Below are 43,529 nucleotides of genomic sequence, written 5' to 3' on the forward strand. Positions count from 1 at the left end.
GCGAGGCAGCTGATCCTTTTCCCGACTTACAGGCCCTCGATGCTGAGATGACCGGTCACTTTGGGGACGAGCAGGCCGCCAGGCTTGAGATGACCGGTCATCTTGCGGGTCAGCAGGCCGTCGAGCATGAGATGACCGGTCGCTTTGCGGGCGAGCAGCTGACCGAACTCGAGAAGGCCGGTCACTTTGGGGATGGTCAGGCCACCGAGCTTGAGGCGACCGGTTGCTTTCCCAGTGAGCAGACGGCCGAGCTCAAGATGACCGGTCGGTTTGAGGACGAGCGGGCCGCTGGACTTGAGGCGACTGGTCACTTTGTGGGTGAGAAGGCACGCCCGTCTGAGATGACTGGTCACCTTCAGGCGGGTCAGACACGAGCGTCTGAGACGACCGGTCATATTCGCGACACGCAAATGCGCGCTTCCAAGACGGCTGGTCACGCTCGCGCTGAGCAGGTACGCGAACTTGAGACGACCGGTCACATTGGCGAGGAACAGGTCAGCGAGTCTGAGACGACCGGTCACATTCGCGATGGTCAGCTTCGCCGCCACCAGCAAGCCGGCCCACCCACCCAGCCGGACCTCACTGCCCTCGGCGCCCTGCTCGACCTCTCCCTAGCCGGCGACCCGGCCCGCAAGGTCGGTGGTGTCCGGCTCCGCCGAGTCCCCTCCGCGGGCGGCCGCTACCCGGTCAACGCCCACCTCGGCTCCGCCTACTACGACCCCATCGCCCACGAGCTCCACGGCCCCCCAGCCGCCACGATCACCCTTGCCCTGCAACCACAACGCACCACCTGGCGCTACGGCCCCCGCTCCCTCCCGGTCCTCCTGCTCGACCTCGGTCACGCCCTGGCCGCGATCCTCACCGCCGCGCGCACCCTCGCCATCCCCGCCACCGCCGCCTTCACCCCGCAACCCCCGCGGCACGGCGAGTACCCCCTCGCCACCGTCCACCTAGGACTGTCCACAAAGGAACCAGCTGGCAAATCCCCAGATCCGCTCCCGGATCCACCGGGCCTACCGCTGATCGAAGCCGCCCTGACCGAGCTGAGCACCCGCCCGCCGGCCCCGCTGCCCTGGGACCCACCGCGGGTCACCCCGGAAACCCTGCTCGCCCGGCACACCGCCGCCTGGCCTTCTCGCGGCCCGATCTCCTTGCCGGATCACGGTCTTACCGAAGTCCGCCCGACCCCGGACCTGGCCGCCAGCTCCTGTGGGCAACCCGAGCTCGCCCAGGCCGAGCGGCTGCTCCTGGCCACCGGTGAGCCCGAGCCGCTGAACTTCGTCCGGGCCGGCATGGCCGTGCACCGGGCCTGGTTGCTGGCCACCGCCGCTGGGTTGTCCGTGCGGCCGGTCGGCTGCTGGATCCGTGCGCGCTACAACGGCCAGCGCGTGTTGCACGCGCTGGCCGTCGGTCCTTAGCGCCCCACCAGGTCCGCGTGCCGGACCCCGGGCTCCCACACCGCGATCGAGCCGCCGCCGCTGAGCGCGGTCGGCAGCTTCAGCGCGCCGCACAGCCGCTTGGTCGCGGTGTCCACCACGTCCACCCGGCCCTGGCCGCCCGCGGTCACGAACGCGGTGCCGCCGTTGTCGGTCAGCGCGACCCGCCGGCCCTGCGCGGCGAACGGGTCCGTTCCGCCCTGCGGGCCGCCGGGCAGCGTGCCCAGGTCAAGACGACCAGTCACCTTCGCGGTGCGCACGTCCACCAGCACCAGCTCGTCGGTGCGCCCGCCCTGCACCAGGTAACCGGCCAGGGTGTCCGACAGGCCGAAGCGGTACAGGTAGCCCGTGCCCAGCGGCACCCGGTGGGCGGCGCCGGTGGCCGCGTTCACCAGGTAGGCGTCCTCGGTCCACTGGGTCCAGTCGGTGGCCCGGTCGTCGCGGACGTAGCTGGCCACGGTGCCGCCGTCATCACCGAGTCGCACGTAGAACGCGCGGCCGCCGGTGCGCCCGGAGATGTCCCAGGGGACCGTGCGGGCGGTGCCGAAGGATCCGTCGGCGCGCACCGGCAGCAGGTCGAAACCGCGTTCGGTGGCGACGGCGACCACCCGGTGCCGGGCGGAGAACGCCTCGCCGTGGCCGTGCTCGCCGATCGCCGCCGTCCTGGCCGGCGCCAGCGGCTCGGTGCCGGTGTGCGCCAGCAGGTCCCGGCGCGGGAACGCCTGCACCGCCGCGGGCTCGTCGTTGCGCAGCAGCACCGAGTCGGTCGCGGCGTCGATGAGCACCCCCGGCTCACCGGCGGCCACCGGCACCTCCTTGGTCTGCCAGGTCTTGAGGTCCACCACGATGAGGTGCGCGCCCTCCTCGTGCGGCGCGGCCGGCTCCTCGTGCTCGTGGTGCTCGGCGGTGGTGATCACCGCGTAGCTGCCGGTCGGGTCCACGGTCAGGTGCGCGACCTCGCCGTCCACCGGCGCGCTGCCGATCACCTTGGGCGTCCCGGAGAGCTGCAGTGCGACCAGCGAGTGGCTGCGGTCGTCGACGAAGATCGCCCGGCCGTCCGGCAGCGTCACCACACCCGCGTGGTCGTTGAGCACCCGGTCGGCGACCGATCCGGTCACCCGCCCGGTGACCGGATCAAGCACGTGCACGGTGGCCGCGTGCTGGTCGGCCACCAGCACGCGGGTTCCTGATGTGGTCGCATTCGCCGCCGGGGCCAACGCGAACAGGGATAACACCGTGGTCGCGACCGCGGTGAGGGATCGAAGCATGCTGTCCTACCTCCTGAAGTGACACTCAGGAGGAGACGATAACCATTTTCAATTAGCCTGCCAACGGGTCAGCGGTCACGATTCAGAGGTACTGCCCACCGCCGCCCAGGTGCCCGCCATCGGCCTCGCCGCCCTTGCCCGGCGGCAGCGCGCCCCTGCGCATCTGCTCCAGCTGCACCCGCGCGGCCATCTGCTGGGCGAACAGCGCGGTCTGGATGCCGTGGAACAGGCCCTCCAGCCAGCCGACCAGCTGGGCCTGGGCGATCCGCAGCTCCGCGTCGGAGGGGGTCACCTCGTCGTTGAACGGCAGCGACAGCCGCTCCAGCTCGTCCCGCAGTTCGGGCGCGAGGCCCTGTTCCAGCTCGGTGATCGAGGACTTGTGGATCTCGCGCAGGCGGTTGCGGCTGGCCTCGTCCAGCGGCGCGGCGCGCACCTCCTCCAGCAGCTGTTTGATCATGGTGCCGATCCGCATCACCTTGGCCGGCTGCTCGACCATGTCGCTGACATCGTTCCCGGAGTTCTCTCCGTCACCTTCCGTGACCGGGTTGCCGAACGGGAGGGCGGTGCCGATGGGGGTGCCGTCCGGTCCGATGACCACGACCTGCTGCTCGCTGTCGCTGGGCTGGTTCATGGGTCCATCCTCGCTCCCCTTGGTGGCCGAATGCGACTCGGATACCCCGAACCGCCGCCTACCCGCGGTCACCAGGCAACCCCGGGGTTCAGGCGATTTGGCGTCCTCCGTACGGTGTCTTTCATGGCGTACGACGTCGCTCGGGTACGGGGCTTGTTCCCCGCGCTGGGCGACGGGTGGGTCCACCTCGATTCACCAGCGGGTATGCAGGTACCCGAACAGGTGGCGACCGCGGTCTCGACCGCGTTGCGCGCTCCGGTGTCCGGGCCGGGCGGAATATTTCCGGCCTCACAGCGGGCAGAGGCGATCGTGGACGCGGCCCGTCGCTCCGTAGCCGACCTGGTCGGCTGTGACCCGGCCGGCGTGGTCCTCGGACCCAGTTCCGCCGCCCTGCTGCAACGCCTCGCCGACGCCCTCGGCGAGGCCTGGATGCTGGGTGACGAAGTGGTCGTCTCCCGGCTCGACCACCCCGGCAACGTCTCACCCTGGGTACGCGCCGCGCAGCGCGCCGGGGGCAGCGTGCGCTGGGGCGAGATCGACATCGAGACCTGCGAGCTGCCCGCCTGGCAGTACGACGGGCTGATCACCGGCAGCACCAAGGCGGTGGCCATCACCGCGGCCTCCGGCGCGGTCGGCACCCGACCGGACGTCCGGCACGTCTCCGACGTCGCCCGCAAGCACGGCGCCCTGGTCGTGGTGGACGCCTCCTCGGCCGCCCCGTTCGTGCCGCTGGACGTGCTGTCCATGGGCGCGGACGTGGTCGCGGTCTCCGCCTCGGCCTGGGGCGGCCCGCCGGTCGGCGCGCTCGCCTTCCGGGACGCCAGCCTGCTCGACCGGCTGCCCTCGGCCGCACTCGAACACGGCGCCCGCGGCCCGGAGCGGCTGGAGCTCGGCCCGCACGCCTACCCGCTGCTGGCCGGACTGGTCGCCTCGGTGGACTACCTGGCCGGACTGGACGACGCGGCCATCGGCCCGCGCCGGGAGCGGCTGCTCACCTCGCTCGGCTCGGTCAAGGCCTACCAGGCCGGCCTGCTGGCCAACCTGATCAACGAGCTGCGCGCGATGCGGCACGTGATGGTCATCGGCGACGCCATGCGCAGGGTCCCCTCGCTGGCCTTCACCATCACCGGCGCGAAGGCCTGGGAAGCGGTGGAACATCTGGCCGAACGCGGGGTGTGCGCCTTCCACGACTCCGGGCACAATGGCGTCTTCGCCGCACTCGGGGTCGGCGAGGTCGGTGGCGCGATCCGGGTCGGTCTGGCCCACTACACCAACGCGGCCGAGGTCGACCAGCTCGTGCGCGCGGTGGCCGAACTGCGCTGAGTCAGCAGCAGTGGAGGGTGGTTGAACGACTCGCTCGCCAGGGCGATGGCCGATCTGGCCGCCTGGCACAAGCTCGCGCCGCTGCTCACCGAGTACCTGCCCTTCGGCGATGCCTCCCTGCGCCCGTCCGGGCTGACCACCGTGCTGGACGAGGCCATGGTCGGCAACCGCACCGTGCTGCTGGAATGCGGCAGCGGCTCCTCCTCGGTGGTGGTGGCCAGGATGCTGGCCCGCCGCGGCTTCGGCCACCTGCTCTCCCTTGAGCACGACGAGCGCTGGGCCGCCTTCGTCAACACCCAGCTGCGCCGCGAGGGCCTGCACCAGATCGCCAGGGCGGTGCACTGCCCGCTCAGCGGCCACCCGGCCGCGGTCGGCACGCTGGACTGGTACTCCCCGCAGCTGGTGCACGACGAGGTGATGGCCTACGTGGACCGCTTCGGCCTGGTCGACCTGCTGCTGGTGGACGGCCCGCCCGCGTTCGAGCCGGGCAAGGACCTGGCCCGCTACCCGGCGCTGCCGGTGCTGCGCTGGGCGCTCGCGCCGGGCGCGACCATCCTGCTCGACGACGTGGACCGGCCGGGCGAGCTGACCGTGCTCACCCGCTGGCAGGAGCAGTTCGGCCTGCGCTTCCGGGCCGACCCGACCGGCACCCGGCTGGCCGTCGGCATGCTCGACCCCGGCTAGTCCGCGAAGTCCAGCCCGCCGGACTCGCACACCGCGCCCGGGACCGCGGAAGCTGCCGGTGACCAGCCAGATCTTGTTCATGCCACCAGCGAACACCCGCGGCGCCCGACTGTCTGCCAACTAGTTGGTTACCTCGCCCGGAAGGGCCGGCTTCCGTTCACTTGCGCACCAGCAGGATCTTGCCGACCACGCCGCCCGCTTCCAGCAGCCGGTGCGCCTCGGCCGCCTCCTGCATCGGCACCCTGGCGTGCTCGACCACGCTGACCTTGCCCTCCTCGACCAGCGGCCACAGTCGTTCGCGCACGTCCGCGACCACCTCAGCCTTGCTGCCCGGACCCTCCACCGGCCGGCCGCGCAGCCCGGTCGCGGCCACGCTGGCCCGCTTGGCCAGCAGCTTGCTCAGGTCCAGCTCGGCCTTGCGGCCGCCCTGCATGCCGATCACCACGAGCCGGCCGCCCGCCGCCAGCACATCGATGTTGCGCGCCAGGTAGGAGGCGCCCATGTTGTCCAGCACCACGTCCGCGCCCTTGCCGCCGGTGGCCTCCTTGACCACCTCGACGAAGTCCTGCTCGCGGTAGTTCACCGTGATGTCCGCGCCGAGGCGGGTGCACTCGGCAAGGCCCTCCGGCGTGCCGGCGGTCACCGCGACCGTCGCGCCGAGCGCCTTGCCGATCTGGATCGCGCAGGTCCCGATGCCACCGGCGCCGCCGTGCGCGAGGAAGGTGTCGCCCGCGGTCAGCCCGGCCAGCATCACCACGTTCGACCAGACCGTGCAGGTCACCTCGGGCAGCCCGGCCGCGGTCACCAGGTCGACGCCCTTGGGCACCGGCAGCACCTGCACCGCGGGCACGGTTACGCGTTCGGCGTAACCGCCACCGGCCAGCAGCGCGCACACCTCGTCGCCGACCTGCCACTGCGTCACGCCCTTGCCGACCTTGGCGATCCGGCCGGAGCACTCCAGCCCCGGCACGGTGGTCACCCCGGGCGGCGGCGGGTAGAAACCCTGGCGCTGCAACAGGTCGGCGCGGTTCACCGCGGCCGCGACAATGTCGATCACGACCTCGCCCTTGCCCGGCTCCGGATCGGGCCTCGGCGTCCAGCGCAGCACCTCTGGACCACCGGGCTCGCGGATACTGATCGCGTACATGCCCTGAAGCTAGACCCAATTCGGTGGCGTGGCAGCCCGCCATCCCGGACGATCGGCTGGCATGGACCCCTGGCCATTGCGCCACCTGGTGTTGCGCACCCCGCGCCTGGAGCTGCGCCCGGATGACGACGCGGGCCTGCTGGAGATGGCCGAGGTGGCGCTGTCCGGGGTGCACTCGCCGGAGCAGATGCCCTTCTCCATGCCGTGGACCGAGATGTCGCCTGCCGAGCTCGGCCGGGGGTCGGTGCAGAGCCGGTGGCGCAAGCGGGCCGAGCACAGCCCGGAGAGCTGGGACGTCGGCTTCCTGGTCCGGCATCAGGGCCGGGTGATCGGCACCCAGGGGCTGATGGCGGAGAACTTCGGGGTGCTGCGCGAGGTGAGCTGCGGTTCCTGGTTCGGCATGGCCCACCAGGGGCAGGGCTTCGGCACCGAGGCGTGGGCCGCGGTGCTGCTGCTGGCCTTCGACCACCTCGGCGCGGAGCTGGGGCACGCGCTGGCCTTCGCGGACAACACCGCCTCCCGCGCGGTCAGCCGCAAGCTGGGCTACCAGGACACCGGGACCAGGCGCGTCGTCCGCCGTGGCGAGCCTGCCGTCCAGGTGGAGCAGCGGGTGACCCCGGGCGGCTTCAAACGCCCGGACTGGACCCTCGAAGTCGACGGCCTGGACGCCTGCCGAGAGATGTTGGGAGCCTGACATGGACCCCTGGCCACTGCGCCACCTGGTGTTGCGCACCCCGCGCCTGGAGCTGCGCCCCGACGACGACGCCGGCCTGCTGGAGCTGGCCGGACTTGCCGGGCAGGGCATCCACCCACCAGCGGAGATGCCGTTCATCGTGCCGTTCACCGACCGGGCTCCCGGCGAGCTGGAACGCGGTGTGGCCCAGTACAACTGGCGGCAGCGCGCCGAGCTCAGCCCGGCGAAGTGGACCATCGGCTTCCTGGTCCGGCACCAGGGCCGGGTGATCGGCAACCAGTCCCTCTCCGCCGAAGAGTTCGCGATCACCCGCGAGGTGCGCACCGGCTCCTGGCTCGGCATGGCGCACCAGGGCAAGGGCTTCGGCACTGAGATGCGCGCGGCGGTGCTGGCCTTCGCCTTCGACCACCTGGGCGCGGTGCAGGCCCGCTCGGAGGCCTTCGCGGACAACCACGCCTCGCTCGGGGTCAGCCGCAGGCTCGGCTACCGGGACAACGGCAGCAAGCTGGTGGCCCGGCGCGGCCAGGTGGCCACCGAGATGGGGCTGCGGCTGCCCGCCGCCGAGTTCGTCCGGCCGGACTGGACCCTGGACGTCGAGGGCCTGGACGCCTGCCGGGAGCTGCTCGGCGTCTAACCCAGGTCCACGTTCCGGTCGAAGGTGTTGCAGGAGGCCGGGTTGCCGGTCTTCAGGCCGGTGCTGAACCACTTCTGCCGCTGCTTGGAGCTGCCGTGGCTGAACTGGCTCGGGTCCGGCTTGCGCCCGTTGAGCTGGGACTGGATGAAGTCGTCGCCGATCCGCGCTGCCGCGTCCAGCGCCCGCTTGATGTCGTCGTCGGTGATCTCGGCGATCAGCGGTTTGCCGGAGGGCGTGGGCACCGTGGTGGCGTGCTTGGCCCAGGCCCCGGCGTAGCAGTCGGCCTGGAGCTCCAGCCGCACCGAGCCCGACTCCGGACCGGTGGCGTTGCCGCGCACCTGGTCGGAGGTGCCGAGCAGGTTCTGCACGTGGTGGCCGTACTCGTGCGCGAGCACGTAGGCCTCCACGAAGGTGCCGCCCGCCGCGCCGAAGCGGTCCTGCAGCTCCTTGAAGAAGCTCAGGTCGATGTAGACCTCGTTGTCGGCGGGGCAGTAGAACGGGCCGACCGCGGAGTCGGCGTTGCCGCAGCCGGTGCGCACCGCGCCGTTGAAGAAGTTCGTGGTCGCCTTGCGGTAGGTGCGGCCGGAGCGGGCGAACACGTCGGTCCAGTAGCCCTGGATGGAGTTGATCGAGGCGATCGCCGCGCAGTCCTGGCTGCGGTTGGCGTCCGCGCCCGTCCTGCACTTCTCCGCGAGCTTGCCGCTGTTGACCATCTCGCCGCGCGGCACCGAGTCCCGGTCCGCGGCCCCGCCCGGCACGCTGGGCAGCGCACCCCCGCCGAACTGCGACAACAGGAACCAGATCAGCAACCCGACCACGCCGAGCCCGCCACCGCCGATGGCCACCCGGCTGCCCACGCCACCGCCGCCGGACCCGCCGAGGTCCTCGACCTGGGAAACATCAAGCTCGGCGTCCTCGTTGAAACGCACCACAACTCCCGCTCGTCGCCGAAGATAGGCCAGCTGCTGTTCATCCTGCGCTCAACCACCGGTCGCGCGCGACTGGAAGGGTGCCCGAGGAGAAAGGGAGGTGTCCGTGATCCGGATGCGTCGACTGCTGGGGCTGGCGACTTCGCTGGTCGTGGCGACGGGGGTGCTCGCGCCAACCGCGCAGGCCACCGAGGACCGTGCCCAGACCCATGGCGCGGTCCGCTTCGCCACGTTCAACGCCTCGCTCAACCGCAACGCCGACGGCGAGCTGCTCGCGCACCTGTCCACCCCGGACAACGCGCAGGCCCGCAAGGTCGCCGAGGTCATCCAGCGGACCCGGCCGGACGTGCTGCTGCTCAACGAGTTCGACTACGTCAGCGGCAACCGCGCGGTCGACCTCTTCCGCCGGAACTACCTGGCCCTCGGCCAGCAGGGCGCGCGGGCGATCGACTACCCGTACGCCTACACCGCGCCGGTCAACACCGGTGTGCCCTCCGGGTTCGACCTGAACAACGACGGCAAGGTCGGCGGCGGGGACGACGCGTTCGGCTTCGGCCTCTTCCCCGGCCAGTACGGCATGGCGGTGCTGTCCAAGTTCCCGATCGACACCGCCGCGGTGCGCACCTTCCAGAACTTCCGCTGGCAGGACATGCCCGGCGCGGTGCTGCCCGAGGGCTGGTACTCCGCGGCGGAGCTGGCCGCCTTCCGGCTGTCCTCCAAGTCGCACTGGGACCTGCCGATCCGGATCGGCCGCAAGACCACGCACTTCCTGGTCTCGCACCCGACCCCGCCCACCTTCGACGGCCCCGAGGACCGCAACGGCCGCCGCAACCACGACGAGATCCGGCTGTGGGCCGACTACGTCACCCCTGGCAAGGGCGGCTACCTCTACGACGACGCGGGCCGGCGCGGCGGACTGAAGCCGGGGGAGCGGTTCGTGCTCGCGGGCGACCAGAACGCCGACCCGGTGGACGGCGACAGCTACGCCAACGCGATCAACCAGATCCTCAAGGCGCCCAAGGTGATCGACCCGAAGCCGGGCAGCCTGGGCGCGATCGAGGCGGCCCGCGACCAGGGCGGCGCGAACGTGGGCCAGCGCGGGAAGTCCTGGCTGGACACCGGGGACTTCAACGACAAGGCCCCCGGCAACCTGCGCATCGACTACGTGCTGCCCTCCCGGCCGCTGTTCCCGCTGGCCGCCGGCGTCTTCTGGCCGACCGCGCGCTCGCCGCTGGCCCGCCTGAACGACACCTCCGACCACCACTTGGTCTGGGTAGACCTCTTGACCTGACCGGAGCTGCTCGGCGCGGGCCCCTCACCTGGCCTCGACCGCACCACGACGCGACCGGCGGCGTTGCCGGAACACCCACGTACCACCAGTACGCGGGCGCCCCGGCGCCTTGCCGGACGCGCCGTGGCACGGCCGATGCCAGGCAAGGGGCCCGCGCCGAGCAGCTACCACCGACCCCAGGACCAGCGCCCCGCCGAGCAGCTGCCAGCCGGTGAGGCGCTGGTCCAGCACGGCCCAGCCGAGCAGGGTCGCGGTGAGCGGGGTCAGCAGGCTGATCAGCGCCACCGCGCCTGCCGGGATCCGGCGCAGCCCGGCGAAGTAGAGCGTGTGCGCCAGCGCGGTGGCCACCAGCGACAGCCAGAGCAGCCCGCCGAGCGCCCCGCCGTCCAGCGCGGGCGGCGCGCCTTCCACCAGCACCGCCACCGGCAGCAGGACCAGCGCGCCGCCGAGCAGCTGCCAGGCGGTCAGCGTCAGCCCGGACACCCCCGGCGGCAGGCCCCAGCGGCGGCTGAGCACGATCCCGGCGGACACGCTCACCGCGCCGGCCAGCCCGGCCAGCACGCCCACGGTGTCCAGCGCCGCCTCGCCGTTGAGCACCAGCAGCGCCACCCCGCCGATCCCGATCACCGCGGCCAGCAGCTGGGCCGCCCGCACCGGTTCGGCCAGCACCAGCGCGGCCAGGCCGATGACCAGCACGGTCTGCACCGAGTTCAGCGTCCCGGCCACCCCGCCGGGCAGTCGCTGCGCCGCGATGAACAGCAGTGTGAAGAACACCCCGATGTGCAGCGCGCCCAGCACCAGCGCCCGCCACCACCAGTCCCCGCGCGGGCGGCCGGGGCGCAGCGCGAGCAGCACCAGCCCCGCGGGCAGCGCGCGGAACAGCGCGTTCCACAGCGGGCTGACCGGCAGCAGCTCCGAGGTCACCAGGAAGGTCGTGCCCCACAGCACCGGGGCGATCGCGGTCCGGGCCAGCAGTGCGGACAAGTGCGCCCCAGGTATCTCGACGTCAAGTATCTCGACATCGAGATTTGTACGGCAGCAGGTGTCTCGACGTCAAGATAGAGTTCCGCGGATGCGGGACGCGGTGGATGTGATCATCGAGCAGTGGGCGCGGGAGAAGCCGGGCTTCGACGTCAGCCCGGTGGGCATCGTCGGCCGGACCGCACGGCTGCACGCCTTGCTGGACAAGGGGATCGGCCGCAACTTCGCCCGCTTCGGACTGGCGCACTGGGAGTACGACGTGCTCGCCTCGCTGCGCAGGGCGGGCGCGCCCTACCGGCTCACCGTGGGGCAGCTGCTGACCTCGATGATGATCAGCTCAGGCGCGATGACCAACCGGATCGACCGGATGGCCGCGCGCGGACTGCTGGTGCGCGAGGCCGATCCGGCCGACCGGCGGGGCGTGCTGGTGCGGCTCACCGAGGCCGGGGTGGCGCTGGCCGAAGAGGTGCTGGTGCCGCACATCGAGACCGAGCGGGAGCTGCTCTCCGGGCTCTCGGCCACCGAACAGCAGCAGCTGGCCGCCCTGCTGCGCAAGGCCCTGCTGTCGCTGGAGGGCCCTGCGCCGCAGCCGTGATCAGGGCTTGGCGGTGATCCGGTCGGTGGCCGGGGGCGCCAGGTTCGGGTGCGCGGCCAGGTAGTCGGTGAAGGCGTCCAGGTCGATCGCGCCGCCGACCAGCTCGGTGCCCTTGGTCAGCTCGGTGAAGCCGTCGCCACCGCCGCCGAGGAAGTTGTTCACCGTGACCCGGTACTTGGCCGCCGGGTCCACCGGCTGCCCGGCCACCGTGATGCCGCTGACCCGGTTGCCCAGCGGGGCCGAGGCCGACCAGGCGTACTTCAGCGTGCTGGAGGGCTGGAGCACCCTGGTCACGATGCCGGCCGGGCCCTGCTGCCACTGCTGCTCCAGCACCGCTTTGAGCTGGGCGCCGGTCAGCGAGATGGTCTGCAGGATGTTGCCGAAGGGCTGCACCGCGTACGCCTCGCCGTAGGTGACCACGCCGTTGCCCTCACCGGCAGGCGAGGAGGCGAAGGTCAGGTCGGTGCGCACGCCACCGGGGTTCATCAGCGCCAACTGCGCGCCGGCCACCGTGGACGCCGCCAGCTGCGAGTCCGCGATCAGGTTGCCCAGCTGGGACTCGCCGGAAGCGGCCGCGGTCCGGCCGACATCGGCGGTGACCGAGCCGACCGGCCGGTTCGCGATCGGCGCGGCCTTGGTCTTGGCCTCCTCCACCAGCGCCTTGGTCTTGGCGTCCTCGGCCACGTCTCGGGTCACCACGGTGTTGAACGCCTTCACCGAGGACCGCACGACGTCCCTGGTGCGCCAGTCGATCCGGGCGTCCACCGCGGACAGGATCCGGCCGAAGGAGGCGCCCTGCAGCACCGGTCGCGAGCTGCCCGCCGGGTCGTTGATCGAGCAGACGTACTGCTGGTGGCTGTGCCCGGTGAAGATCATGTCCACCTTGGCCGAGGCCTTCTGCGCGATCTCCCGCGCGGGGCCCGGCGTGGTGCGGCAGTCGTTGGGGCCGCCGCCCTCGGTGTTGTCGCCCTGGTGCAGCAGCACCGCGATCGCCTTGACCCCGAAGCGGTCCAGCGTGTCCGCGGTCCGGTTGATCGCCTCGACCTCGTCGCCGAACTTCAGGCCCTTGATCGCCTCGGCGGAGACCACGCTGGGCAGGTCCTCCAGCGGCACCCCGATCACCCCGACCGGCATGCCACCGGCCCAGGTGATGGTGAACGGCAGCGCGGCGGGCCGGTTGTCCTTCTCGAAGGTCATGTTCGCGGCCAGGATCGGGAACCGGGCGCCGCGGAAGCGGTCGCGGAACTGGCAGCCGTCCTTGGGGTGGCAGCCGCCGCGCTGCATGCGCAGCAGCTCGGCGTAGCCCTCGTCCAGCTCGTGGTTGCCCACCGCGCTGGCGGCCACCCCGATGTTGTTCAGGAACTCGATGGTCGGCTCGTCGTGGAAGAGCGCCGAGGTGGTGGGCGAGGCGCCCACGTTGTCGCCCGCGGAGAGCACGATCGAGTTGCGGGCCTGCGCGCGCAGGTTCTTCAGGTGGGTGGCGAAGTAGGCCGCGCCACCGGCTTCCACCTGCTTGCCGTCGGAGAGGGTGATCCGCCCTGACGACCCGGCAGGCGGTTCCAGGTTGCCGTGGAAGTCGTTGAAGGCGATCAACCGGACGTCCGTGCCGCCCCAACCGGCAGGCGCGGCCGCCGCGGTGCCGGCGGTGAGCCCGGCCACGGCCAGTACGGCCACCGCGAGGCTGCCCGCCCGGCGGAGCAGCCGTGTGGGATTGGTCATGTGTCGCTGTCCCTCCTCCGGGCCTGCCGCGGAGTGCGGAGCCCGGCCGAGCAGTCTGCCTCGTGTCAATGGCGGTACACCAGTGGTGTGGTCGCGTCGTGATGAACAGCGGCGGAGGAAGAAACCAATAGCCTGGACCGGTGACACCCGAGCCGCGACCCGAACCCAGGTGGCTGACCGAACCGGAGATGCGGGCCTGGCGCACCTACATCGTGGGCAGCCAGCTGCTGGCCTACCAGCTCAACCGGGAACTGCAGGACGAGCACAACCTCACCCTGGCCGACTACGAGATCCTGGTCCGCCTCTCCGAGCAGCCGGAGCAGCGGATGCGGATGAGCCAGCTGGCAGGCGAGGTGGCCAGCTCCAAGAGCCGCCTGTCCCACCAGATCACCAGGATGGAACGCGCGGGCCTGGTGACCAGGGTGGACTGCCCCAGCGACGGCCGGGGCGTGTTCGCCCAGCTCACCGAGACCGGCACCACCCGCCTGAAGACCGCGGCCCCGACCCACCTGGACGGCGTGCGCAGCCACCTGGTCGACCTGCTCACCCCGGCCGAGCACGCCGCGCTGACCACGATCTTCGCCAAGGTCCAGGACCACCTGGCCGGTCGCTAGCACGCGAGCAGCGGCGACCGACTAATCTTTCCTCTCGGAAGCGTGGCAGAGCGGCCGAATGCACCCGCCTTGAAAGCGGGAGACCTTAACGGGTCCGGGGGTTCAAATCCCTCCGCTTCCGCAGTGCTGACCAGCGAAAACGGGGCGGTTCCGGACATCACCGGAGCCGCCCCGTTGCTGTCGGCAGGTGCAGGGTCTCAGTCTGGGTCTCAGTTGTCCTTCCACAACAGGTCCCCGACGAGATCCGCCACCCCGGCCCGCAGGTCGTCCGACACGTGCACGTAGCGGGTCAGCATCGAGATCGAGGACCAGCCCATGATGTCCATGATCACGCGGTGCGGGACCTTGAGCACCATCAGCATGGTCGCCGCGGTGTGCCGCGAGTCGTGCAGCCTGGCGTCCCGAACCCCAGCTTCGGCGAGCAGCGTCTTCCACTCATCGTGATCGGTCCTGGGGTCGATGGGTCGGCCGTTCGGCTGGGTGAAGAGCCAGCCCCCGTCGATCCACTGGTCACCAGCTGCTTCCCGTTCACCGTCCTGCACCTTCCGGTGGTCGACAAGCGCGCGGACAAGCGGTCCTGGGATGGGCACGGTCCGTTTCCCGGCCCGGGACTTCACTTCTACCCAGTGCAGCCCGCCTCCGTGTCGCTGCGGGCAGCGAGCGGCGTGCTCTTCACAGTCGGGGGGACAGACACTTGGGCACTTCTTGTGCTTTGTGCAGTTCTTCGGGCACGGCTTCCGCTTGTGGTGTTCTCGGCCGCACTCATGTGGGTTGTCGCATCCGTGTTGCCACTTGCGCCGCTGAAGTTGACGCGGTGTCCGAAGCGAACCCGACCACTGTGCACGAGGGCAGTCCTCTGGACTTCCTTCTCCGCATGGCTGGTCGCATCCGTGTTCGACGGAAATCGCGACCCGGGACCACTTCAGGCCCAGACATTCACCCTTGCGCATCCCCAGTGCGAGCGCGAGCGCGAAACGCACTCCGTTCCGCCGCTGTGCCAACGCCTTGAGTAGTAGCTGAGCCTCTGCCCCGGTGAATGGCTCGATCTCCTTGTCCTCTAGCTTCGGAGCTTTCGCCACCTTGGCCGGGTTCTTCACCAGACGGTCCCGTTTGAAGGCTTCATTCAGGGCGGTCTTGACAGTTCGGTGTACTTGGTGGACGTTGCCGGGTGCGTGCCCGTCTGCGTGCATCCTGGCATAGAGGCTTTCGAGGTGTTCTGCTCGCAACCTGTTCAGCTTGTGCGCCCCGATGCCTGGAATGAGGTGCTTGTAGACCGCATTCCGATAACCCTCAATTGTCTTGTATCGCACCGATGGGGCAGCGACCTTTTCGACCCAGTGGGTAAGCCACTGTTCGACCGTCCAGACCCGCCCCGGCTTCGTGACATTTCCGTTCTCGCGCTGCCGCTCAAGCTCACGTACTGCCGCGATTACGTCCTTTTCTTCTTTGCGCTTGACGTGTCGCCGGTCGGGCTTGCCGTTGTCGAGCGTGCCCATGGTGACCCGGCCGTGCCACAGGCCGTCGTACTCGCTGAAGTAGATGCTGGACGCGCCATTGGGGGCGCGGGTGCCTTCCGGGCGCTTCTTGCTGGGCATGGTTGGTCTCCGCTACTGATCGTGCTCGTACGAGGGCGAGCGGGGTCGCGCGGCCGGAGGGGTGGAACCGGCCGCTGGGGGGTTTCAGCGGGTGCTGAGCCGCGGGGCGCTAGGCGCTAGACCTGCCGGGGAGGGAGGCCCGGCGCGGGCTGGAAAGCCTCCGTTCTGGGGCTTCTCGGCGGTTGTGGGGAGTGGGTCCCTGGCCTCCCTCGGCTGTTGTCGCTGCTGGTGAGCCGAGGGAGGCAGGTCAGGGACCGGGTGAGGGAGAACTCCCTCGGTTCACGGCGGGTCCCTGGGTGGGTCCCTCGCGTGAGATTCGGCCGGCGGTGCTAGCGCGGGTGCTAGGTCTAGCGGCCTTGGCCGCTAGGAGATGAGTCGGCCGAAGGCCGTCGTTTCGTCACTGGGGGTGAGCAGCCCCGCGCGGTCGCTGACGTCAGAACAGCGTTACGGGCCACGTCTCGCGCGCGCGTACACACGCGCGCGCGTTGGGCCGGGGTTCGGCTGCGTCTGACGTCAGACGTTAGGCGCGGCTGGCCCTGACGTCAGCTCACGCTGCGTGGCCCTGTCCGCGTGCCAGCCGGGCCGTGAAGTCGACAAGCGCCTGGAGAGGAACGCGGCGGCTTCGGCCGATCTGCACGGAGTCGACCTGGCCGGTCTTGAGGAGGGCGAACATCCGGGTGCGGCCGATGGACAGCTGCGCGGCGGCCTGTTCGACGGTGAGCAGAATCCGGGGCGTGGTGGCCGGTTGGGTGGTCATCGGGCCTCCTTGGCGGTGGTGGTGTGGCAGGTCGGGCAGAGTCCGTAGGTGAGCAGGATCGGTCCGGCGGCGGTGATGGTGCTGTGCAGCGTGGTGGCGGGCTTGCGGCAGCGGTCGCAGGTGCTGTCCTCGGCCGGGCTGGGGGCGAGCTGGGGGAAGCAGGCGGGGCAGACCAGGTGGCCGGGTGCCCAGGCCGCGGCCATGGCGATTTGGGGTGCGGCGCCCAGGTGCCGGCATGCCTTGACGGTGCCGGTGACGATGCCGTGCACCAGGTCGGTGAACTGGTCGGCCAGCCACGGGGACGGGATGGAGCGGGTCAGGGTCATGGACCGGTGGCGGGCGGCGTCGTGCAGCACGCGCTTGGCGTCGGCGCTGGCGGCCTGCACCTGGTCCAGCAGTGCGGTGCGGTCGGTGATGGCGACCATGGCAGTGGGTTCCTTCCCTGCGGGCCGATGAACTTGACGAAATGACGTACTTTGGGCTTGACCTGCGTTTTTAGGTTCGACCTAAGTTCGTCATGACGGAATTAGGTCGGAGCGTTTGCCCTGGTCAGGGCTTAAGTTCGTCATTTCGTCAACTTCGTCAGGAGACGGCGGTGTAGACCTCGGTGCCCCTGCCGGGGCGACCATCGGGACGCGGGCGTTTGGACTGGACGATGCGTCCGGCGGTCACGAGCTGATCCAGCAGCGCGGACGGGTCGATCCCGTCACGGCGGGCATTGGGGAACAGCTGGGTCGTGATCTCGGTCCGGGTCCGGCCGGTGGGTCCGGCTTCGGTGATAAAGGCGGCCAACCGGCGCAGCGTGTCGTCGGGTGCGATGACGGCGCGGGCGGAGGCGATGGAGTAGCGGACCAGCGCGGCTGCGGCCTCCAGGTGGGTCGGGCCGATCTGGTCGGTGCCTTCCAGCGCGGCGTAGATCGCGGCGATGCGCAGGCAGTGCGGTGCGGCCCGGGAGACGAACTCCTCTACTGGGGAGTCGTCGCCGTGGTGGCTGCCGAATTCGACGTAGAGCCCTTGCCAGGCAAGGGCTCCGGCGTCGGTGAACCCAACCGGGCCGAACTCGGCGGCCTGCTGCAACCGGCGGGCCAGCCCGGCCCCCAGCTCGACCAGCAGCGCCGGATCGGCGGCGGCGGGGTTGGGCAGGTACTTGGACTGGGCGACCGCGATCGGCAGGAACCGGTTGTAGGTGCCCCCGGCCATGTCGGCGGCGGTGACCTTGGCCCGGAACTCCTTCGGGGTGATGTGGGCCAGGATGCCGACGTGGGACTGCCGGGCCACCCGGGCATCGACGTTGAGGGTGGAGAGGTTCCCGCCCTCCCACGCCGCCCGCAGAACGGCGGACAGGGTGTTGCCCTCCCGGCGCATGCGGGCCATGACCGAAGCCCACTCTGGTTCGTAGGCCACCAGGCGGCAGTCCCCCTCGGGCAGCAGCCGGGCCTTGCGCCCCGGCTTGCCGCTGCCGTCCTCGGAGTCGACGGCGAAGACCGCCGACAGGCCCTCACCGCTGGACAGTCCGGAGTGGACGTTCATGGCCACGAACTCGTTGTCGGCGTGGGTAAGCAGGGCCTTGGCGGCGTTGTAGGCGGTGCCCTTCTTGCCGACCCCGGTCGCCCCGATGAGCATCGGCCAGATCAGCAGCCGGTGCCGTTCGTAGCCGATCTGGAGGTGCGGACCCGGACCCAGGTGGACCCCCACTACCCCCAGCAGCGAGGCCATAACCCCCACGGGGTCGGCTTCGGTGTTGGGGTCGAGCTGGGCGGCCAGGGTGCCGAGGTAGCAGTCGAAGACCGCGGGCTCTACCGGCGGCAGCCACGCCCGGACCCGGGCGAGCTGTTCACCGGCCTGAGCGGTGAAGGTCTCCAGTGCGGTCCTCTCGGCCGGACTGCCGCTGCCTGCCGCGCTGGCCAGCCCTGCCGCGAACCCGGGTTCATGAACGCTGCCGTGAACGGGTTCGCTGCCGTTGCCGCCGGGCGCGGCGGCAGCCGGGGACACCTCGGCTGGACCCGGTGGGGGGACCGCTTGTAGGTGGCGTAGGCCCGGTGCCGGGCCGGTGGTGTTGAGGGTGTTCATGAACGCTCCCCATCAGGTGTGCGGGGTCTGGTACGGGGTGCCGGGGTCCGGCAGGCCCAGCCGGGCGGAATGCGGCTGGGACTGCCGGTCCGGCAGGGTTCGGCAGTGCCGTTGGGCAGGGCGGTCCCTGCCGGAAGAGGGGGTTACTGCGGCCTTACTCCCCTGAAGTGCAGGCACAACGTCCCCGGCGAAGATCCGGTGGCCGTTAGTCCAGTAAGGGGAGGTAGGGCTGCCGGGCGGCTGCCGTTTCGGCAGCCGTCAGCGCATCCCGCGCCGTGCGCGGCACTGCCGGGCTGGGCGCAGTGCGAAGGCGGCGTACTCCGGTGCCGGACGGAACTCGATCTCCACTGCCAGGCCGCAGCAGGCGGTGAAGAACGGCTGCGGCAGCGGCACGCTCACCGGTGCCGGTTCCCGTCCGGCGGTCAGGGCCTGGCTGTGTTCGTGGATCTCGCGGGCGATCTGCCGGATGCGGTCGGTGCCGTGCCGGGCGAGGGCGCCCAGCACCAGCGCGGCAGCGTCCTGGGTGCTGGTGCGGCCGGAGATGGTCACGTCCCCGGCCAGCAGCAGCGCGGCAGCGACTTCGAGGTAGCCGCGGAGCTCGGCCAGCGTTCGGCCGGCGGGGGCGTCGGTGAAGGTGAAGCGCGCCCCGTGCGGGTCGATGCTGCGCACCACGTCCACCCGGATCGCGGACGGGGCGAGCGTGGCGGTCATCGGACTGCCGCCTTGGCGCGGGTCCGGGGCTTCCGGGCCGGGGTGACCGGGGGCAGGGCGTACAGCTGCGCGACCCGGTCGCGGGAGTAGGCCAGGACCTCGGCCTGGTTGGCGTCCAGGCCGCCGTTCTCGATCTCGTACTGGGCGTTCTCGATCTCGGCAGTGGCGTTGACCAGGGTGTCCAGGACCAGCTCGTGGGCAGTGGCGTCCTCGGCCAGGTCGGCGTACTCGATCCCGCCGCACAGCAGCGTGTAGAGGGCGGCCACCAGGTCCTCATAGGAGAGGGTGAAAGTCACCGCGACCTGCACGGTGGAGGGGGTGGGGTTGAACTGGCGGAGGCGGTGCAGGCAGTGGGTGGCGTGCCCGCCGATGGTGCCGAAAACGTGGGAGTGGGTGTTCATCTCAGGCCACCTCTCCGGCCTCGGTGCCGTTCAGGAACGCGCTGCTGGCGGCCTTGGCCTGGGGGTGGGTGATGCACACGAACACCTGGGACCCGGTGGCGGAGCGTCCTACCGGCAGGTGGGAGACCCCGGTGGTGAGGAAGTCCGCCCCGCACCACAGGCAGGCGCGGCCGTCAGCGGCGGCGTTGTGGCGGATCTCCGCCGTGGTGTCGTCGGTGTCCAGGTCGGAGGCGGAAGCGTTGTGCCCCAAGGCGTTGAGTGCCTGCCGGGCAGCCTCGGCCGCCTCGATCTCGAACAGGGGAAGGGCGCTTTCGGGGATGCGCAGGGACTTGCCGATCAGCAAGGCGTCGATCTTCCCGGCCTTGATGGCGCGGTAGATGGTGGCCTTGGAGATGTCATACCGTTCGGCGACTGCGTTAACCCGCAGGTAGCGGGTAGTCTCGTCATGCATCTTTGTGGCTCCAACCGTTGAGGTGCGCGCCCCGGCCGGTGTTCCAGCACCGCCGGGGCTTCTTGTCGTCTGCCGCAGCAGCTGAGCTTGCTGCGACAGGAGGAACGCTAGACGTCATAGGCAGCATAGACAAGACATAGGTTGACTATGCCACCCAGTTGGCCTAGCTGTAGGCTTGTGACATGGGAAAACTTGACCCGAACGATTCCCGCGCTCCGTATATCCAGGTCGCGAGCGACCTGCGCGACGCCATAGCTCGTGGGCAGTTCGCCCCGGGAGCGCAGCTGCCAAGTCATCAGGCCGTGGCCGACGAGTACGGGGTATCAGTCGGAACGGTCAAGAGCGCGTTTGGCGTCCTTCGGCAGCACGCCGTGATCGTCAGCCGTCAAGGCGTTGGTGCCTTCGTCCGAACCGACCTGGACGTGAGCAGCGTGGGCGAACTTGATCTCACTGCGTCCGGCGAACAGCCCGTGACGATGCGAGATCTCCAAGATCTTCGCGACTCCGTTGCGCAGCTTGCGGAACAGCTTGCGACTGTGGAGAAACGGTTGAGTGCCAACGGTTTCTAGCTGCCTGCTTTGCTGATGTTGCCTGCGTTGCTCTGTTTGCATGTCACAACCATCGGCCTCGAAGCCGCGCCACGGAAGAGGATTGGTGTCTCCAACGCTGGTCGCGGCGAGTTGGAGACACCGGACGGGGGACGGTCCACAGTGGAAACCGCAGCTCAGACACGTTTTGCAAAGCTGATCACCGAGCTTCGTGGTCAGCGTGCCATGTCGCTGGCCGCGCTCGGTGCCGCCACGTACGTCTCACGTGGATGGATCAACAACGTAGAAGCCGGTAGGCGCTGGCCTGCACGTTCGTGGGCCGAGCAGGCTGACGTAGCCCTGAATTCTGACGGCGTAATCATCTGCGCGTGGGATGCAGGTCAAGAGGAACGTGAGCATTCCGAGGGCACCCGGAGCCTGCTGGTTGCTTCTGTGAAAGATTCACAGAAGCTGATCGTGTCCAATGTCCACGAGCGGGACCTTGACTCTCTCCAAGACGTCGTTGAGCAGCTTGCAGTTGCCTATCTCGCAAGCCCTGCGCGACCAATGCTCACGCAAGGCGTCGAACTCCATCAAGAATTGATGTCTCGCGCCAAGATAGGTGCAATTCGGCCTCGTGAACTGGCCGATCTCTACCTGGCGCTTGGCCGCGTGTCTGGAATCATGGCGTACGCAGCGCTTGACCTAGGTCGTCCGGACATCGCACGTCAGCATATTGACGCTGCTTGGCATATGGCTGAAATGGCTGAGGTCGACGAACTCAAGGCGTGGGTGCGCGGAACCCAATCTCTTGTTGCTCGGTTCGATCAAAACTGGGTTGATGCAACTTTCTATATCGAGGACGGTTTGCGTCACTCTGGTGCGGGAACGTCTACTCTCCGCCTGTTGAGTGGTGCTGCTCAGTGTGCTGCCAATCTTGGGGACACTGAACGGGCTATTGAGTACTTGGACCGGGCGGAACGCGAACGCGAGACAGCAGCACAGGACTCGCTCGAAGGACTCTTCGGTTTCTCGCGTGCCAAACAGTGGTACTACGGCGGCTCGTCCCTTATGTGGCTTCCGGAGCGCCATGCCCTCGAACGTGCCGAAAAGAACGCGGAATTGGCGATTGCCACGTGGGAACATGAGCCACCAGCGCAGAGGTCACTGGATGACGAAGCTCTCGCGCACGTCTATCTCGCAACCGCCCGCATTCGGCTGCATGACCTGGACGGTGCAATGGAGGCGGTCCGTCCGATTTTGCAGCTTCCGCCAGAAAGGCAAATCTCTTGGATCTCAAAACGAGTCGCTAATCTCGCTGACCTACTGGACTCGAAGACATACAGCAAATCGCCACAGGCTGCGGAGGCTCGCGAAGAGCTTCGAGCTTATGGTGCTTGACGCCCGAAGGAACACCTATCCTGTCCGGGGGTGTCCCCGTAGGTGGGGTCTGAGCTGGACAAACGGCGGGGACACGTTGTCCCTGGGGTGTCTCCGAGCGGTCTACTGCGGGCGGTAGGCGTCTCGGCGGTGGCGGACGTCCCGGACGGAGACTCGTCGGGCCTGGTCATCGATGGTGTAGAGCACGCGCCATTCCTGCATGACCCGGGCGGAGTAAACGCCCTCGTACGGGGCTTCCAGGGGCTTGCCGACCCGACGGGGGTTGGCAGCGAGGGCGCCGGTGAAGAACTCGGCGACGGCGAAGGCGACTTCGGCCGGCAGCTGTTCGGCCAGGGCGCGGCGGGTGGTGCGGTTGATGCCGATCTCGTACGGGGTCTCGGTCACCGCGGCTCGTAGTCGGTCCGCTGGGTGACCAGGGCGCGGATGGCGTCAGCACCGATCACGACGTCTTCGTCATCGTCCAGGGCCTGCCTGGCGGCCGGGTCGGACAGCACGGCGAGGGTCTCGCGGAGGCGGTCGAGCACGGCGATGGTGTCGCGGAGGCGGGCGAGCTCGCCGGAGGGAACGACGTCGGCGACGTGTTCGCCGTGGGCGATGACGGCGATGGTTTCGCCTAGTTCGGCGCGGCGTACGGCCTCTTCCCAGCGGGCTGCCTGCTGGGCGGCGGCTTGCTGGTAGGTGTGCAGGTCGTCTGCGGAGACGCTGACGGGCTGCTCGCTCACTGGGCCTCCTTCCTGGGCGTGCTGGCGGATGTCACGTCCCCAGGGTAGCTGGGGCCGGGGTGGCGCGGACAGGCTCTGGAGCTGCCGAAGCGGGGCCGGTTCGAGGTGGCCCTAGGCTGCTAGTTGCCTGGTCACCGGGGCGCTGAGCCTCTAGAGGAGGGCCTAGGCCTAGGGGTGGCAGGGTCTAGACCTAGAGGGTCGGCCGACGGCGGCAGGGACGCTCTGGCGGGCCGCTGAGAGCGCCGTAGAGCGCCGAACGGGAGCCGGTTGGGGTGAGGGGCGGGCGGGTTAGGTCGGGGGTTAAGCCGGTCGGGCCGGATTAGGTTTCTAACCCGGGGGTTAACTCGGCCTTAATGCCCTCTGAGCTGTGGAAAGTTAAGAAGTTAGCTGGGTTAGGTCAGCTGCTGAGCCTGCGTTGATCATGCGTTTCCGGGGTGGGGTGAGGGGGCCGGGTGAGCTAACTCAGCTGGGAAGGGCGGGACGTGACCAGCTTGGCCGGCCGGACACGCCCCGCCGGTTCCAGCCGGTGTGAGCACGGCTGGAACCGGGGGGTGGGCGGCACGTCCCCGGCGTGAGTGGGCGCGTGAGTCAGCGTCGGGGACGTGAATACTCACTGCCGGGCTGGTGAGCGGCGTTCACGCGGGGTGAGCTGGGCAAGCACTCCGGGAGTGAACGAGCGAGCGAGGCGGGCCAGCAGCCCCGTGAGGGCCAGGACGGGGGAGGTGGCCGGGACTGGCCTGTTCACTCACTGGCTGGCTGCGCGGGCAGGAACAGCAGCCCCACTAGCCCCGCGGGGGTAGTAGGGCCAGGGTCTCAGTCTGGGTCTCAGTTCGGGTCCGTCCAAACTGTCCCGGTCGTTGCAGTAGATGCGCTGACCAGCGGAAACGTCCAGGATGGACGCTGCTGAACAGCTGGCCCTAGAACTTGAAAGCGGGAGACCTTAACGGGTCCGGGGGTTCAAATCCCTCCGCTTCCGCGATGGGCGGACTGTGCCCGCGGAGAGCGCGGGCCGGTCGCGTCCGCCGATCTTGTGGGGGCCGAGCCCCCACGCCCCAGCCGGGGGGCTCTGCCCCCGGACCCCCGCGCGCTGTCTTTGCTCTCTCAGGTCGTGATGCTGGGGTCTGTCAGCACTGCGGAGCAGCGGGCCAGCAGGGCTCGTAGGGTGTCTCGTTCTTTTGCGGTGAACTCCTCGGACAGGCGGCGTTCCACCGCGCTGGCGCGTTTGTCCGCCTGCTCGAAGGTGTCCCGACCCGCCTCGGTCAGCCGGGTCTCCAGGACGTTGCGGTGCAGCTCGTGGGGGGCGCGCTCGATCAGGCCCGCGGACTCCAGGTTGCGCAGGATGGTGGTCATCGTCTGCGGGGTGACCCGGCAGCGGCGGGCCAGTTCGGCGGCGGAGATGCCCGGCTGCTCGGCGAGCACCAGCAGCGCCGCGTACTGCGCGACGGTCAGGCCGACCGGCCGCAGGACCGCCTGCTTGACGCCCATCAGCTCGTGCTCGACGCGCTTGACGTCTCCGCCGAGGCGCTCATCCAACGGCATGCCCATGAGCTGATCGTACGAGCATCAGATACCTGTTCGTCTGTTGACGAGTATCAGGGTACTGATTACATTCCGAACCCTGATGAACAACAGCGATCGGAGCAACATGAGCAAGCTGATTACTGGCCGGCGCGCGCTGCTCGCCTTGGCGATGGCCGCCGCGTCCGTCGTGGCCGTGACACCGGCGGCCGGAGCCGCGCCCGGCCGCTTACCCGAGGTGATCTCGGCCAGTGCCCCGCAGCTGCACCCCGAGGGCGTCGCCTGGGATCCGCTGCGCCGGTCCTTCCTGGTCAGCTCGATGCGCTACGGCACCGTGTCGGTGGTCCGCCCGGACGGCGCGGTCCGCACCCTGGCCGCCGACCCGCGGATGGTCTCCACCTTCGGCGTGCACACCGACCCCGCCCGCGGCCGGGTGCTGACCACCTACGGCGACTTCGGCGTTGGCGTGCGCTCCACACCGGAGACCGTCCGCAAGTCCTCCGGCCTCGGCATCTTCGACCTGCGCACCGGCCGCCTGCGGCACCTGGTCGACCTGGCCATCGGCGCGGGTGACCACGCCGCCAACGACCTGGCCATCGACAGCGCGGGCAACGCCTACGTCACCGACCCGTTCAGCGACGCGATCTACCGGGTGGACGTGCACGGCCGCGCCTCGGTGCTGATCCGCGACCCGCGCCTGCTCAGCAACGGCATCGGCATGAACGGCATCGTCTGGCACCCCAGCGGCCACCTGCTCGCGGTCAACTACGCCACCGGCGCGCTGTGGCGGATCCCGGTGGCCCACCCGGAGCGCCTGGCCCAGGTCAGCCTGTCCGAGCCGCTGGTCGGCGGCGACGGCCTGGACCTGCGCCCGGACGGCTCGCTCACCGTGGTCACCAACAAGCTCTCCGCCCCCGGCCGGGTCGCGGTCCGGGCGCTGCGCTCCGCCGACGGCTGGCACTCGGCCAGGGTCACCCACCGCGCCGAGCCCTGGGCCGACACCGAGCCGACCACCGTGGCCCGCACCCCGCACGGCAGCTACGTGCTCGACGGCCGCCTCTCCGCCCTGCTCGCGGGCCGGCCGGTGCACACCTTCACCCTGCGTCGCGTCTAGAACCGCCTGCGTGAGCGGGCGATCGTCCTGGCCCGGCGGCAGAGGTCGTCCACGATCTCGGCCGCCGCGGTCGGGGTGGTCCCGGTGCCGGGGTCGCAGCAGCTCGGCTTGGTCCGCTTGGTGCTGTCCGAGGGACGCACACCGACCAGTCGGTACAGCAGCTCGTAGACGTCCAGGCCCGGATCGGCGTCGTGCGGCCCGACCAGCAGCACGTAGGCGGAGTCGGCCTGGTTGAAGGCGACCACCACCCGGTCCGCGCCGCGCAGGTGCCGCACGCACAGCCGGGGCAGCGGCTCCGGCCCGGTGACCCGGTAGGACAGCGCGGCACAGCCCCTGTGACTCAGCTCGTCCAGGAAGTGCTCGTAGGCCCGCCGCGACGGCCCGCGCAACGCGGCGACCTGGGCGATCGCGACCGGTGTCTCGACAACGGTGATGGGCATGGACTGCGGCCACTCACCCCCGCCGGACGACGCGTCCCTCGCCGCGGTTCATCTGCTCCAGGCTCTCCGCCAGGTCCAGCCGGTCCAGCAACGCCTGGTCCCGCAACCGCCGGTGCACCTCATCCAGCAGCCCCCTGCTCCGCCCGGCCTGTCGCAGGTCCTCCACCAGCACTCGCACCTGGTGCAACCGCCGCACGTCGATCCGCAACGTCGGATCCACCTGCGCGATGGTCAGCACGCCCTCACTGGCCCAGGCCCGCACGGTCTTCTCGGTCAGCTCCAGCAGCTCCCCGGCCACCGCGGGCCGCACCGGCAGCGCCCCCGCCAGCCGCTTCTCCGCAAGGCTCAACAACCGCTGCCGCCGATCGTCGTTGCGCGGCAACGTCTCCGCGACCTCGGAGATCACCTCGACCTCGGCGAAGAGATCCCGCAGCTGCTGGGTCTCGGTCACGATCGACATGGCCAGCCCCTTCCCTCAGCTACCGATTATTCGCCTATTTTCCGGTAGTGGTCAATAGCCTGCTTGACCTTCACGTGACCACCGGATGGCCGTTGCCCACTGGGAAGACACCGCGCAGTCGGGAAATGGTTGTCACCTGGTGAACACGCGGTCTCGCCGGAATTGCTCCGTATGGTTGGTCACGTTGACTGGTGTTCACCCTCGCGTGGTTGGCTGAGCCCATGACGCAGACCCGAACCGAGACGCTCCTGCTGACCGACGGCAGCGAACTGCGCTGCACCGTGGCCGCGCCGGACGGAGTGGTACGGGGCGGGCTGGTGCTGCTGCACGAGGCCCGCGGGGTCACCGACGCGGTACGCGGGCTGGCCACCAGTCTCGCCGAGGAGGGCTGGCTGACCGTCGCCCCACATCTCTACCACCGCGACGGCGACGACGAGCAGATCGACTCCGATGACGACCACCGGGTGGCGGACAAGGTGAGCCGCCTCTCCGGTGACTCGGTGCTGGCCGACACCGACGCCGCCTTCGCCTGGCTGGCCCAGCAGGGCGTGGCCGCGGACCGGATGGGCATCGTGGGCTTCGGCCTCGGCGGGTCGGTCGCCCTGGTGGTCGCGGCCAGCCGCACCCTGGGCGCGGCGGTCACCATCAGCGGCGGCGGCATCGTCGCGCCGCTGTCGGAGGGGCTGCCCTCGCTGGTCGAGGTGGCAGGCGAGCTGACCTGTCCGTGGCTGGGCATCTACAGCGACGCGGTCAAGGCCATCCCCGCCGAGGACGTGGCCAAACTGCGGGACGCGGCGGCCGGCGCGGGGGTGGCCACCGACGTGGTCCGCTACCCCGGACCGGTCGAGGGCGAGGGCGAGCAGGACCCGGCCGCGGTCTCCGACGCCTGGCAGCGCACCCTCAACTGGTTCGACGCGCACCTGCGCTGACACCCGTTCCGCATGTCCTCACCCTGTGTGAACACTGGTTTTTCCGGGTGACGATTTTCCTGGGAACCGCACAGGCCCCCCGGTGCGTCTGACACCATGTCGGCGGGTTCCCACTCCGAGGGGCTCCCGAATACCACTGAACTGGTCGTAAGGGGAGAGCGCACATGAGTTACGGCGCTTCACTGGAGGAGATGCGGCGCGCCGCCCAGGACGTCCGCAAGGTCAACGGCGATGTCGACAACCAGCTGCGGCTGCTGCGTCAGCAGGTGCAGGACGTCAAGTCGTTCTGGCGCGGCGAGGCGGCCAAGGCGTTCGACACGCTCATGGAGCAGTGGGACCGGGACGCCCTGAAGCTGAACCTCGCGCTGAGCGACATCGCAGGCAACCTGGACAACATGCACAAGGGCTACGCCCAGCAGGAAGAGCAGCACCAGCAGGGCATGAGCAAGATCCAGAACGAGCTGGGCTGAGCGCGGGACAACGGGGAGCGAAGACGATGAGCGGCGAAATCGAAGTCAGTTTCGAGCAGCTGGGCAACACCGCGGAGAAGGTCCGCAGCACCTCCGGTGAGCTGGAGCGGCTGCTCGGCGACCTGAAGGCCAACCTGGCCCCGACCGCGGCCACCTGGTCCGGCAAGGCGGCCGAGGCGTGGCAGGTGCACCAGCAGCGCTGGGACTCCTCCTACGAGGACCTCAAGAGCGTGCTGGCCCAGATCGGCCGGGCGCTGGAGAGCGCCAACCAGAACTACCAGGACGCGGAGTCCCGCAACGTCAAGCGCTGGGGCTGATCCCGCACGCTGCGGTGGGTGTGTCCGCCCGGTCGCGTCTGCGAGAGTCGTGATCGGTTCGGCCGCTGACGGCGCGGCCGGGACGCCCTCATACCGGGCGTATTCGGGTGTTCCGGCCGTGCCGTCAGCGGCCGAACCGGCGCGGCTATCGCAGATGCGACCGGGCGGACACACCCTCAGCCACGCGACCCCGGCCGGAGACCTCGGCGCGGGGTCGTTCGGCGTTCTGGGACGCTGCTCACCACACCTGGCCTGATCGGCGGCGATCGGCTAGGAACTCAAGACATGACCGACACCACGCCCGGCAATGGCGCCGGAGTGCCGGACCTGTTGTGGCAACCCGAACCCGGTCGGGTCGGAGCCAGCAGGCTGGCCGCCTTCCGCGGCTGGCTGCGCACCCAGCACGGACTGGACCTGGCCGACTACTCCGCGCTGTGGCAGTGGTCCACCACCGACCTGCCCGCGTTCTGGGGCGCGCTGGCCGACTTCCTGGACGTCAAGTTCCACCAGCGGCCCAGCGCGGTGCTCGGCTCGGCCGAGATGCCCGGCGCGGAGTGGTTCCCCGGCAGCACGCTCAACTACGCCGAGCACGCGCTGCGGCCCGGTCCGGGCAAGGGTGAGGCCGACCCCGCGGTGGAGTTCGTCCGCGAGGACGGCCTGAGCGCCCGCCTGAGCTACGGCGAGCTGCGCGCCAGGGTTGCTGCCGCGCGGGCAGGTCTGCGCGAGCTGGGCGTGCGCCAGGGCGACCGGGTGGCCGCGCTGGTGCCGAACTCGCCGGACACCCTGATCGCCTTCCTGGCCGCGGCCAGCCTCGGCGCGGTGTGGTCCTCCTGCTCGCCGGACTTCGGCGCGCGGGCCATCTCCGACCGGTTCACCCAGATCGAGCCGACCGTGCTCATCGCGGTCAACGGCTACGTCTACAACGGACGGTCCTTCGACACCAGGCCGACCGTGGAGCGGCTGCGCGAGGAGATCCCGGGGCTGCGCGCCACCGTCCTGGTGGACTACCTGGGCAACGGCGCCACCGTGCCGGAGACCCAGGACTGGGCCGAGTTGCTGGCGCGGCACCAGGGCGCGCCGCTGGAGTTCGACCCGGTGCCCTTCGACCATCCACTGTGGATCCTCTACTCCTCCGGCACCACCGGCCTGCCCAAGGGCATCGTGCACGGCCACGGCGGCATCGTGCTGGAACACCTCAAAGCCCTTGCCCTGCACGGGGACCTGGGGCCGGGCGAGCGGTTCCTGTGGTTCACCACCACCGGCTGGATGATGTGGAACTACCTCGTCTCCGGGTTGCTGGTGGGCTGCACCGTGGTGCTCTTCGACGGCAGCCCCGGCCACCCCGACCTCGGCGCGCTGTGGCGGATCGTGGAGCAGCTCAAGGTCACCTACTTCGGCACCTCCGCGCCGTACGTGCAGTCCTGCCTCAAGCAGGGCCTGCGCCCGGCCGAGCAGCACGACCTGTCCGCGCTGCGGGTGATCGGCTCCACCGGCGCCCCGCTGAGCCCCGAGGGCTTCGCCTGGCTGGCCGAGCACGTCGGTGAGCGGATCCAGATCGCCAGCGTCTCCGGCGGCACCGACCTGTGCACCGCCTTCGTCGGCGCGGCGCCGGACGTGCCGGTGTGGCTGGGCGAGATCTCCTGCCGGATGCTCGGCGCCGCGGTGGCCGCCTACGACGAGGCGGGCAACCCGGTGCTGGACGAGGTCGGCGAGCTGGTGATCACGCAGCCGATGCCGTCCATGCCGGTGTTCTTCTGGCGGGACGCCGACGGCAGCCGGCTGCGCGAGGCCTACTTCGAGACCTACCCGGGCATCTGGCGGCACGGCGACTGGATCAAGATCACACCCCGCGGGTCCTGCGTGATCTACGGCCGGAGTGACTCCACGCTCAACCGCGGCGGCGTGCGGATGGGCACCAGCGAGTTCTACCGGGTGGTCGAGGGCTTCGAGGAGGTGCTCGACTCGCTCGTCATCGACACCTCCGGCGCTGGTCAGACCGATGGCGAGCTGCTGTGCTTCCTGGTGCTGGCGCCGGGGGCCGAGCTGGCCGAGGTGGAGCCGAGGCTGCGCGCGGAGCTGCGTGGCGCGCTCTCGCCCAGGCACGTGCCCAACCGGTTCCTGGCCATCACCGACGTGCCGCGCACGCTCAACGGCAAGAAGTGCGAGGTGCCGGTGAAGAAGATCCTGGCCGGCATGCCGCCGGAGCGTGCGGTCAGCCGGGACGCGCTGACCAACCCCGAGGCGCTGCGGCCGTTCGAGGAGCTGGCCGCCAGGGCCGCCGGAACCACCCCGTGACGTGGGCTGACGGCTTCGGTAAGGGAATTACCGAAGTGTCATCCGATCGAGTGTTGCCAAGCCTGCGCGGCGGGTGAAACCGTCTCGGCGTGTCCACCGGACGTGGGACCGGGTGGACGCAGGGGATGGTCCGGACGCACGGGTCGTCCGCGATCATGGGAATCCGCGATGGACAGCCGGGGCAGGGCGGTAAACGCCCTGCTCCGGCCCCTGATGACCCCCCGTTTTGGCGGATGGCTCGGGGGTGTGTAAAGTACTGATCCGGCGGCCCCACAAGGCCCCGGGAGGCTTCGCCTAGTCTGGTCTATGGCGCCGCACTGCTAATGCGGTTGGGGGCTTCAACCCCCTCCCGGGTTCAAATCCCGGAGCCTCCGCAGTGCTTGGCTTCGGTCAGGCCACAACTGAAGAATGATGCGCTCGTAGCTCAACGGATAGAGCACTTGACTACGGATCAAGAGGTTGCAGGTTCGAATCCTGCCGAGCGCGCCACGCTGAGAACTGCCGCCTGTCGGCAGTTCTTTGCTTTCTGTGGTAGACTGGTCCCATCAGTTGGATGCAGTCATCTTTTCCTCGAACGTTGTGAAGCGCCCGCAGGAATTTTGACCGGCGGGCTCGCGCGTTCGGGAGGCATCTCTCCCTTCATCGCACCGGCCTGCCTGCGGCAGCTGTTGGCCTGCGAGGTGTAGGTCGTGAAGAGTGCAATCAGGGAGAGCAGATGGCTAAGGGCACTGTGAAGTGGTTCAACGGCGAGAAGGGCTTCGGCTTCATCGCGCAGGCTGATGGCGGTCCGGACGTCTTCGTCCACTTCAGTGCTATCCAGGGCAACGGTTACCGGACCCTGGAAGAGAACCAGCCGGTAGAGTTCGAGATCACCCAGGGCCCCAAGGGCCCGCAGGCGGAGCAGGTTCGCGCCCTCTGAGGCGTACCGCCACGCGAATCTGACGCGAAGCCCACACCGCTGGCCGGTGTGGGCTTCGCCGCATTCGCGGTAGGTAACGCGGATGACTTCGCTAACGGATTGATCTCGGTGAGATCCCGAAATCGTAACTGTGGTCGCGGCGAGGTTTAGCGTCTGCCGGTCCAGCCAGTTTCGCACTGTAGCGGACTTTCTTCTGTTCAGAAGTAACGCTACCCCATAATGCGAGGTCAAATGGCTGTGATAGGGCCGCTGGCAAGACCAATGAATTAGGCCGAATGGCGTAATGTTTGATTGCGCTCGGTAAGGGATTGTGTACCCACCCCTGGGGGAGACCCATTGGACCCCGGCGGTACTGTCCGTCGCGTTCTCGCCCCGATCGCGCCCCGATGCGGCCCACGTCCGGGTGAGTACCAGCGCTGACACCTCGTATCCCCACATGCCCGTTCTGGGAGTTCCCACACTTCCGGCGGGAAGGAGAGTTATGACATCTCGGTTGCGCGCCGCGCGCCTTGGCGCGGTGCTCCTCACTGCGACCGCGATTTCGCTGGTTTCCGCACTCCCGGCCATGGCGCAGACGAAGGCCAAGGTCGACAAGTCCGCCAACGAGGGCACGATGCACGTGCGCCTCAACGACGGCAGCTCCATCCCCACCCTGCTGATCGGCCTCCGGCTGGCCGACGGCACCGCGCTCAAGACCTACTGCGTCGAGCTGACCGTCGGCGTGCGCGACAACGCGCAGATGATCGAGGCCCCGTGGAGCAAGTACCCGGGCGCCGACAGCAAGGGCCACGACAACCAGTCGGACTTCAAGTCCAGCCCTGACAAGGTCAACTGGATCCTGCACCACTCCTACCCGACCATCGGGCTGGCCGAGCTGGGCAAGACCGTCGGCGCCGACCTCGACAACAACGAGGCCATCGCGGGCACCCAGGCCGCGATCTGGCACTACAGCAACAAGGTCAGCCTGCACGCGAACAACACCGATGACGTCAAGGCGGTGTACAAGTACCTGACCGGCGAGAAGAACGTCGGCATGAAGGAGCAGCCCAAGCCCTCGCTTGAGCTGACCCCGGACCAGCTCGCCGGTGCCGCCGGCAGCAAGCTCGGCCCGTTCACGGTCAAGTCCACCGCGGAGAAGATCAAGCTCACCGCGGACGCGCCCAAGGGCGTCAAGGTCGTGGACAAGGCCGGCAAGGAGCTCACCGAGGCCGCCAACGGCCAGGAGATCTTCGTCGACGTGCCGGCTGACGCCGCCGCCGGCAAGGCGAGCTTCAAGCTGGAAGCCACCACCAAGATCGACAAGGGTCGGCTGTTCGTCGCCAACGACGGCAAGCCCTCGCAGACCCTGATCCTGGCCCAGGCGACCAACGCCAAGCTGGCCGCGCAGGCCAACGTGACGTGGAAGGCCGGTCAGCCGACCACCAAGCCGACCACCAGCACCACCACCCCGGCTCCGACCACGACCACGTCGAAGGCGGAGATCCCGGCCACCACCACCAGCCCGGTGCCCCCGGTGAAGAACACCGGCGGCCTGGCCAACACCGGCGCCTCGGTGATCACCCTGTCGCTGGTCGGCGTGGTGCTCCTCGGCGGCGGTGCGCTCGCCCTGGTGCTCCAGCGCCGCAGGAAGCGCGCCTGAGCAACTGACTAGCTAGACCGGCTGCGCCGGGCTCCCAACGGGGGAGCCCGGCGCAGCTTCTCCTTGTGCCTCAGGACTTTCGCAGGACACAGCCCAGGATCGGCAGCTCCAGGCGGCAGCGCGCCGGGGGCGGTCCGGCCACGTAGATGTCGCCGTCGGCCACGGCCACGTTGCGGTCGCTGGCGGCGCCGGTGGCCAGGATCCGGGCCGGATCGCGGAACCCGGTCACCACCTCGACCCGCTGCACCGGCTTCGGCGTGCGGATCACCGTCTCCGGGCTCCAGTGCTTTCCGCCGCGCAGCAGGAAGGTCTCGATGTCCGGCTTGGCGTCCCTGGTGGCGTAGACCCGCCAGGTGTTGCCGTCCAGCCGCTCGATCTCCCTGGTGCGGTAGCCGGTGGCCACCTCGGTGACCACCCACTTTCCGCCCTCGAACACCGCGGCCTTGTTGTGCCACAGCCCGGTGTTGTCGGTCTCGAACCACAGCGTGAACGGCTTGCCGCCGGCGACGCCGACCTGCTGGATGTAGTCCGGCGACTTGATCCCGCCGGGCAGTGCCAGCGGGGTCTCCACGATCTTGAGCCGCTGCTCCTGGTCCGCGTCGTCGATCTGGGTGCCCAGGTCGCGGCCGGAGGCGGAGTAGAAGTGCCGGTTCGCCGGATCGAACCAGGCGTAGTAGATGTTGCGGTGGTAGCGGTCGTGCTTGTGGCCCTCCGGCCCGCCGCCGGCCAGCGTGTAGACGATGTGCACCCGCTCGCGGTTGCCCAGCGAGGCGGGCTCGTAGCGCAGCTGGCCGATGTAGATCTCGTCCATGTGGTCCGCGCGGCTGGTCGAGCCGATGGCGAACCGCTGCCCGGTCAGCTGTTCGGAGTTGCGCCAGCTGCGGCCGTTGTCGGTGGAGACCACGTAGCGCATCGGGCGGAAGTCGGTGGGCTTGCTCGGGTCCAGCTCCTGCGAGGTCTCCCGGAAGAAGACGTAGATGGTGCCGTTGGCGGTCTTGAACGGCATCGGGTAGCTGGCCGCGGCGCCCTCGGCGATGGTGGCCTGGGTCCAGTCGCCCTCGACCGAGCGCGGTTTGGGGGAGCGGGTCAGCCGCAGGGACTTGTTGTGCATGCCCTGGAAGACCAGCAGGTAGCCGTCGTCGGCCTGGATGATGGTCGGGTAGTTGTGCGGGTCGGACTCGCCGTCGGCGATCTGCCGCGGCGCGGTCCAGGTCTTCTTCTTGTGGTCGTAGGCCTGCACGTAGTTGTGCGCGTGCTGACCGGACCAGGTGGCGATGGTCTGGTCGGTGACCTTGTCGTACACCGCGCCGGCCATCGGGCGGCGGTCGGTGCGGGATGCCACCGTGGCGGCCGGTGTCATCACGTCGAACCGCGGCGCGGCCTTGCTCAGGTTCGCCTCCGGGGCAGCGGCGGCCACGGGGGTGGTCACCAGCGCGGCTGCGATCAGCGGCACGGGCAACAGGGCGCGAAGTGTTCGCGTCATGGGCGGGGACCTCCTGGTTACCAGCGGTATCCAGGCGGCGGCAGCGACTACTTAACCATAGGAGGGCCGTTCAAGGTCGAGTACGCTCGATCGCGTGCAGGAACAGGTGAACTCCACAGCTACCGTCCGGCGGCAGAAGATGGTCACCTGGCGGGGTCATGACCTGCCGAGCCTGGAGTCCGCGCGACTGGTGCTGGCCGAGGGCCTGCGCTTCCGCGGCACCGGCCGCCTCATCGTCGCCGCCAACGCCGAGACCGGGGCGTTCAGCGCCTCCTACGAGGTCGGGGTGAACGAGGCGGGCGAGGTCAAGCGCCTACTCGTGCGCAGCACCACCGCCGAGCACGAGCGCCAGATCTCCTTCAGCCGCTCGCACGACGGCTTCTGGCTCTACGACCGCGGCCAGGGCCCGCAGCGGGATGAGTTCCAGGGCGCGGCCGAGGTGGACGTGCAGTTCTGCGTGCTGTTCAACACCCTGCCGATCCGCCGCCACCAGCTGCACCGGGAGGCCGGCGAGGCGACCATGCCGGTGCTCTGGGTGTCCCTGCCGGAGCTGGAGCTCAAGGTCGTGCACCAGACCTACCGCACGGTGAGCGTGAGCGAGCAGGAGTCGGTGGTCAACTTCTCCCACCTCGGCTTCACCGCGGACATCACCGTCTGCGAGGACGCCGTGGTGCTCGACTACCCAGGTATTTCCGGCCGGATTTAGACCCGGACCGCGATCGCCACTCCCTGGCCGACGCCGACGCAGGCCGCCGCGATCCCCAGGCCGCCGCCGCGCTGACGCAGGTGGCGGCACAGGTCGATGATCACCCTGGGCATGGAGGCGCCCAGCGGGTGGCCGTAGGCGATCGCGCCGCCGTGCACGTTGACCCGGTCCCGGTCCACCTCGGGCAGGTGGTGCAGCACGGACAGCGCCATCGCGGCGAAGGCCTCGTTGATCTCCCACAGGTCCACGTTCTCCGCGCGCACGCCCAGCCGCAGCAGCAGGCGGCGGATCGCGGGCACCGGGGCCAGGGTGAACCGGTGCGGCTCGTCCGCGGCCACCGTGCCGGCCACGATCTCACCCAGCGGCTGCACGCCCAGCTCGGTGGCGGCGGCCTCGGTGCCGACCAGCGCGGCCACCGCGCCGTCGCTCAGCGGTGAGGAGTTGCCCGCGGTGACCGGGCCGTCGGCGGAGAAGGCCGACTTGAGCTGGGCCAGCTTCTTCTCCGAGGTGTCCGAGCGGACCGACTCGTCCCTGCGCACGATCTGGGTGGAGCGCGGGCCTTCCGGGGCCAGCACCGGGAAGACGAAGCCGTCGTGCACCCCGGCGTCCCAGGCGGCCGCGGCCCTGCGGTGCGAGCGCAGCGCGAACAGGTCCATCTCCTCGCGGGTGATGTTCAGCCCGGTGGCCACCTGCTCGGCGGCCAGGCCCAGCGGCACCGTCCACTCCGCGCGCATCCTCGGGTTGACCAGCCGCCAGCCCAGCGCGGTGGAGACCACCTCCATCCGGTCCGGCAGCCCCTTGTCCGGGCGCGGCATGACAAACGGGGCCCGGCTCATGCCCTCCACGCCGCCGACCACCACCAGGTCCGCGTCCCCGGCCACGATGGCCCGCCTGGCCTGCACGAACGTCTCGCCGCCGGAGGCGCACAGCCGGTTGAGGGTCACCCCCGGCACGGTCACCGGCAGCCCGGCCAGCAGCGCGGCCATCCTGGCCACGTTCCGGTTGTCCTCACCGGCGCCGTTGGCATCGCCGTAGATCACGTCGTCGATGCGCGCCGGATCCAGCTGCCCGCTGCCGTCCGGCCCGTGCCGCCGGAGCAGCTCGGTGATCGGCAACGTCGCCAGGTCGTCCACCCGGACCTCGGACAGGCCACCGCGGTAGCGGCCGAACGGGGTGCGAGCGGCATCCAGGATCAGTGCGGGCATACCCCCCATGCTGGACCATGCGAGCCGTTCTCGCGTCGCCGCTGTGAGATCACCGACGAGCGGAGATCACTGGCGGGCGACCGAGAACGGCACGTACGCGTAGGAAGCCGGGGTGTCCCAGCTGGTGCCCACCGCGCGCACCTCGATGGTGTGCGGGCCGGTGGCGATGGCGCCGGCCAGGCTCAGCGCGATCCGCCAGGACCCGGCCACGCCAGGACCGTCCTTGGCGGTGGGCAGCGCGGCCAGCCGGTCCCCGTCCAGCCGCACCTCCAGCCCGGCCAGTCCGGCCAGCTCCCCGGCGGCGACCTGCCCGGCCAGGCCGTCCAGCCGGATGTCCAGCACGATCCGGCCCCGGCTCACCGGCTCCCCGGCAGGCACCGGCCGGCCCGCGGCGTCCAGCAGGGTCGCGTTCGGCTCGGCCAGCACCGGGCCAGGTCGCGGCAGCCGCTGGTCGGCGCGGTTGGGCGGTGGCTGGTCCGCGGCCAGCCCGGCGGCCGGGCGCAGGTCGAGCGAGGCCGGGCCGTGCTCCACCTTGAGCTCCGGGTTGTCCTGGCGCAGCTGGACGGCCAGCAGGTAGCGGTCCCGGTCGACCGCCAGCGCGGCCGCCGGTAGGTCCGCCACCAGCGGGAACCAGCTGTGCCGGTCGGGCGGCAGGTCGGGGAACACCGGCCGCAGCGGGTAGTCGGCGCCGTTGACCGAGGCGGTGAACCTCGGCAGCACCGGCGGGTCGGCGGCCGGCCGCACCGCCACCCGCAGCAGCGCGCCCTCGGTGCCCAGCAGCTGCCTGGTGCCCTCCGGCGCGCCGCCGCCCGCCGGACGCGGATGGTCGGTCAGCACCCTCGGGGTGACCCTCAGCGGCGGGCTGGGAGCGGGCTCGCCGTCGAAGGCGATGAGGTCCAGCAACACGTCGGTGACCCCGCTGCCGCGCCCGGCGAAGCCGAGCAGCACGGTGGCCTCCTGCCAGGACCGGACCACCGGCGTGCGACCCAGCAGGTTGCCGTCCCGCAGCACCCGCAGCTCGGTCGCGGTGAACACCAGCTCCCAGCGCTGCGAGCGCCCGATCGGCGGTGCGGGCAGGCCGGGCAGCCGCGCCTCACCGCCCGGATGCCGCACCAGTACGCCCTCGGTGGTCAGCTCCACCCTGATCGAGCCCGGTGGCAGCCGCCGTTCGCCGACGACGTCCACCGGTCCCGGCACGAAGTCCACGGTCAGCCGGTCCCTCGGCTCCGGCGCGTCGGTCTCCAGCACCACCCCGCCCCCGTCGGCGCGCAGCCGCAGCGGGGTCCGCGCGCGCAGGCCGGTGGGCCGCTCGCCGCAGTTGGCGCTGACCACCAGCCGGCCCGTGGCCAGCCCGGTCCACGCGCAGCCGGGCCGCTGCACCAGCTGCCAGCGCGAGGCGACCTCGTCCTCGGTGCCGTCGAACCGGTCCACGAAGCTGAAGCCGTCCTCGGCCGTACGCGGTGTGCCCGCGCCGCGCACCGGGTCGGAGCGCTGCCCGAAGGCGTCCACCGCGCGCACCTCGACCGGGTGGGCCAGGCCGTCGGTGAGCCCGTCCAACTGCGCCGAGCGCTCCGCGACCAGCCTGGTCCGCCGCTCGTGGCCCCAGGTCACCTCGTATCCGGCGGCCTCGCCCTGCCAGCTCAGCTGGAGCCGCCGCGACCCCGGCTGGACGTTCAACCCGGTCGGCGCCTGCGGTTTCGCCTGCGGTCCCGGCAGCAGCACGCCGTCGGCCCGGAACTCGGTCATCGTGCGGTACGGCGGTAACGCGGGCTCCTCGCCCTGCTCCTCGCCGGTGCCCCGCATCACCACGACCGCCCCGGCCAGCAGCACAACGGCGCCCAACACCACCGCCACCCGCGACCGAGGTTCCATCCGCCCACGTTAGGCGTGGGAGGCGGCTCAGTACAGGCGTTGCACCACCGCGGTGTAACTGCTCCACTCCGGACCGCCCAGCTCGTCGGCGACCAAGCGGACCACCCGGCAGCCCACGTGCTCCAGCAAGTCGCGGAAAAGCTCGGCGGGCAGCGGGAACATCTCGATGCCGCTGGGGTCCGGCTCGACCAGCGGCGCCTCGTCGCCGACCTCCTCGGCGGCCGGTGGCGCGACCGGCTGGGCCACCTGTGCGCTGACCTCGACCGGGACCCGCACGGTCGCCGAGCCGAGGCCGTGGAACCAGGCCACCTGCTCCAGCACCAGGTCCAGCTCCAGCTCGTAGTCGCCGGTCTCGGCCGGCGCGGTGACGGTCAGCGTGACGACCGCCGACTGGCCTGCGGGCACGCCGGACATCGGCAGCGGGGTCCGGCCGTCATCGCTGACCACGGTCGCGCCGTCGGCGAGCCAGTGGTTGCCGAGCTGGAGGTTCGGTGAGAAGTGCCAGGGGTGCTCGCTCAGGTTGCTGACCCTGACCCGCACCTCGGCCTGCTGGCCCGGCCGCAGCTGGGCAGGCGCGGCCAGCACCTCCAGCCCGGCCTGGCAGCCCTCCGGCACCGGCAGCGGACTGGTGCGGTGGCTGGGCAGCTGGAGCACCAGCACCCCGCCCGGCCGGACCACCCTGACCAGTTCCAGCAGGCTGGCCACCTTGGGCAGCGGCGGGATGTGCTGGAGCACGATCAGGCTCAGCACCCCGTCAAAGCTGGCGTCCGGGAACGGCAGCGCGCGGCCGTCGTAGGCGATGAACTCGGTGCGCTCCGGGAACCGGCTCATCGCCTTGGCCTGCTCGACCATGGAGGGCGCGATGTCCACGCCCACCACCTGGCAGCCGGTCTCGGCCAGCGCGTTGCTCAACCGGCCCAGCCCGCAGCCGAAGTCCAGCACCCGGCCGCCCAGCTCCAGGTCCAGCCCGGCCAGCCAGCCGCCGACGGCCTCGACGTGGCGGCGCCCGGTGGCCATGAACTCGTCGTGGTCCCACTGGTTGTGCCTGCGCTCCGGATCGGAGAGCACCGCCCAGTAGGGATCTTCCTTACCCAGGTTGTCCCAGGTGGCTTGCAGGCCGGGCAGGTCGGTCACGTGCTCCCCAGTTCCGTTCCGATGGCCATCTCGTCCTCGATCGAGGTGATCCGGCCACCCAGTGTGCCAAGGTCGAGCAACTCGTCCAGGGCATTGGGGTCCTTCAGGTCGATCCGCACCTCGATCGGCGCGCTCTCCGGGGCCCTGGTGAAGCCGCGGCGGGCCTCGAACCCGGCGTCCACGGTGACCGCAAGGCCGCCGGTGGAGGCCAGCGAGCCGCGGGCCGCGCCCAGCCTGCCCAGCGCCTCGTCCAGCGCCTCCAGCAGCGCGCCCCGGTTGCCCTCGCACATCGCCCTGACCAGCTCGGGCCGGGTGCCGGCCACCCTGGTGCCGTCGGCGAAGGAACCGGCGGCCAGCGACCAGGCCAGCGGCCCGCCCTCGGCGCCGACCGCGGCCAGCACCGCGGCGAACAGGTGCGGCAGGTGCGAGATCCGGGCCACCGTGGCGTCGTGCTGCTCAGGGGTGGCCGGCACCACGTGCGCACCGCAGGCGATGGCCAGCCTGGCCACCTGCGCCCACCTGGTCAGGTCGGTCTCCTCCTCGGCGGTGACCACCCAGGGCGCGCCGCGGAACAGCTCGGCCGAGCCCGCCGCCCAGCCGGACTCGGTGGACCCGGCCATCGGGTGCCCGCCGACGTAGCGGGCCGAGGGCAGGATGCGGCCCACCGCCTCGGCCACCGGCCCCTTGACGCTGACCACGTCGGTCAGCGGGCAGGACGGGGCGAGCGCGCGGACCTGCCGCAGCACCTCCTCCAGCGCGGTCAGCGGCACCGCCAGGACGATCAGCGCACCCTCGTCCTCGGCCCGGCGCAGCGCGTCCGCCACGCTCGCCTCGGCCTGGTAGCCGTCGGCCAGCGCCGCGGCTGTGTCCACCTCGGACTTGGTCGCGCCCCACGCCGGGTACCCGGCCGACCGGACCGCCCGTAGCACCGAGCCGCCGATCAGCCCGAGCCCGAGCACACACACCGAATGCATTCGCCCATCCTTCCGCTGCCCACGTCCGCAGCGTTTGCTACCCCGGGTTCCCCGCGCTGTCTGCCTGGTTCGCGGGAGAGGCGCTCGGCCGCAGCTCCTCGTCGGTCAGCGCCCACACCGGTGTGACCTCCGGTCCAGGACCGGCGGTGACCTGGAGCTCGCCGATCCGGTACTCGTCGCGGCTGGGCTGAACGGTGTACCCGGCCTCCCGCAGGATGGCGGTCATCGCCGCGACCATCGCCGCACCGATCCGGTACGAGTAGCCGATCGCCGGATCGTCCAACCGGCCGCTGTTCACCGCTCGCCGGGCACAGGCGCGCAGCCGGGGGCTGACCACCCAGTCCACGTGCACCCCGCCGATCTCGTCCCGGCCGGGGTCCACGCTGACCTCGGCGCCGGGGTACAGGTCGCCGGAGAATGTCTTCGGCACCACCGCCAGTCCGGCCGCGGCCAGCTCGTCGCGCACGCAGACGGCCAGGAACTCCCGCCGGGCCAGCTCCTCCGGCTCGGCCTTCTGGGGGAAGGTCACCGCAGCGCGTCCAGCGCGAACCCGGCGTACATGGCCACCCCGTGCGCCATCGCGGCCTCGTCGAAGATCACCCGGTTGGAGTGGTTCGGCGCGGCCTCGGCCACCGGCGTGCCGGGCGGGCAGGCGCCGAGGAAGGCCATCGCGCCCGGCACCTCGTTCAGCACGTAGGACCAGTCCTCCGCGCCCATCAGCGGGTCCAGCATCGGCGCGGCGTGCGCGGGGCCGAGCACCGCGGCGGCCAGGTCCACCACGCCGGGACCGACCACCTCGTCGTTGACCGTCACCCCGTAGCCGAGCACCACCTCGACCTCGGCGGTGCAGCCGTGCGCGGCGGCCACATGCTCGCAGACCCGGCGGACCTCCTCGTGCACCAGCTTGCGGGTGGGCTCCGACAGCGCCCTGATGGTGCCCTGCAGGTGCGCGACCTCGGGAATGATGTTGCTGGTGGTGCCCGCCTTGATGTGCGCCACGGTGACCACGGCCGGGTCGAACACGCTGACCTTGCGGGTGATCATGGTCTGCAAGGCGCCGACCATGGCCGCGGCCGCCGGGATCGGGTCCAGCGCGTCGTGCGGGGCCGAGGCGTGCCCGCCGCGGCCGGTGACGGTCACGTTCAGGATGTCCGAGGAGGCCATGATCGGCCCCGGCCGGGACTGGAACATGCCGCTGTCCAGGGTCGAGGTGATGTGGATGGCCAGCGCCCGCTCCGGCCTGCTGCCGGTGACCTCCAGCAGCCCCTCGTCCAGCATGTACTTCGCCCCGTGGTGACCCTCCTCACCGGGCTGGAACATGAACACCACCTGCCCGGCCAGCTCCGCGCGGCGGGCGCTGAGCAGGCGCGCGGCCGAGGCGAGCATCGCCACGTGCGTGTCGTGGCCGCAGGCGTGCATGGTGCCGGGGGTCTCGGAGGCGAACTCCAGGCCGGTGTCCTCGGTCAGCGGCAGCGCGTCCATGTCCGCGCGCAGCAGCACCGTCCGGCCCGGCTTGCCGCCCTCCAGCACCCCCACCACCGAGGTGGTGGACTCGCCGGTGTGCGTGCTCAGCGGCAGGTCGGCCAGCTCGGCCAGCACCGCGGCCTGGGTGCTCGGCAGGCGCAGGCCCTGCTCGGGGTGGCGGTGGATCCGGCGGCGCAGCGCGACCGTCCTCGGCTGGAGTTCGCGGGCCTGGTGCAGGACGCCGGCGAGCCGGGCGTCCGCGGGGTGCACGGGGGCGCTCATGGGGACAGTGTCGCCTGTCAGCGGGACGCGCGGACACCGTCATTTGCCACGCCACGCCGCGTACGCGGGATAGTGCTTTCGGGTTAAGCGTTATGCGCATAACGTGTGCCCCATGGCGGTGCAGGAGCCGGTTATCGGCTTCGCGGTTGCGGTGGTGCGTGAGGAAGGCCGTTGGCGGTGTACGCCGATGGACAGTGCGGCGCTGGCTGACCTGGACGCGGCGATCACCGAGTTGCGCAGGATCAGGTCGACGGGTGCCGTCTTCGGCATGCTCGCCGTCGACGACGAGTTCTTCGTGCTGATCAGACCGGCGCCGACCGGAGTGGCGCTGCTGCTCTCCGACGCGGGCTCCGGACTCGACTACGACGTGGCCGCGGACGTGCTCGACCTGCTCAGGGTCGAGCCGCCGGACCCCGACGACGAGGACATCTGGCCGGCCGGCGACTTCACCATCCTCACCGACCTCGGCCTGCCCGAACCCGAGTTGCAGCTGATCGTCGACGACATCGACCTGTACCCGGACGAGCAGCTCACCATGATCGCCCAGCGCTGCGGGTTCGCCGACGAGCTGAGCAAGATCACCGAGCGGCTGCAGCAGTGACCCTGCCGCCATCGGCGGCGGACCTGGCAGCCATGCGCACCGCGCTAGAGGTCGCACGAGGTGCCCTGACCAGCGGAGACGTCCCCATCGGCGCGGTGGTGCTGGACCAGCACGGCCGGGAGCTGGCCCGCGCGCACAACGCCCGCGAAGCCAGCGCCGACCCCACCGCACACGCCGAGGTCCTCGCCCTGCGCGCCGCCGCGGCGGCCCACGGCGACGGCTGGCGCCTGGACGGCTGCACCCTGGTGGTCACCCTGGAGCCCTGCACCATGTGCGCGGGCGCGATCGTGCTGGCCAGGGTCGCCAGAGTGGTCTTCGGCGCCTGGGAACCCAAGACCGGCGCGGCAGGCTCGCTGTGGGACGTGCTGCGCGACCGCAGGCTCAACCACCGCCCCGAAGTGCGTGGTGACGTGCTCGCCGAGGAGTCCGCGGCCCTGCTCGAAAAGTTCTTCCGGGACCACCGGTACGGGTGAGGCCGCTCACATCGGCGTGACGCGAACGGAATTCGGGCACTCCGTACGAGGTGAGTGGCCCGGTGCGGGGCCGGTGCCACCACAGCGCGAAGGGAGCCGCCATGAGCGTGTTCGACAAGGCCAAGGACAAGGCCGAGCAGCTGGTCGGCCAGGCCAAGGAGAAGATCGGCCAGGTCACCGGCAACGAGGAGCTGGAGGCCGCGGGCAAGCGCGACCAGCTCGCCGGCGAGGCCAAGGAGACCGCGCACGACGTCCGCGACAAGGCGGCCGACGCGGTCAAGGACATCAAGGACAAGTTCCAGAAGTAGCAGCTCAGAGGCCTGCGGAACCCGATTGCGGTTTCCCCGTGGTCGTTCGGTATTGTTCTCGGCGGTGGCGTGTCCGAGCGGCCGAAGGAGCACGCCTCGAAAGCGTGTGAGGGTTCACGCCCTCCGTGGGTTCAAATCCCACCGCCACCGCTGGCTGATGGCCCCGTGCTCGCGCTTTGTGCGCTCGCCGGGGCCATCGGTTTGTCGACCCGGGGGGCCGAGCCCCCCGGACCCCCACGGTGCGTACTTGTTGCGGGACCAGCGTGGTGCGGGTTCCGCTTTCTCCCGGCCTCCCGGCCTCCCGGCCTCCCGGCCTCCCGGCCTCCCGGCCTCCCGGCCTCCCGG

At 70.4% G+C, this 43,529-nt stretch carries 47 protein-coding genes and 4 tRNA genes; 25 read left to right on the forward strand and 26 right to left on the reverse strand.

Annotated features, from left to right (window positions below; translation table 11 throughout):
* Window positions 1–26: 26 nt before the first annotated feature.
* A complete protein-coding gene (locus M8C13_RS42205) occupies window positions 27–311 on the reverse strand; it encodes a hypothetical protein (RefSeq protein ID WP_252486466.1) in 285 nt (94 codons plus the stop codon).
* Between the two features lie 99 nt (window positions 312–410).
* On the opposite strand from M8C13_RS42205, the gene M8C13_RS42210 reads away from it, so the two are divergent.
* The gene (locus M8C13_RS42210; protein ID WP_252486467.1) at window positions 411–1,418 is read left to right on the forward strand and encodes a hypothetical protein; all 1,008 of its coding nucleotides are present in this window, start codon (window positions 411–413) and stop codon (window positions 1,416–1,418) included.
* On the opposite strand, the gene M8C13_RS42215 is transcribed toward M8C13_RS42210, so the two are convergent.
* Window positions 1,415–2,704, reverse strand: a complete 1,290-nt coding sequence (locus tag M8C13_RS42215) for a hypothetical protein (RefSeq protein ID WP_252486468.1) — start codon at window positions 2,702–2,704, stop codon at window positions 1,415–1,417. The genes M8C13_RS42210 and M8C13_RS42215 overlap by 4 nt on opposite strands.
* An 82-nt stretch (window positions 2,705–2,786) precedes the next feature.
* A complete protein-coding gene (locus tag M8C13_RS42220) occupies window positions 2,787–3,335 on the reverse strand; it encodes a bacterial proteasome activator family protein (RefSeq protein ID WP_252486469.1) in 549 nt (182 codons plus the stop codon).
* Between the two features lie 123 nt (window positions 3,336–3,458).
* Here M8C13_RS42220 and M8C13_RS42225 point away from each other — a divergent pair, with 123 nt between their 5' ends.
* The gene (locus M8C13_RS42225; protein ID WP_252486470.1) at window positions 3,459–4,658 is read left to right on the forward strand and encodes a cysteine desulfurase-like protein; all 1,200 of its coding nucleotides are present in this window, start codon (window positions 3,459–3,461) and stop codon (window positions 4,656–4,658) included.
* Window positions 4,659–4,679: 21 nt separating this feature from the next.
* Complete coding sequence (locus tag M8C13_RS42230; protein ID WP_252486471.1) at window positions 4,680–5,342, forward strand: class I SAM-dependent methyltransferase; 663 nt, start codon at window positions 4,680–4,682, stop codon at window positions 5,340–5,342.
* 157 nt (window positions 5,343–5,499) lie between these two features.
* Here the strand turns inward: M8C13_RS42230 and M8C13_RS42235 are convergent, their stop codons facing one another.
* Complete coding sequence (locus M8C13_RS42235; RefSeq protein ID WP_252486472.1) at window positions 5,500–6,489, reverse strand: NAD(P)H-quinone oxidoreductase; 990 nt, start codon at window positions 6,487–6,489, stop codon at window positions 5,500–5,502.
* A gap of 61 nt (window positions 6,490–6,550) precedes the next feature.
* On the opposite strand from M8C13_RS42235, the gene M8C13_RS42240 reads away from it, so the two are divergent.
* Together M8C13_RS42240 and M8C13_RS42245 are read left to right on the forward strand one after the other, a co-directional pair.
* Window positions 6,551–7,183, forward strand: a complete 633-nt coding sequence (locus M8C13_RS42240; RefSeq protein WP_252486473.1) for a GNAT family N-acetyltransferase — start codon at window positions 6,551–6,553, stop codon at window positions 7,181–7,183.
* A gap of 1 nt (window position 7,184) precedes the next feature.
* Window positions 7,185–7,817, forward strand: coding sequence for a GNAT family N-acetyltransferase (locus M8C13_RS42245; protein WP_252486474.1), 633 nt, complete (start codon window positions 7,185–7,187; stop codon window positions 7,815–7,817).
* Here M8C13_RS42245 and M8C13_RS42250 read toward each other — a convergent pair.
* Window positions 7,814–8,746, reverse strand: a complete 933-nt coding sequence (locus tag M8C13_RS42250; protein ID WP_252486475.1) for a neutral zinc metallopeptidase — start codon at window positions 8,744–8,746, stop codon at window positions 7,814–7,816. The genes M8C13_RS42245 and M8C13_RS42250 overlap by 4 nt on opposite strands.
* Before the next feature lie 115 nt (window positions 8,747–8,861).
* On the opposite strand from M8C13_RS42250, the gene M8C13_RS42255 reads away from it, so the two are divergent.
* A complete protein-coding gene (locus M8C13_RS42255) occupies window positions 8,862–10,037 on the forward strand; it encodes an endonuclease/exonuclease/phosphatase family protein (RefSeq protein WP_252486511.1) in 1,176 nt (391 codons plus the stop codon).
* 24 nt (window positions 10,038–10,061) lie between these two features.
* On the opposite strand, the gene M8C13_RS42260 is transcribed toward M8C13_RS42255, so the two are convergent.
* Window positions 10,062–11,021 (reverse strand): EamA family transporter, encoded by a 960-nt coding sequence (locus tag M8C13_RS42260; protein ID WP_252486476.1) that lies wholly within the window; start codon window positions 11,019–11,021, stop codon window positions 10,062–10,064.
* Between the two features lie 88 nt (window positions 11,022–11,109).
* On the opposite strand from M8C13_RS42260, the gene M8C13_RS42265 reads away from it, so the two are divergent.
* On the forward strand, window positions 11,110–11,613 hold the full coding sequence (locus tag M8C13_RS42265) for a MarR family winged helix-turn-helix transcriptional regulator (RefSeq protein WP_252486477.1): 504 nt from the start codon (window positions 11,110–11,112) through the stop codon (window positions 11,611–11,613).
* Here M8C13_RS42265 and M8C13_RS42270 read toward each other — a convergent pair whose 3' ends face one another.
* On the reverse strand, window positions 11,614–13,332 hold the full coding sequence (locus M8C13_RS42270; RefSeq protein WP_252486478.1) for a bifunctional UDP-sugar hydrolase/5'-nucleotidase: 1,719 nt from the start codon (window positions 13,330–13,332) through the stop codon (window positions 11,614–11,616). It abuts the gene before it with no gap.
* A 188-nt stretch (window positions 13,333–13,520) separates the two neighbouring features.
* Between M8C13_RS42270 and M8C13_RS42275 the strand changes: the two genes are divergently transcribed.
* Both M8C13_RS42275 and M8C13_RS42280 read left to right on the forward strand, forming a co-directional pair.
* Complete coding sequence (locus tag M8C13_RS42275; protein WP_252486512.1) at window positions 13,521–13,946, forward strand: MarR family winged helix-turn-helix transcriptional regulator; 426 nt, start codon at window positions 13,521–13,523, stop codon at window positions 13,944–13,946.
* Window positions 13,947–13,982: 36 nt separating this feature from the next.
* Window positions 13,983–14,067 (forward strand) — tRNA-Ser (locus tag M8C13_RS42280).
* Window positions 14,068–14,155: 88 nt separating this feature from the next.
* Here the strand turns inward: M8C13_RS42280 and M8C13_RS42285 are convergent.
* The 7 genes from M8C13_RS42285 to M8C13_RS42315 form a co-directional block, all read right to left on the reverse strand.
* Window positions 14,156–15,541 (reverse strand): tyrosine-type recombinase/integrase, encoded by a 1,386-nt coding sequence (locus tag M8C13_RS42285; protein WP_252486479.1) that lies wholly within the window; start codon window positions 15,539–15,541, stop codon window positions 14,156–14,158.
* 547 nt (window positions 15,542–16,088) lie between these two features.
* A complete protein-coding gene (locus M8C13_RS42290; protein WP_252486480.1) occupies window positions 16,089–16,298 on the reverse strand; it encodes a helix-turn-helix domain-containing protein in 210 nt (69 codons plus the stop codon).
* The gene (locus M8C13_RS42295; RefSeq protein WP_252486481.1) at window positions 16,295–16,723 is read right to left on the reverse strand and encodes a hypothetical protein; all 429 of its coding nucleotides are present in this window, start codon (window positions 16,721–16,723) and stop codon (window positions 16,295–16,297) included. Before M8C13_RS42295 ends, M8C13_RS42290 begins: the two co-directional genes overlap by 4 nt.
* 157 nt (window positions 16,724–16,880) lie before the next feature.
* Window positions 16,881–18,368 (reverse strand): DUF3987 domain-containing protein, encoded by a 1,488-nt coding sequence (locus tag M8C13_RS42300; protein WP_252486482.1) that lies wholly within the window; start codon window positions 18,366–18,368, stop codon window positions 16,881–16,883.
* Between the two features lie 258 nt (window positions 18,369–18,626).
* Window positions 18,627–19,079, reverse strand: a complete 453-nt coding sequence (locus M8C13_RS42305; RefSeq protein ID WP_252486483.1) for a hypothetical protein — start codon at window positions 19,077–19,079, stop codon at window positions 18,627–18,629.
* On the reverse strand, window positions 19,076–19,480 hold the full coding sequence (locus M8C13_RS42310; RefSeq protein ID WP_252486484.1) for a hypothetical protein: 405 nt from the start codon (window positions 19,478–19,480) through the stop codon (window positions 19,076–19,078). The genes M8C13_RS42305 and M8C13_RS42310 overlap by 4 nt, the downstream gene beginning before the upstream one ends.
* A 1-nt stretch (window position 19,481) precedes the next feature.
* Window positions 19,482–19,931 (reverse strand): AlpA family transcriptional regulator, encoded by a 450-nt coding sequence (locus M8C13_RS42315; protein ID WP_252486485.1) that lies wholly within the window; start codon window positions 19,929–19,931, stop codon window positions 19,482–19,484.
* A 182-nt stretch (window positions 19,932–20,113) separates the two neighbouring features.
* On the opposite strand from M8C13_RS42315, the gene M8C13_RS42320 reads away from it, so the two are divergent.
* Complete coding sequence (locus M8C13_RS42320) at window positions 20,114–20,500, forward strand: GntR family transcriptional regulator (protein ID WP_252486486.1); 387 nt, start codon at window positions 20,114–20,116, stop codon at window positions 20,498–20,500.
* Between the two features lie 15 nt (window positions 20,501–20,515).
* The gene (locus M8C13_RS42325; protein ID WP_374213360.1) at window positions 20,516–21,859 is read left to right on the forward strand and encodes a helix-turn-helix domain-containing protein; all 1,344 of its coding nucleotides are present in this window, start codon (window positions 20,516–20,518) and stop codon (window positions 21,857–21,859) included.
* Between the two features lie 102 nt (window positions 21,860–21,961).
* Here M8C13_RS42325 and M8C13_RS42330 read toward each other — a convergent pair whose 3' ends face one another.
* From M8C13_RS42330 to M8C13_RS42340, 3 genes are all read right to left on the reverse strand, one after another.
* Window positions 21,962–22,243, reverse strand: coding sequence for a type II toxin-antitoxin system RelE/ParE family toxin (locus tag M8C13_RS42330; protein ID WP_252486488.1), 282 nt, complete (start codon window positions 22,241–22,243; stop codon window positions 21,962–21,964).
* On the reverse strand, window positions 22,240–22,581 hold the full coding sequence (locus M8C13_RS42335) for a hypothetical protein (protein WP_252486489.1): 342 nt from the start codon (window positions 22,579–22,581) through the stop codon (window positions 22,240–22,242). Before M8C13_RS42335 ends, M8C13_RS42330 begins: the two co-directional genes overlap by 4 nt.
* 1,101 nt (window positions 22,582–23,682) lie before the next feature.
* A complete protein-coding gene (locus M8C13_RS42340) occupies window positions 23,683–24,126 on the reverse strand; it encodes a MarR family winged helix-turn-helix transcriptional regulator (RefSeq protein ID WP_252486490.1) in 444 nt (147 codons plus the stop codon).
* Between the two features lie 76 nt (window positions 24,127–24,202).
* Between M8C13_RS42340 and M8C13_RS42345 the strand changes: the two genes are divergently transcribed.
* Complete coding sequence (locus tag M8C13_RS42345) at window positions 24,203–25,213, forward strand: SMP-30/gluconolactonase/LRE family protein (protein ID WP_252486491.1); 1,011 nt, start codon at window positions 24,203–24,205, stop codon at window positions 25,211–25,213.
* Here the strand turns inward: M8C13_RS42345 and M8C13_RS42350 are convergent.
* The gene (locus M8C13_RS42350; protein ID WP_252486492.1) at window positions 25,210–25,653 is read right to left on the reverse strand and encodes a hypothetical protein; all 444 of its coding nucleotides are present in this window, start codon (window positions 25,651–25,653) and stop codon (window positions 25,210–25,212) included. The genes M8C13_RS42345 and M8C13_RS42350 overlap by 4 nt on opposite strands.
* 13 nt (window positions 25,654–25,666) lie before the next feature.
* Window positions 25,667–26,113: a hypothetical protein gene (locus tag M8C13_RS42355; RefSeq protein ID WP_252486493.1), complete on the reverse strand. Its 447-nt coding sequence runs from the start codon at window positions 26,111–26,113 to the stop codon at window positions 25,667–25,669.
* A 221-nt stretch (window positions 26,114–26,334) separates the two neighbouring features.
* On the opposite strand from M8C13_RS42355, the gene M8C13_RS42360 reads away from it, so the two are divergent.
* The 8 genes from M8C13_RS42360 to M8C13_RS42395 all read left to right on the forward strand — a co-directional run bounded on the left by M8C13_RS42360 (window position 26,335) and on the right by M8C13_RS42395 (window position 32,682).
* Window positions 26,335–27,042, forward strand: a complete 708-nt coding sequence (locus M8C13_RS42360) for a dienelactone hydrolase family protein (protein WP_252486494.1) — start codon at window positions 26,335–26,337, stop codon at window positions 27,040–27,042.
* A gap of 164 nt (window positions 27,043–27,206) precedes the next feature.
* A complete protein-coding gene (locus M8C13_RS42365; protein WP_252486495.1) occupies window positions 27,207–27,512 on the forward strand; it encodes a WXG100 family type VII secretion target in 306 nt (101 codons plus the stop codon).
* 26 nt (window positions 27,513–27,538) lie between these two features.
* Window positions 27,539–27,829 (forward strand): WXG100 family type VII secretion target, encoded by a 291-nt coding sequence (locus M8C13_RS42370; protein WP_252486496.1) that lies wholly within the window; start codon window positions 27,539–27,541, stop codon window positions 27,827–27,829.
* A gap of 285 nt (window positions 27,830–28,114) precedes the next feature.
* Window positions 28,115–30,124 (forward strand): acetoacetate--CoA ligase, encoded by a 2,010-nt coding sequence (locus M8C13_RS42375; RefSeq protein WP_252486497.1) that lies wholly within the window; start codon window positions 28,115–28,117, stop codon window positions 30,122–30,124.
* 283 nt (window positions 30,125–30,407) lie between these two features.
* A tRNA-Ser gene (locus M8C13_RS42380) sits at window positions 30,408–30,498 on the forward strand.
* Window positions 30,499–30,537: 39 nt separating this feature from the next.
* Window positions 30,538–30,613, forward strand: a tRNA-Arg gene (locus M8C13_RS42385).
* 226 nt (window positions 30,614–30,839) lie between these two features.
* Window positions 30,840–31,043 (forward strand): cold-shock protein, encoded by a 204-nt coding sequence (locus tag M8C13_RS42390; protein WP_252486498.1) that lies wholly within the window; start codon window positions 30,840–30,842, stop codon window positions 31,041–31,043.
* Window positions 31,044–31,608: 565 nt separating this feature from the next.
* Window positions 31,609–32,682, forward strand: coding sequence for a thioester domain-containing protein (locus M8C13_RS42395; RefSeq protein WP_252486499.1), 1,074 nt, complete (start codon window positions 31,609–31,611; stop codon window positions 32,680–32,682).
* A gap of 70 nt (window positions 32,683–32,752) precedes the next feature.
* Here M8C13_RS42395 and M8C13_RS42400 read toward each other — a convergent pair whose 3' ends face one another.
* Complete coding sequence (locus M8C13_RS42400) at window positions 32,753–34,165, reverse strand: BNR-4 repeat-containing protein (RefSeq protein WP_252486500.1); 1,413 nt, start codon at window positions 34,163–34,165, stop codon at window positions 32,753–32,755.
* A gap of 94 nt (window positions 34,166–34,259) precedes the next feature.
* Here M8C13_RS42400 and M8C13_RS42405 point away from each other — a divergent pair, with 94 nt between their 5' ends.
* The gene (locus tag M8C13_RS42405) at window positions 34,260–34,871 is read left to right on the forward strand and encodes a putative glycolipid-binding domain-containing protein (protein WP_252486501.1); all 612 of its coding nucleotides are present in this window, start codon (window positions 34,260–34,262) and stop codon (window positions 34,869–34,871) included.
* On the opposite strand, the gene M8C13_RS42410 is transcribed toward M8C13_RS42405, so the two are convergent.
* The 6 genes from M8C13_RS42410 to M8C13_RS42435 all read right to left on the reverse strand — a co-directional run bounded on the left by M8C13_RS42410 (window position 34,868) and on the right by M8C13_RS42435 (window position 41,802).
* Window positions 34,868–36,076, reverse strand: a complete 1,209-nt coding sequence (locus M8C13_RS42410; RefSeq protein WP_252486502.1) for a thiolase family protein — start codon at window positions 36,074–36,076, stop codon at window positions 34,868–34,870. The genes M8C13_RS42405 and M8C13_RS42410 overlap by 4 nt on opposite strands.
* A 66-nt stretch (window positions 36,077–36,142) precedes the next feature.
* The gene (locus M8C13_RS42415; protein WP_252486503.1) at window positions 36,143–37,948 is read right to left on the reverse strand and encodes a hypothetical protein; all 1,806 of its coding nucleotides are present in this window, start codon (window positions 37,946–37,948) and stop codon (window positions 36,143–36,145) included.
* A 27-nt stretch (window positions 37,949–37,975) separates the two neighbouring features.
* Complete coding sequence (locus tag M8C13_RS42420; protein WP_252486504.1) at window positions 37,976–39,082, reverse strand: class I SAM-dependent methyltransferase; 1,107 nt, start codon at window positions 39,080–39,082, stop codon at window positions 37,976–37,978.
* Window positions 39,079–40,056 carry a prephenate dehydrogenase gene (locus M8C13_RS42425; protein WP_252486505.1) on the reverse strand — a complete coding sequence of 326 codons (978 nt, stop codon included), beginning with the start codon at window positions 40,054–40,056 and terminating at the stop codon, window positions 39,079–39,081. The genes M8C13_RS42420 and M8C13_RS42425 overlap by 4 nt, the downstream gene beginning before the upstream one ends.
* Before the next feature lie 37 nt (window positions 40,057–40,093).
* Window positions 40,094–40,585 (reverse strand): hypothetical protein, encoded by a 492-nt coding sequence (locus tag M8C13_RS42430; protein ID WP_252486506.1) that lies wholly within the window; start codon window positions 40,583–40,585, stop codon window positions 40,094–40,096.
* Entirely contained in the window at window positions 40,582–41,802 is a 1,221-nt protein-coding gene (locus tag M8C13_RS42435) for a M20 family metallopeptidase (protein WP_252486507.1), read from the reverse strand. The genes M8C13_RS42430 and M8C13_RS42435 overlap by 4 nt, the downstream gene beginning before the upstream one ends.
* 112 nt (window positions 41,803–41,914) lie before the next feature.
* On the opposite strand from M8C13_RS42435, the gene M8C13_RS42440 reads away from it, so the two are divergent.
* The 4 genes from M8C13_RS42440 (at window position 41,915) to M8C13_RS42455 (ending at window position 43,334) form a co-directional block, all read left to right on the forward strand.
* Window positions 41,915–42,403, forward strand: coding sequence for a tRNA adenosine deaminase-associated protein (locus M8C13_RS42440; protein ID WP_252486508.1), 489 nt, complete (start codon window positions 41,915–41,917; stop codon window positions 42,401–42,403).
* A 32-nt stretch (window positions 42,404–42,435) separates the two neighbouring features.
* Window positions 42,436–42,876 (forward strand): nucleoside deaminase, encoded by a 441-nt coding sequence (locus M8C13_RS42445; protein ID WP_252486509.1) that lies wholly within the window; start codon window positions 42,436–42,438, stop codon window positions 42,874–42,876.
* Window positions 42,877–42,977: 101 nt separating this feature from the next.
* Window positions 42,978–43,184, forward strand: coding sequence for a CsbD family protein (locus M8C13_RS42450; protein ID WP_252486510.1), 207 nt, complete (start codon window positions 42,978–42,980; stop codon window positions 43,182–43,184).
* A gap of 63 nt (window positions 43,185–43,247) precedes the next feature.
* A tRNA-Ser gene (locus tag M8C13_RS42455) sits at window positions 43,248–43,334 on the forward strand.
* Window positions 43,335–43,529: the final 195 nt, after the last annotated feature.

Source organism: Crossiella sp. SN42, assembly GCF_023897065.1.
Taxonomy (GTDB): Bacteria; Actinomycetota; Actinomycetes; order Mycobacteriales; family Pseudonocardiaceae; genus Crossiella.

Coding starts and splice junctions, on each gene's coding strand:
- M8C13_RS42220 (WP_252486469.1), bottom strand. CDS start 3,335: ATGAACCAGCCCAGCGACAGCGAGCAGCAGGTCGTGGTCATCGGACCG.
- M8C13_RS42270 (WP_252486478.1), bottom strand. CDS start 13,332: ATGACCAATCCCACACGGCTGCTCCGCCGGGCGGGCAGCCTCGCGGTG.
- M8C13_RS42410 (WP_252486502.1), bottom strand. CDS start 36,076: ATGCCCGCACTGATCCTGGATGCCGCTCGCACCCCGTTCGGCCGCTAC.
- M8C13_RS42370 (WP_252486496.1), top strand. CDS start 27,539: ATGAGCGGCGAAATCGAAGTCAGTTTCGAGCAGCTGGGCAACACCGCG.
- M8C13_RS42325 (WP_374213360.1), top strand. CDS start 20,516: ATGTTGCCTGCGTTGCTCTGTTTGCATGTCACAACCATCGGCCTCGAA.
- M8C13_RS42255 (WP_252486511.1), top strand. CDS start 8,862: ATGCGTCGACTGCTGGGGCTGGCGACTTCGCTGGTCGTGGCGACGGGG.
- M8C13_RS42425 (WP_252486505.1), bottom strand. CDS start 40,056: ATGCATTCGGTGTGTGTGCTCGGGCTCGGGCTGATCGGCGGCTCGGTG.
- M8C13_RS42400 (WP_252486500.1), bottom strand. CDS start 34,165: ATGACGCGAACACTTCGCGCCCTGTTGCCCGTGCCGCTGATCGCAGCC.
- M8C13_RS42285 (WP_252486479.1), bottom strand. CDS start 15,541: ATGCCCAGCAAGAAGCGCCCGGAAGGCACCCGCGCCCCCAATGGCGCG.
- M8C13_RS42395 (WP_252486499.1), top strand. CDS start 31,609: ATGGCGCAGACGAAGGCCAAGGTCGACAAGTCCGCCAACGAGGGCACG.
- M8C13_RS42300 (WP_252486482.1), bottom strand. CDS start 18,368: ATGAACACCCTCAACACCACCGGCCCGGCACCGGGCCTACGCCACCTA.
- M8C13_RS42215 (WP_252486468.1), bottom strand. CDS start 2,704: ATGCTTCGATCCCTCACCGCGGTCGCGACCACGGTGTTATCCCTGTTC.
- M8C13_RS42275 (WP_252486512.1), top strand. CDS start 13,521: ATGCGGGCCTGGCGCACCTACATCGTGGGCAGCCAGCTGCTGGCCTAC.
- M8C13_RS42435 (WP_252486507.1), bottom strand. CDS start 41,802: ATGAGCGCCCCCGTGCACCCCGCGGACGCCCGGCTCGCCGGCGTCCTG.
- M8C13_RS42340 (WP_252486490.1), bottom strand. CDS start 24,126: ATGGGCATGCCGTTGGATGAGCGCCTCGGCGGAGACGTCAAGCGCGTC.
- M8C13_RS42360 (WP_252486494.1), top strand. CDS start 26,335: ATGACGCAGACCCGAACCGAGACGCTCCTGCTGACCGACGGCAGCGAA.
- M8C13_RS42355 (WP_252486493.1), bottom strand. CDS start 26,113: ATGTCGATCGTGACCGAGACCCAGCAGCTGCGGGATCTCTTCGCCGAG.
- M8C13_RS42365 (WP_252486495.1), top strand. CDS start 27,207: ATGAGTTACGGCGCTTCACTGGAGGAGATGCGGCGCGCCGCCCAGGAC.
- M8C13_RS42390 (WP_252486498.1), top strand. CDS start 30,840: ATGGCTAAGGGCACTGTGAAGTGGTTCAACGGCGAGAAGGGCTTCGGC.
- M8C13_RS42245 (WP_252486474.1), top strand. CDS start 7,185: ATGGACCCCTGGCCACTGCGCCACCTGGTGTTGCGCACCCCGCGCCTG.
- M8C13_RS42290 (WP_252486480.1), bottom strand. CDS start 16,298: ATGACCACCCAACCGGCCACCACGCCCCGGATTCTGCTCACCGTCGAA.
- M8C13_RS42445 (WP_252486509.1), top strand. CDS start 42,436: ATGCGCACCGCGCTAGAGGTCGCACGAGGTGCCCTGACCAGCGGAGAC.
- M8C13_RS42415 (WP_252486503.1), bottom strand. CDS start 37,948: ATGGAACCTCGGTCGCGGGTGGCGGTGGTGTTGGGCGCCGTTGTGCTG.
- M8C13_RS42295 (WP_252486481.1), bottom strand. CDS start 16,723: ATGGTCGCCATCACCGACCGCACCGCACTGCTGGACCAGGTGCAGGCC.
- M8C13_RS42450 (WP_252486510.1), top strand. CDS start 42,978: ATGAGCGTGTTCGACAAGGCCAAGGACAAGGCCGAGCAGCTGGTCGGC.
- M8C13_RS42210 (WP_252486467.1), top strand. CDS start 411: ATGCGCGCTTCCAAGACGGCTGGTCACGCTCGCGCTGAGCAGGTACGC.
- M8C13_RS42320 (WP_252486486.1), top strand. CDS start 20,114: ATGGGAAAACTTGACCCGAACGATTCCCGCGCTCCGTATATCCAGGTC.
- M8C13_RS42310 (WP_252486484.1), bottom strand. CDS start 19,480: ATGAACACCCACTCCCACGTTTTCGGCACCATCGGCGGGCACGCCACC.
- M8C13_RS42345 (WP_252486491.1), top strand. CDS start 24,203: ATGAACAACAGCGATCGGAGCAACATGAGCAAGCTGATTACTGGCCGG.
- M8C13_RS42440 (WP_252486508.1), top strand. CDS start 41,915: ATGGCGGTGCAGGAGCCGGTTATCGGCTTCGCGGTTGCGGTGGTGCGT.
- M8C13_RS42265 (WP_252486477.1), top strand. CDS start 11,110: ATGCGGGACGCGGTGGATGTGATCATCGAGCAGTGGGCGCGGGAGAAG.
- M8C13_RS42315 (WP_252486485.1), bottom strand. CDS start 19,931: ATGCATGACGAGACTACCCGCTACCTGCGGGTTAACGCAGTCGCCGAA.
- M8C13_RS42225 (WP_252486470.1), top strand. CDS start 3,459: ATGGCGTACGACGTCGCTCGGGTACGGGGCTTGTTCCCCGCGCTGGGC.
- M8C13_RS42350 (WP_252486492.1), bottom strand. CDS start 25,653: ATGCCCATCACCGTTGTCGAGACACCGGTCGCGATCGCCCAGGTCGCC.
- M8C13_RS42375 (WP_252486497.1), top strand. CDS start 28,115: ATGACCGACACCACGCCCGGCAATGGCGCCGGAGTGCCGGACCTGTTG.
- M8C13_RS42240 (WP_252486473.1), top strand. CDS start 6,551: ATGGACCCCTGGCCATTGCGCCACCTGGTGTTGCGCACCCCGCGCCTG.
- M8C13_RS42235 (WP_252486472.1), bottom strand. CDS start 6,489: ATGTACGCGATCAGTATCCGCGAGCCCGGTGGTCCAGAGGTGCTGCGC.
- M8C13_RS42305 (WP_252486483.1), bottom strand. CDS start 19,079: ATGACCGCCACGCTCGCCCCGTCCGCGATCCGGGTGGACGTGGTGCGC.